General features: G+C 36.5%; 55 protein-coding genes, 1 tRNA gene and 3 pseudogenes (1 of these 59 running past the window's edge). 40 read left to right on the top strand and 19 right to left on the bottom strand.

Annotation, left to right across the window (positions count from 1 at the left end; translation table 11 throughout):
• Positions 1-223: the 5' portion of a PadR family transcriptional regulator gene (locus RTY06_RS09345; RefSeq protein WP_027382663.1), read on the bottom strand. 119 nt of this gene lie to the left of the window's left edge; only the first 223 of its 342 coding nucleotides appear in the window; it begins with the start codon at positions 221-223; its stop codon lies off the left edge, out of view.
• Between the two features lie 536 nt (positions 224-759).
• On the opposite strand from RTY06_RS09345, the gene thrA reads away from it, so the two are divergent.
• The 4 genes from thrA to rpsO all read left to right on the top strand — a co-directional run bounded on the left by thrA (position 760) and on the right by rpsO (position 5940).
• On the top strand, positions 760-3204 hold the full coding sequence (gene thrA, locus RTY06_RS09340; RefSeq protein WP_312824444.1) for a bifunctional aspartate kinase/homoserine dehydrogenase I: 2445 nt from the start codon (positions 760-762) through the stop codon (positions 3202-3204).
• An 82-nt stretch (positions 3205-3286) separates the two neighbouring features.
• Entirely contained in the window at positions 3287-4213 is a 927-nt protein-coding gene (locus RTY06_RS09335; protein ID WP_312824443.1) for a homoserine kinase, read from the top strand.
• 63 nt (positions 4214-4276) lie between these two features.
• On the top strand, positions 4277-5584 hold the full coding sequence (gene thrC, locus RTY06_RS09330) for a threonine synthase (RefSeq protein WP_312824442.1): 1308 nt from the start codon (positions 4277-4279) through the stop codon (positions 5582-5584).
• A gap of 86 nt (positions 5585-5670) precedes the next feature.
• Complete coding sequence (gene rpsO / locus RTY06_RS09325; protein WP_312824440.1) at positions 5671-5940, top strand: 30S ribosomal protein S15; 270 nt, start codon at positions 5671-5673, stop codon at positions 5938-5940.
• Between the two features lie 317 nt (positions 5941-6257).
• On the opposite strand, the gene RTY06_RS09320 is transcribed toward rpsO, so the two are convergent.
• From RTY06_RS09320 to RTY06_RS09290, 7 genes are all read right to left on the bottom strand, one after another.
• A complete protein-coding gene (locus RTY06_RS09320) occupies positions 6258-6548 on the bottom strand; it encodes a hypothetical protein (RefSeq protein ID WP_312824438.1) in 291 nt (96 codons plus the stop codon).
• 116 nt (positions 6549-6664) lie between these two features.
• Entirely contained in the window at positions 6665-9202 is a 2538-nt protein-coding gene (locus tag RTY06_RS09315) for a YfhO family protein (protein ID WP_312824437.1), read from the bottom strand.
• A gap of 159 nt (positions 9203-9361) precedes the next feature.
• Positions 9362-9589, bottom strand: a complete 228-nt coding sequence (locus tag RTY06_RS09310) for a hypothetical protein (protein ID WP_312824436.1) — start codon at positions 9587-9589, stop codon at positions 9362-9364.
• 12 nt (positions 9590-9601) lie between these two features.
• On the bottom strand, positions 9602-10645 hold the full coding sequence (locus tag RTY06_RS09305) for a DUF6263 family protein (RefSeq protein WP_312824435.1): 1044 nt from the start codon (positions 10643-10645) through the stop codon (positions 9602-9604).
• A gap of 48 nt (positions 10646-10693) precedes the next feature.
• Complete coding sequence (gene rlmB, locus RTY06_RS09300; RefSeq protein WP_312824434.1) at positions 10694-11440, bottom strand: 23S rRNA (guanosine(2251)-2'-O)-methyltransferase RlmB; 747 nt, start codon at positions 11438-11440, stop codon at positions 10694-10696.
• 272 nt (positions 11441-11712) lie between these two features.
• The gene (locus RTY06_RS09295) at positions 11713-12156 is read right to left on the bottom strand and encodes a hypothetical protein (protein ID WP_312824433.1); all 444 of its coding nucleotides are present in this window, start codon (positions 12154-12156) and stop codon (positions 11713-11715) included.
• Positions 12157-12177: 21 nt separating this feature from the next.
• Complete coding sequence (locus RTY06_RS09290; protein ID WP_116034357.1) at positions 12178-12657, bottom strand: DinB family protein; 480 nt, start codon at positions 12655-12657, stop codon at positions 12178-12180.
• Positions 12658-12875: 218 nt separating this feature from the next.
• On the opposite strand from RTY06_RS09290, the gene RTY06_RS09285 reads away from it, so the two are divergent.
• From RTY06_RS09285 to RTY06_RS09255, 7 genes are all read left to right on the top strand, one after another.
• Complete coding sequence (locus RTY06_RS09285) at positions 12876-13880, top strand: MoxR family ATPase (RefSeq protein WP_312824432.1); 1005 nt, start codon at positions 12876-12878, stop codon at positions 13878-13880.
• 103 nt (positions 13881-13983) lie between these two features.
• Positions 13984-14838 carry a hypothetical protein gene (locus RTY06_RS09280; protein ID WP_312824431.1) on the top strand — a complete coding sequence of 285 codons (855 nt, stop codon included), beginning with the start codon at positions 13984-13986 and terminating at the stop codon, positions 14836-14838.
• A gap of 29 nt (positions 14839-14867) precedes the next feature.
• Complete coding sequence (locus RTY06_RS09275; RefSeq protein ID WP_312824429.1) at positions 14868-15686, top strand: hypothetical protein; 819 nt, start codon at positions 14868-14870, stop codon at positions 15684-15686.
• A complete protein-coding gene (locus tag RTY06_RS09270; protein ID WP_312824427.1) occupies positions 15686-16546 on the top strand; it encodes a DUF58 domain-containing protein in 861 nt (286 codons plus the stop codon). Before RTY06_RS09275 ends, RTY06_RS09270 begins: the two co-directional genes overlap by 1 nt.
• A 66-nt stretch (positions 16547-16612) precedes the next feature.
• On the top strand, positions 16613-17569 hold the full coding sequence (locus tag RTY06_RS09265) for a BatD family protein (protein WP_312824426.1): 957 nt from the start codon (positions 16613-16615) through the stop codon (positions 17567-17569).
• Between the two features lie 32 nt (positions 17570-17601).
• Positions 17602-18591: a VWA domain-containing protein gene (locus tag RTY06_RS09260; RefSeq protein ID WP_312824425.1), complete on the top strand. Its 990-nt coding sequence runs from the start codon at positions 17602-17604 to the stop codon at positions 18589-18591.
• A 4-nt stretch (positions 18592-18595) separates the two neighbouring features.
• A complete protein-coding gene (locus RTY06_RS09255) occupies positions 18596-19603 on the top strand; it encodes a VWA domain-containing protein (RefSeq protein ID WP_312824424.1) in 1008 nt (335 codons plus the stop codon).
• Positions 19604-19607: 4 nt separating this feature from the next.
• Here RTY06_RS09255 and RTY06_RS09250 read toward each other — a convergent pair whose 3' ends face one another.
• Complete coding sequence (locus tag RTY06_RS09250) at positions 19608-20042, bottom strand: type I restriction enzyme HsdR N-terminal domain-containing protein (RefSeq protein WP_312824423.1); 435 nt, start codon at positions 20040-20042, stop codon at positions 19608-19610.
• Positions 20043-20050: 8 nt separating this feature from the next.
• Here RTY06_RS09250 and holA point away from each other — a divergent pair, with 8 nt between their 5' ends.
• A complete protein-coding gene (holA, locus tag RTY06_RS09245) occupies positions 20051-21088 on the top strand; it encodes a DNA polymerase III subunit delta (RefSeq protein ID WP_312824422.1) in 1038 nt (345 codons plus the stop codon).
• Between the two features lie 166 nt (positions 21089-21254).
• Positions 21255-22223 carry a thioredoxin-disulfide reductase gene (gene trxB / locus RTY06_RS09240; RefSeq protein ID WP_312824421.1) on the top strand — a complete coding sequence of 323 codons (969 nt, stop codon included), beginning with the start codon at positions 21255-21257 and terminating at the stop codon, positions 22221-22223.
• Between the two features lie 102 nt (positions 22224-22325).
• Here trxB and RTY06_RS09235 read toward each other — a convergent pair whose 3' ends face one another.
• The 4 genes from RTY06_RS09235 to RTY06_RS09220 form a co-directional block, all read right to left on the bottom strand.
• On the bottom strand, positions 22326-23183 hold the full coding sequence (locus RTY06_RS09235) for a YoaK family protein (protein WP_312824419.1): 858 nt from the start codon (positions 23181-23183) through the stop codon (positions 22326-22328).
• 40 nt (positions 23184-23223) lie between these two features.
• Positions 23224-23715, bottom strand: a complete 492-nt coding sequence (locus tag RTY06_RS09230) for a hypothetical protein (RefSeq protein ID WP_312824418.1) — start codon at positions 23713-23715, stop codon at positions 23224-23226.
• Between the two features lie 174 nt (positions 23716-23889).
• Positions 23890-25287 (bottom strand): HAMP domain-containing sensor histidine kinase, encoded by a 1398-nt coding sequence (locus RTY06_RS09225; protein WP_312824417.1) that lies wholly within the window; start codon positions 25285-25287, stop codon positions 23890-23892.
• Positions 25287-25988, bottom strand: a complete 702-nt coding sequence (locus RTY06_RS09220; RefSeq protein ID WP_312824416.1) for a response regulator transcription factor — start codon at positions 25986-25988, stop codon at positions 25287-25289. Before RTY06_RS09220 ends, RTY06_RS09225 begins: the two co-directional genes overlap by 1 nt.
• A gap of 94 nt (positions 25989-26082) precedes the next feature.
• Between RTY06_RS09220 and crcB the strand changes: the two genes are divergently transcribed.
• From crcB to RTY06_RS09200, 4 genes are all read left to right on the top strand, one after another.
• Entirely contained in the window at positions 26083-26448 is a 366-nt protein-coding gene (gene crcB, locus RTY06_RS09215) for a fluoride efflux transporter CrcB (RefSeq protein ID WP_312824415.1), read from the top strand.
• Positions 26449-26563: 115 nt separating this feature from the next.
• Positions 26564-26648, top strand: a tRNA-Ser gene (locus RTY06_RS09210).
• A gap of 254 nt (positions 26649-26902) precedes the next feature.
• Positions 26903-27628 carry a phage integrase SAM-like domain and Arm DNA-binding domain-containing protein gene (locus RTY06_RS09205; protein WP_312824414.1) on the top strand — a complete coding sequence of 242 codons (726 nt, stop codon included), beginning with the start codon at positions 26903-26905 and terminating at the stop codon, positions 27626-27628.
• Entirely contained in the window at positions 27556-28116 is a 561-nt protein-coding gene (locus tag RTY06_RS09200; protein WP_312824413.1) for a site-specific integrase, read from the top strand. Before RTY06_RS09205 ends, RTY06_RS09200 begins: the two co-directional genes overlap by 73 nt.
• A gap of 1039 nt (positions 28117-29155) precedes the next feature.
• Here the strand turns inward: RTY06_RS09200 and RTY06_RS09195 are convergent.
• The 3 genes and pseudogenes from RTY06_RS09195 to RTY06_RS09185 all read right to left on the bottom strand — a co-directional run.
• Positions 29156-29284 (bottom strand): annotated as a pseudogene (locus tag RTY06_RS09195) (DUF3875 domain-containing protein); the annotation flags it as partial.
• Positions 29281-29610, bottom strand: a complete 330-nt coding sequence (locus tag RTY06_RS09190) for a DUF4133 domain-containing protein (RefSeq protein ID WP_312824412.1) — start codon at positions 29608-29610, stop codon at positions 29281-29283. The pseudogene RTY06_RS09195 and the gene RTY06_RS09190, both read right to left, overlap by 4 nt.
• Positions 29611-29621: 11 nt before the next feature.
• Entirely contained in the window at positions 29622-29927 is a 306-nt protein-coding gene (locus RTY06_RS09185; protein WP_002979435.1) for a DUF4134 domain-containing protein, read from the bottom strand.
• Positions 29928-30184: 257 nt separating this feature from the next.
• On the opposite strand from RTY06_RS09185, the gene RTY06_RS09180 reads away from it, so the two are divergent.
• The 17 genes and pseudogenes from RTY06_RS09180 to RTY06_RS09100 form a co-directional block, all read left to right on the top strand.
• Positions 30185-30400 (top strand): helix-turn-helix domain-containing protein, encoded by a 216-nt coding sequence (locus RTY06_RS09180; protein ID WP_109570615.1) that lies wholly within the window; start codon positions 30185-30187, stop codon positions 30398-30400.
• 37 nt (positions 30401-30437) lie between these two features.
• Positions 30438-31304 carry a hypothetical protein gene (locus tag RTY06_RS09175; RefSeq protein ID WP_312824410.1) on the top strand — a complete coding sequence of 289 codons (867 nt, stop codon included), beginning with the start codon at positions 30438-30440 and terminating at the stop codon, positions 31302-31304.
• Complete coding sequence (locus RTY06_RS09170) at positions 31301-31537, top strand: hypothetical protein (RefSeq protein ID WP_312824409.1); 237 nt, start codon at positions 31301-31303, stop codon at positions 31535-31537. Before RTY06_RS09175 ends, RTY06_RS09170 begins: the two co-directional genes overlap by 4 nt.
• A pseudogene (gene mobC / locus RTY06_RS09165) lies at positions 31501-33031 on the top strand (conjugal transfer protein MobC); the annotation flags it as partial. The gene RTY06_RS09170 and the pseudogene mobC, both read left to right, overlap by 37 nt.
• 136 nt (positions 33032-33167) lie before the next feature.
• On the top strand, positions 33168-33731 hold the full coding sequence (locus RTY06_RS09160; protein ID WP_312824408.1) for an AraC family transcriptional regulator: 564 nt from the start codon (positions 33168-33170) through the stop codon (positions 33729-33731).
• Between the two features lie 88 nt (positions 33732-33819).
• Positions 33820-36231: a heavy metal translocating P-type ATPase gene (locus tag RTY06_RS09155; RefSeq protein ID WP_312824407.1), complete on the top strand. Its 2412-nt coding sequence runs from the start codon at positions 33820-33822 to the stop codon at positions 36229-36231.
• Between the two features lie 99 nt (positions 36232-36330).
• On the top strand, positions 36331-36552 hold the full coding sequence (locus tag RTY06_RS09150; protein ID WP_024566625.1) for a heavy-metal-associated domain-containing protein: 222 nt from the start codon (positions 36331-36333) through the stop codon (positions 36550-36552).
• A 280-nt stretch (positions 36553-36832) separates the two neighbouring features.
• On the top strand, positions 36833-37036 hold the full coding sequence (locus RTY06_RS09145; protein WP_098972709.1) for a hypothetical protein: 204 nt from the start codon (positions 36833-36835) through the stop codon (positions 37034-37036).
• Between the two features lie 243 nt (positions 37037-37279).
• Positions 37280-38155, top strand: a complete 876-nt coding sequence (locus RTY06_RS09140; protein WP_312824398.1) for a DUF3347 domain-containing protein — start codon at positions 37280-37282, stop codon at positions 38153-38155.
• Between the two features lie 337 nt (positions 38156-38492).
• Positions 38493-40613, top strand: coding sequence for a heavy metal translocating P-type ATPase (locus RTY06_RS09135; RefSeq protein ID WP_312824397.1), 2121 nt, complete (start codon positions 38493-38495; stop codon positions 40611-40613).
• Between the two features lie 6 nt (positions 40614-40619).
• The gene (locus RTY06_RS09130; RefSeq protein ID WP_312824396.1) at positions 40620-41285 is read left to right on the top strand and encodes a DUF3347 domain-containing protein; all 666 of its coding nucleotides are present in this window, start codon (positions 40620-40622) and stop codon (positions 41283-41285) included.
• Positions 41286-41296: 11 nt separating this feature from the next.
• Positions 41297-41821 (top strand): DUF305 domain-containing protein, encoded by a 525-nt coding sequence (locus RTY06_RS09125; protein WP_002993268.1) that lies wholly within the window; start codon positions 41297-41299, stop codon positions 41819-41821.
• Positions 41822-41847: 26 nt separating this feature from the next.
• Positions 41848-42267, top strand: a complete 420-nt coding sequence (locus tag RTY06_RS09120) for a hypothetical protein (RefSeq protein WP_070566707.1) — start codon at positions 41848-41850, stop codon at positions 42265-42267.
• Between the two features lie 32 nt (positions 42268-42299).
• Positions 42300-42755 carry a heme-binding domain-containing protein gene (locus RTY06_RS09115; protein ID WP_070566710.1) on the top strand — a complete coding sequence of 152 codons (456 nt, stop codon included), beginning with the start codon at positions 42300-42302 and terminating at the stop codon, positions 42753-42755.
• Positions 42756-42768: 13 nt separating this feature from the next.
• Positions 42769-45042, top strand: a complete 2274-nt coding sequence (locus RTY06_RS09110) for a multicopper oxidase domain-containing protein (RefSeq protein ID WP_312824394.1) — start codon at positions 42769-42771, stop codon at positions 45040-45042.
• Positions 45043-45303: 261 nt separating this feature from the next.
• Positions 45304-45501: a hypothetical protein gene (locus RTY06_RS09105; RefSeq protein WP_312824392.1), complete on the top strand. Its 198-nt coding sequence runs from the start codon at positions 45304-45306 to the stop codon at positions 45499-45501.
• Positions 45444-46402 (top strand): annotated as a pseudogene (locus RTY06_RS09100) (HAD-IC family P-type ATPase); the annotation flags it as partial. The gene RTY06_RS09105 and the pseudogene RTY06_RS09100, both read left to right, overlap by 58 nt.
• A gap of 623 nt (positions 46403-47025) precedes the next feature.
• Here the strand turns inward: RTY06_RS09100 and RTY06_RS09095 are convergent.
• Together RTY06_RS09095 and dinB are read right to left on the bottom strand one after the other, a co-directional pair.
• Positions 47026-50079 (bottom strand): DNA polymerase III subunit alpha, encoded by a 3054-nt coding sequence (locus tag RTY06_RS09095; protein WP_312824391.1) that lies wholly within the window; start codon positions 50077-50079, stop codon positions 47026-47028.
• Between the two features lie 11 nt (positions 50080-50090).
• Positions 50091-51233, bottom strand: coding sequence for a DNA polymerase IV (gene dinB / locus RTY06_RS09090; protein WP_312824390.1), 1143 nt, complete (start codon positions 51231-51233; stop codon positions 50091-50093).
• A gap of 61 nt (positions 51234-51294) precedes the next feature.
• On the opposite strand from dinB, the gene RTY06_RS09085 reads away from it, so the two are divergent.
• From RTY06_RS09085 to RTY06_RS09075, 3 genes are all read left to right on the top strand, one after another.
• Positions 51295-52071: an XRE family transcriptional regulator gene (locus RTY06_RS09085; protein ID WP_312824388.1), complete on the top strand. Its 777-nt coding sequence runs from the start codon at positions 51295-51297 to the stop codon at positions 52069-52071.
• Positions 52072-52222: 151 nt separating this feature from the next.
• A complete protein-coding gene (locus RTY06_RS09080) occupies positions 52223-52831 on the top strand; it encodes an alpha-ketoglutarate-dependent dioxygenase AlkB (RefSeq protein ID WP_312824387.1) in 609 nt (202 codons plus the stop codon).
• 41 nt (positions 52832-52872) lie between these two features.
• Entirely contained in the window at positions 52873-54126 is a 1254-nt protein-coding gene (locus RTY06_RS09075; protein ID WP_312824386.1) for an exodeoxyribonuclease VII large subunit, read from the top strand.
• A 14-nt stretch (positions 54127-54140) separates the two neighbouring features.
• On the opposite strand, the gene RTY06_RS09070 is transcribed toward RTY06_RS09075, so the two are convergent.
• Positions 54141-54482: a DUF2511 domain-containing protein gene (locus RTY06_RS09070; RefSeq protein WP_312824385.1), complete on the bottom strand. Its 342-nt coding sequence runs from the start codon at positions 54480-54482 to the stop codon at positions 54141-54143.
• Between the two features lie 238 nt (positions 54483-54720).
• Between RTY06_RS09070 and RTY06_RS09065 the strand changes: the two genes are divergently transcribed.
• From RTY06_RS09065 to RTY06_RS09055, 3 genes are read left to right on the top strand one after another with little or no spacing between them, the layout of a single operon-like run.
• Positions 54721-55698, top strand: coding sequence for an aldo/keto reductase (locus RTY06_RS09065; protein WP_312824384.1), 978 nt, complete (start codon positions 54721-54723; stop codon positions 55696-55698).
• An 11-nt stretch (positions 55699-55709) separates the two neighbouring features.
• Positions 55710-56447 (top strand): SDR family oxidoreductase, encoded by a 738-nt coding sequence (locus RTY06_RS09060; protein ID WP_312824383.1) that lies wholly within the window; start codon positions 55710-55712, stop codon positions 56445-56447.
• 18 nt (positions 56448-56465) lie between these two features.
• Entirely contained in the window at positions 56466-57323 is an 858-nt protein-coding gene (locus tag RTY06_RS09055) for an AraC family transcriptional regulator (RefSeq protein WP_312824382.1), read from the top strand.
• Positions 57324-57671 lie beyond the last annotated feature (348 nt).

The following is a 57671-nucleotide window of genomic DNA, read 5'->3' as shown; positions in this document are numbered from 1 at the left end:
TTGGCGGTCCGCTTGTAGATTCTTCCCATCTGTAAGCGAGGAATTCGCCGTTTTTCAATCTTGTAAGGAGAGGATAAAGAGTTCCTTCCACTACATCCAGTTTTCCTTTTTTGAGAGATTCTATCAGGTCGGAAACATACATTTCGCGTTGTTGGATAAGGCTCAAAATACAGAATTCCAGAATTCCTTTTCGCATTTGCGCTTTTGTGTTCTCGGTATTCATATTAATTGTTTGGTTAAAATTCAAATAATTATAAAGTTTAATGTTCTTGCTTTCTTAAGTTTTTAAGTCAGCTTCGAACTCGCTTCTCTAACTTTACATTACAAAGATATATAAATAGAATGGTATTATGCAATACAAAGTAGTAAATAATTTTAAATTAAATATTTAAGTAACTGATAATCAATGATAAAATTTTAAATGATAATTTTATTGAAATTTCCAAATTCAGAAATTTTGATGATTTATTGAATTAATTTTAAAAAAATGCTTTTAAAATTTGCAGATGAAAAATGTTTTCATACTTTCGTAAAAGATTTACAAAACGATAATGAATTTTACAATCACAACAACGATTTCTACAACAACTACAATTAGTAGTTGCAGAAAGGTGTGTTTGTGATATTGTGAAAAAATAGATAATTAACAAAAAGCCTTTCTGAATTCAGAAAGGCTTTTTGTTTTGAGTAAATGTTATAATATTTAGAATTGTCACACTGAGCGGAGTCGAAGTGTTTAAAAAATAAGAATATCAAATAATGAAAATTTTAAAATTTGGGGGAACTTCGGTTGGAAGTGTAGAAGCATTGAGAAATGTAAAATCAATCATTGAGAAAGAATTTAATAAAGACAAATCTTTAATCGTTGTTTGTTCCGCTTTGTCAGGAATCACGAATGCACTTTTATTGGCATCGCAAGAAGCTTTGAAACAAAACGATTTTTCTGAAATCTTAAAATCTGCTGAAGAAAAGCATTATCAAATTATTTCAGAATTATTGCCAAGGACGGCTCAAAATCCATTATTGATGATGGTAAAAGTAAGTTTCAATGAGATTGAAGATGTTTTGTTCAGTGTTAAAAATCTAGGTGAATTATCAGACAGAATCAAGGATAGATTGCTTTCTTACGGAGAACAGATGTCGAGCAAGATTGTTTCTGCTTTTCTTCAATCTGAAGGTTTTCCTGCAGTTTTCCAAGATTCAAGAAAGTTAATTGCAACAGATTCTCATTTCGGAAACGCCAATGTCGATTCTAAAAAAACCAATGAAAACCTTAAAAACTGGAAACTGGAAAATCAAGTTTATGTTGTTACGGGTTTTATCGCAAAAGATAAAAATGACGATACAACAACTTTGGGAAGAGGAGGTTCCGATTACACCGCAGCAATTTTAGGTGCTGGTTTGAAAGCTGACGAAATCCAGATTTGGACAGATGTTGACGGTTTCCTAACGGCTGACCCAAGATTAGTAAAGAATGCATTTTCTCAATCTGAATTGAGTTACCAAGAAGCAATGGAAATGTCGTATTTCGGTGCAAAAGTGATTTATCCGCCAACAATGATTCCTGCTATCGAAAGCCAAATTCCGATTTACATTAAAAATACTTTTAAGCCCGAAAGTCAAGGAACTTTGATTCATCAAAAATCTGAAATTTCAAAAGGTTTGATTAAAGGAATTGTCTCCATCGAGAAAACTTGCCTCATCAATATTACCGGAAACGGGATGATTGGTATGAAAGGTTTCAGTGGAAGATTGTTCAATGCTTTGGCGAGATACGAGGTCAATGTTATTCTTATTACGCAGGCAAGCTCTGAACACAGTATTTCGTTTGTGGTTTCTTTCGATGATGAGAAAAAAGCAAAAACAGCGATCTATGAAGAATTTGATTTTGAAATTAATTCCAGCAAAATAGATGAACCGCAGTTCGATAATGAGCTAAGTATTCTTTCTGTCGTTGGTGAGAATATGAAAAAAACGAGAGGAATCAGTGGAAAGTTTTTTAATGCTTTGGGCAAAAACGGAATCAACATTATTGCGATTGCACAAGGTTCATCTGAGCTCAATATTTCTGCCGTGATTGAAAGAAATGAACTTTCAAAAGCGCTGAATGTCGTTCACGATTCTCTATTGCTTTCACCGGTAAAAACCTTCAATGTGATGTTTGCAGGAACAGGAAATATCGGGAAAGAATTGTTCCGACAATTGGAAAGAGAACAGAAAAATCTCGAAGAAAATCATCAGATTAAAATCAATGTTGTAGGAATTACCAACAGTCGGGAAATGAAAATTTTCGATAATCCAGAATCAGATTTTGATTTAAATAATAACTTTAATTCTAATTTACAAAAATCAGATTTAAAAGAATTTATAAATTCTATTTTAAGTAAAAGTTTACCTAATTTAGTTTTTGTGGACAATACTTCCAGCGAGGATGTTGTTGCAGAGTATCCATTGTTATTCAATAATAATATCTCGATTGTAACTTGTAACAAAAAAGGAAATTCTTCGTCTTACGAGCAATACAGTAAGTTCAAAAGATTAGCAAAAAAGAACAATGTTAGTTTCTTATACGAGACCAATGTTGGAGCCGGACTTCCAATCATTAAAACACTAAATGACCTTTGGATTTCAGGTGACGAAATTCTGAAAATCGAAGCGATTTTGTCAGGAACAATTTCTTACATTTTTAATAATTATGTCGGTGATAAAACTTTTGCTGAGGTTGTAAAAACGGCTCAGGAATTAGGTTATACAGAACCGGACCCAAGAGATGATTTGAACGGAATGGATTTCTCCAGAAAAATGCTGATTCTTGGAAGAGAAATCGGATTGCCGTTGGAGATGTCAAATGTCAATATCAAAGATTTCTTACCAGAAGCTTGCCTCAAAGCAGATTCGATTCCTGCATTTTACGAAGAACTAGAAAAGCACGAACCTTACTTTTCATCCTTCAAAAACGACGCAGAAAATTCCGGAAGAAAATTGAGATTAATTGGTGTTCTTGAAGATGAAAAAATCAACATCGAAGTTCAGATTGTAGATGCTAATCATCCATTTTTCGGATTGTCAGGAAGTGATAATATCATTTCGTTCACAACTTCAAGGTATAAAAATACGCCGTTAGTTGTAAAAGGTCCGGGCGCAGGTGCAGAAGTTACAGCTGCAGGTGTTTTTGCAGATTTAGTAAGAGTTACAGCTCAATAATAATTGTTAATGATTAATTATCAATGATTAATTTTTAACACAAATCAATTAACAATTTACCATTAACAATTAATAATTAAAAATGGATTCTATAAAAGTTTTTGCTCCGGCTACAGTTGCTAATGTCGTTTGTGGTTACGATGTTCTCGGTTTTGCAATAGAAGAACCCGGCGATGAAATCATCTTGAAAAAGAATGATTCCAATCAAATCGTCATCACAAAAATCGAGGGCGATAACGGAAAACTTCCGAAAGACCCGAATAAGAATGTTGTTTCGCACGTCATTAGATTATTTCTGGAAAAAATCAGCTCCAATCAAGGAATTGATATTGAGCTTTATAAAAAAATGCCACTGAACAGCGGAATGGGTTCTAGCGCAGCGAGCAGTGTTGCAGCTTTAGTCGCGATTAATGAATTGATGGGGAAACCATACACAAAACAAGAATTGTTGCCATTGGCGATGGAAGGCGAGAGAATTGCCTGCGGAAATGCACACGCGGACAATGTTGCTCCGTCGCTTTTGGGTGGTTTGGTTTTGGTGAGAAGTTACGAACCTTTAGATGCAATCAAACTACCTTATCCAAAAGATTTGTCGGTGGTTTCTGTTCATCCGCATATAGATGTTCCGACAGGCGAGGCGAGGAAAATCATCAAAGAAAGAATTAGTCTCAAATCTGCTGTACAGCAATGGGGAAATGTTGCAGGTTTGGTTGCCGGTTTTTGCACCAACGATTTGGATTTGGTTAGCCGAAGTATGGAAGATGTCATCATAGAACCTGTTCGTGCAATGTTGATTCCATATTTTTATGAGATGAAACAATTGGCTTTGGATAACGGTGCGACTGGTTTCGGGATTTCTGGTTCTGGTCCGTCGGTTTTTGCTTTGTGCGAAAAGAAAGAAACAGCGGAAGAAATTTCATTCAAAATCAAGGAATTACTCAATCAAAAAAATATAGAAAGCGAAGCTTTTGTAACGAAAATTAATGACGAAGGCGCAAGAGTTCTTTAAAGATAAAAGAATAAATAACAAAGAGGAAAGACTGTCAACCGACAACTAACAACTATCAACAAAATGAAATACATATCAACAAGACAACAAGAAGAAACTAATATAAAAACAGCCATTCTAAAAGGTTTGGCAGATGACGGTGGACTTTTTATGCCAGAGTATATTCCACAATTAGAAATTGATTTTTTTGAAAATCTGCCTAATCTTAGTTTACAGGAAATAGGTTTTCGAGTAGCAAAAGAATTTCTTGGCGAATCTATTTCCGATGACCACTTAAAAGAAATCATCGATGAAGTTTTGAACTTCGAAATTCCAGCCGTCAAAATCTCAGAGGATGTTTATTCCTTAGAATTATTCCACGGTCCGACGATGGCTTTCAAAGATGTTGGGGCGAGATTTATGGCCAGAATGATGGCTTATTTCTCCGAAGGAAAACCAATGAAAGTAATTGCAGCAACTTCTGGTGATACGGGAAGTGCGGTTGCGTCTGGATTTTTCGGAGTTCCGGGAATTGAGGTTTACATTCTTTATCCTAAAGGAAAAGTGAGTCCGTTGCAGGAAAAACAATTGACAACTTGGGGCGGAAATATCAAAGCTTTGGAAATCGATGGGACTTTTGACGATTGTCAGGCTTTGGCAAAACAAATTTTATCCGATGAAGAATTGAATCAGAAATTCACTTTAACATCAGCAAATAGTATCAACATTGCGAGGTTGATTCCGCAATCATTTTATTATTTCTGGGCATTTGCACAATTACAAAAATTAGGAAAACCGATTGTTTTCTCGGTTCCGAGTGGAAATTTTGGGAACTTAACAGCGGGATTGTTTGCTAAGAAAATGGGATTGCCGATTCATCAGTTCGTCGCTTCAACTAATGAAAATGATGTTGTTCCGAAGTTCTTGGAAACTGGAAATTACGAAGCAAAACCTTCCAAACAAACGATTAGTAATGCAATGGATGTTGGAAATCCAAGTAATTTTGAAAGAATGAAAAGCTTGTTCAATAATGATGTTTCAGAATTCAAAAAAGAGATTGAGTCTTATTCTTTTTCAGATGAAGCAACGAAAAAAGCAATGCAAGAAGTTAAAAAAGAATTGGATTACACACTTGATCCGCACGGAGCGGTTGCATATCTTGGTTTGGAGGCTCTTCGACAAGCTCAGAGTGACAGACTGAGTGAAGACTTTGTTGGCGTTTTATTAGAAACGGCTCATCCTGCAAAGTTTGTAGAAGTGGTGGAAGATGTTTTGAAGGAGAAAGTTGAAATCCCCGAAAAACTAGATGCTTTCAATAAAAAAGATAAAAAATCTGTAGAATTTTCGGTTGATTTTGAGGCTGTGAAAAACTATCTGATAGAGGAGAAATGATAATTTTTTGATTTACAGTTTCTAATCCGGAAATAAATCTTATCTTTGCATCCGATTTACATAATAATCATTAAAATAATATTGGAATGTATTTAACAACAGAAAAAAAAGCAGAAATTTTCGCGAAGCACGGTAAATCTGCACAAGACACAGGAACAGCTGAAGGACAAGTTGCTCTATTCACTTTTAGAATCAACCACTTGACTCAGCACTTGAAAGCTAATCGTCACGATTTCAACACAGAGAGATCTCTAGTGAAATTGGTAGGTAAAAGAAAATCTCTTTTAGATTACTTGAAGAAAAAAGATATCAACAGATATAGAGCAATCATCGCTGAATTAGGAATCAGAAAGTAATCCTAAGCTCAAGCAAAAAATTAAAGCAACTCAATTTTGAGTTGCTTTTTTTTGTTTTGGTTGTCATTTCCTAAATTGGAATAATTAGATATTTTTAAGGAGCTATTCCCGCTGTCCACTGTATCTTTTTTGTCATTGCGAAAGATGTGAAACTCTCAATTTGAAACTTTTCAGCGCAATGACAAAAAAGGATGCCGTTCCCATCGGGGCTAGGGATTTTGTCATAATAATTTAGTTTAGTCAAAACTTATCGAAATTAAATTTAGGCTAATAAAAATCAAAAGCAACTCGATTCGAGTTGCTTTTATTAATTAACATTATTTTCCTATAATATCATTGAAGTGAATTTCCCATTCTCCAATATAAGTTCGTTTGTTTCTAAAAGGAAAATTGTCATTGGTACCATCAAAATAGTATTCTTTCTCATCATGAATTACTACAAGATACCAAATTTGGTTTTTCCATATAGTTTTAAAATGGTATGATTCACTTTTTAAATCATAGCCATTTTCAATTTGAGTTAATTCAAAAAATTCGTTCCTTTCACTAGCAAATTTTTTAATAAGTTCATAAGCATTGAATTCTAATTCGGTTAATTTTTCGTTCATATAAATAAAAATTTAATTAATAAACACAAATATAATTACGATTAAGAATTTAAATTTTTTGCTTATTTAAGGTTTTTAAATTGTTGAAAAATAAATGATTGTAATTTTTTTAATAGTTACACTTCCGCAACCTCGGATTTTTTAGAATCCTTAAACAGAAAATAACCACCAATCAAACTCAATAAAATAAACAATCCGAAACTTATCAAAGAGAATAATTTCCCTTTTTCGATAACAGCGGGTTCAAATTTCATTTCAATTTTATGTTTTCCTGCAGGAACATAAAGTGCTCTCAAAAGATAATCTGCTTTGATGTAATCTACTTTTGAACCATCCAAATAAATATTCCAACCGTGAGGATAATAGATTTCTGAAAATACAGCTAACTGAGGCGTTTTAGAAGAAGAATCAAATGATAATTCGTTGGGTTGATAAGTTTTTAAAGCCAAATAAGCTGTTGAATCCTTAACCAAATTTTTTCCGTTGAAATATGCTTTATCATCTTTAGAAATTACCGCAATTTTCTTCGTATCAACATTTCCGGTTTCGTTCAATTCTTCGTTTGGATTGTTCACGAATTTGATGTCAGAAACAAACCACGCATTGCCGTTCGCTTCCGGATTTGGAACGATTTGAGGATTTTGCTGGTCTCCAACCAAGAAGTATTTGGTATTCAACAAGTTCAAAATTTTTGGTGTTTTTTCTGGGTCCGTTGCTCCGAAATATTGGTTGATCAAGTCATCGTAACGTCTCAATTTCACAGCGTGATAACCTCCGATTGAAGATTTGAAATAAGAAGTATTGGTCTCACTGAAAGTTCCTAAAACATTGTTGAAAATCCTGTAATGGTCTTTATCTTTCTCAGCGATTGTTTGCAAAGCTTTATTGACATTGGTCTGTTGTAAAAGACTTTGAACAAAGGAGTCATTTCCAGCTTTACTCATCAGATATTCCGAATTTTCTGTCTGGAAAGGATAATCAGCAAAAGTTTTATCCACGAAATTATCATCGTTCAAATAACGTCTGTTAACCGTCCAAAGGTCGAATAAACTTACAACTCCGATAATTAGTAAGATAATATTGATATTCAGTTTTTTCTTCAATCCTAAAAATAAAACGCCTGCAGTAATCAAAACATAGATAATTGCTTTGAGTGCATCTGTTTGGAACATCGACGCTCTTTCATCCACCAGATAATCCAATAAAAATGGAGGAAGATAAGTTTTCTCATTGGCTGTATAGAAACCTAAAATTCCTTTCCCAAAAAGCATCAAAATTAAAGTGATTCCGAGAACTGTTCCGGAAACGTAAAGCAAAATTTTCTTTTTGTATTCTTCTGTTAGATTTTCATCGGTAAAGAATTTATACAATCCAAGAATTGCAATGAGAGGGAACAGAAATTCGACAACTACTAAGATAGAAGACGGTGCACGGAATTTATTATACATCGGAACATAATCGATAAAGAAATCTGTCAGAACTGGGAAATTGCTTCCCCAAGCTAATAAAACTGTCAAAATCGAAGCGCCTAAAATCCAATATCTGTACTTTTTTCCAGCAAAGAAAAATCCTAAAACTGCCAAAAAACAAACAACTGCACCTTGATAAGCGGGTCCAGATGTGCTCGGTTGGTCGCCCCAATAGGTGAGACTTCCAAAACCTTTCATCATCATTTCGTATTCCTGCTGAGATTTGATATTTTCCTGAGCTAGTTCCTGTACGTGTTCCATCATTTTGTCAGAACCCGGTTCCTGACTTCCGCCTCCCATTAATCTAGGAATGAAAAGATTCAAAGTTTCCAGTTTTCCGTAGCTCCACATTGTGATACTTTCTTTATCCATTCCGGATTTCCCGGCGGTGTGAGAACCAGTGTTCAGGATTTGTTTTCCACGCACTGTTTCTTTCACATATTCTGCATTGGCCATAATTCTTTGAGAGTTCATTCCAACTCCGATTATGACTGCAAATCCCACAATTCCGGAAGAAATCAAGAAATGTTTCCATTCGATTTTTCCTTTGATAGCTCTTATTAATTCAGACAAGAATAAAAATCCTAATCCAAGGAACAGATAATAAGTCATCTGTGGGTGATTCGCACAAATCTGCAAACCTGCAAAAAGGGCTGTGGTAATAAATCCGAGAATATATTTTTTTCTAAAATAGACAAGTATTATTCCCGCAACAAGTGGCGCGAAATAAGCAATAGTGTGAACTTTTCCGTTGTGTCCAGCAGCAATAATAATGTAGAAATATGTGGACAATCCAAAGAACGTTGCACCAAGCAAAGCATACTTCCAATTACGGACTGCGACCATTCCCAAAAAGAAAAATCCGGCAAATAGCAAGAAAAGGTAATTAGCAGGTTTTGGAAGGAACAAAAACAAGTCATCAATTTTTTTGATAATATCGCCTCGGAACTGTGCTCCGGTCTGATAAGTTGGCATTCCGCCAAACATTGCATCACTCCAGTAAGTTTCGTTTTCGTTATTCGCACGATATTGCAAAAGTTCTTCCGCGCCACCTTTGTAGAAAACGATGTCGTGTTGCATCAGACGTTTTCCGGAAATTACTGGATTTGCATATAAAACTGCCAGCAAAACGAAAATCACCAGACTGGCGATAACGAATAGGATATTTTTCTTGTTTTTGAACATATATAGATGTTAGATATTAGACTCCAGATACTAGATTTAAAATCAATTTTTTGGAATAATTATATAATTTTAAAAATTCACTTTCCAAATTTAATATTAAAAAACCTTTCAGACTTAAAAATCTAAAAGGTTTTGTGTTTATTTTAGTTAAGATTTAAACTAACTTTTCTTCTCTTCCTTCACTTCCTCATAATCTACCGTTTCTGCATCCCAATTTACTTTTTTGTTGGGCATTTTTTTAGAATTGGTTTGCTCGTTCTGTTGCTGATTTCTTGGATTAAGATTCGGGAAATTTTTATAGAATGCATTGAAAAACAATCGTTTCAAAATATTCCAAACGAAGAATATGATGATGGTTGCTAGTATGAATTCGAAAATGTATTTCATTTCCTAATTTTTTTATTTATAAGAAGGATTAATAATAATAGATGTTGTAGAGTTTTTGGTCATACTTTGCGACTGTTTTCCGTCTGACAAAGTTTCTTTCTGATTTGTTTTTACGGAAAGGTTTTGGTTCAGAAGCCAACCTGTATTTTCATCGATGATGATTTTTCCGCTTTCAGAACCGCCCATACTCATTGTATGTGTCATTCCGTTTTGGCTTTGTTTGTCAGATTTATAAGGAATTACACCAGTTACACTAATTTCCGCTTTTCCATCTTCAACTTTTACCAACGTGAAGGTCAAAGTTTGTTTCAATTTTCCACTTGGGTCAATATCTTCGAAAGTTGTCCATTTTTCTCCGATTTTTGTTCCTTTGGCAGGAATCAATTTAAGGTTTTTGCTTAATTGTTCTTTCATCATTTCCTCGTTAAAACCAGCTTTGAAACTTTCTATAAAAGCATCTTGCTGTTTGGTATCTTTTACAGTTCCTGCAATAGCTTTTCTTAAGTTGTTATGAACAGATTCAAAACCTGTTATGGATTTGATGTTTCCGTAAGTGTCCATTTTAACATTCAATTTGTTGCCAGCTAAACCTTTGCTCACGATGTAATCCATTTTTAGATTATCTTCTTTGGGAGCTGGTTTTTTAGTATCAATAGAAACCGTTTTTCCGTTAGCTGTTGTTGACATTCTTTTTCCAACCATATTCAGAGTCAAATCGTAGATGTTGTCTTTGAAATCATTGACTGTTATGGACATTTCGTCTGTTGTTTCACTTGTTCCGGAAACTGTTTTTCCGTCTGGTGAAGTCAACTGTTGGATTTCTCTTTGATAAGAAACTAACGGATAAGTGGTTCCTTTTTCCAGAATGAATTTTTGCTTATAAATCCCACTGCTATCAGCAATCGCTTTTGGTTTTGCAGCTTCTTCAGAGGAAACTTCTACGGTTACAGTTTCTGTTTTTCCCGTTTTTGGGTCAACTCTTGTAATGGTTTTGGTTTCTTTTTTACAAGCTACTAATGTTATTGCAATTAGCGCAAGCGCTGTTAATTTTTTCATTTAATTTGATTTTAAGAATCTTTTCTCTTTGTTCTTGATTCTTGTTTCTTATTTTATTTTCTGTCTCACGGCTTCATAAAGAATGGCTCCACAAGCTACAGAGACGTTCAGAGACTGGGTTTTACCTTCTATCGGAAGTTTTATTTTTTCATCAGCGTGATGAAGCACTTCTTTGGAGATTCCAGTTTCTTCATTTCCCATTACGATGGCGCAAGGTTCTTTGAAGTCGACATCATATATCAATTTCTGCGCCTTTTCTGTCGCCGCAAAAACGGAAACGCCGCTTTGTTGCAGAAAATCAACAGTATGCGCCAGATTTTTTTCTTTACAGATTTTGATGTTATAAATTGCTCCAGCCGAAGTTTTAATAGCATCCGAATTAATTGGAGCTGCTCCTTTTTCAGGGATGATAACAGCATCAACGCCTACACATTCTGCAGTTCTACAGATTGCTCCAAAGTTTCTAACATCGGTCAATCTGTCAAGAACAAGGATAAAAGGTGTTTTCCCAGCCTCGAAAATCTGTGGCAAAATGTCCTCAATCTTATGAAAAGGAACATCTGAGATGAATGCAACTACACCTTGATGGTTTTTTCTGGTAAAACGATTCAGTTTTTCTACCGGAACGTAGTTGGGACGGATGTTATGTTTTGATAAAAGCTGTTTGAGTTCGATATAGATTTCACCTTGCAAAGCATTCTGAACAAAAATTTTGTCAATAGTTTTTCCTGCTTCTAAAGCTTCTAAAACTGGTCTAAGTCCGAAGATAAAATCGTCTTTTTTCTCTTGATTCATTAATGAGATTTTGAATTTACAAAAGTAAGGTTTTTGTAATTAGTTTTCTCTTAACGAAATTGTAAAGTTCGAGAATAAACCACAAAAGTCACAAAAGGGAAAATGTAAACACCTAAGTTGATGAAAAAGATTGTTAATAAAGTTCACATCAGTGTACTTAAGTTTAGAGAATCAAAGATTTCCATTTCTAAATTGAACTTGTTTTGAGAATTTAATTTTAACCTAAATTGACTTAAGTGTTATAGACTTTTGTGACTTTTGTGGTTTAATCCTTAATCCAAAACAAAAACCAAAAACTCATCATTCTCGGTTTTAAATTTCAAATCGCCGGTTTTTCGCAGATCTTCAAATAATGGAGTAGGAAAAGTATCATCAAACTGTTTTGTTTTGAAGAATTTTCCTTTGATTGTCAATGGGATTCTCTTAATCAATTTATCTGTTGTAGTCGGAATTTTGAATTGTCTTTTTTCAGGGTTTTTAGAATCAACGTAGAAACAATAATCAATCAACTCTGCATTGTCAACGTACTTTTTGTAATCTGATGTTTTGATGAAATTGGGTAAATTAGTATCTTCCCAAGTCAAATAGAAAACTTCAATTTCTTGAGTTTTACTGATTGGCAGATAATATCTGAATCTTTCATTTTCAGATTTTGAAAATGATAATAATCCTAAAATTAAAATCGGAAAAAGAAATCGATAATTAAAAGAAATCATTTATCACTGATAATTCATCATTTATAAACTGCTGAGTCCCTCTCCAATCAAAGCTCTTTTCTGAGCCAAAATGTAACCGTAATGAATACTCTCATGCATATTGTTGAAAATAATAGCATCCTGAATATTCTTCAAATCAATTCCAAAACTTGTAGAATAAGGTGTGTAATCTGAGAAAAAATCATTGTCGAAATCTTTCATCAAAATCTTTGAAGTTTCTATCAGAAGATAAGCCAAATCTTCCATTTCGGACTGTTTTACATCGACGTTGGCAAAAGTTCCTTTTTTATAAGTTTCTACCCAGTATTTGTCAATTCGGAACTGGTTTCCACTGAGATAATAACAAAGCAATTGTTGTTGGGCAATACAATGAGCGATATTCCAGTAGATATTATTATTGAATCCGTCAGGGATTGTAAGAAGGTCTTTTTCTGAAGTGTTTTGTAATAGGTCAAGCAGATTTTTTCTGACTTGTCTATGATTGGCAAAATGATAATTCATTTTAAAAATTTAATTTAAAGTTATAAATGTATGAAAAAGAGCTAATATAACGTAATAATGATTGAGTATCTTATTGAAAAGGCTTCGAGAGACTCAGCCTGACAACCATCAGCTAGCAACCAAAAACTACTTTAACAAATATTTAACGCAAGATTAGCAATTGTTGTGTTTGCAGTTGCAGGTTTTTATATGAAATTTACCAATTATTAAGATTAACTATGTCAGAATTGAATCAAGCAGAAGATATCAGACAACTTACAGAGAAAGTAAAAGAACAGAATTACTTTTTTAATATCCTAAAACAAGAAATCAACCGCGCTATTATCGGTCAGGAATATATGATTGACCGTCTTTTGATTGGACTTCTGGGAAATGGTCACGTTCTTTTGGAAGGTGTTCCCGGTTTGGCAAAAACTTTAGCAATCAAAACTTTGGCAGAAGCTGTTCACGGACAGTTTTCACGGATACAGTTTACGCCGGATTTGTTGCCTGCAGATGTTGTGGGAACAATGATTTATAATGTAAAAGACAACGATTTCACTATAAAAAAAGGCCCTGTATTTGCGAACTTCGTTTTGGCTGATGAGATTAACAGAGCACCAGCGAAAGTTCAGTCCGCACTTTTGGAAGTAATGCAGGAAAAGCAAGTAACAATTGGCGATGAAACAATGCCTTTGCCGAAACCGTTTCTTGTATTAGCTACTCAAAATCCAATAGACCAGGAAGGAACTTATCTTTTGCCCGAGGCACAAACCGACCGTTTTATGCTGAAGTGTAAAATCGATTATCCGGAGTTTGAAGATGAAAGAAAGGTAATGCGGATGATTTCTACACAAGATATTCCTCAAATCAGACAAGTCGTTAATCTTGAACAAATTGTCGAAGCCAAAAAACTCATCAATCAAATCTATCTGGACGAGAAAATCGAAAAATATATATTGGATATGGTTTTCGCAACACGTTATCCTGAAAAATATGGATTGTCTGAGCTTAAAAATTATATCAGTTTCGGTGCATCGCCAAGAGCGAGTATCAATTTAGCAATTGCTTCCAGAGCTTACGCTTTCATCAAAGGAAGAGCATTTGTAATTCCTGAAGATGTGAAAGAAATTGCAAAAGATGTTTTAAGACACAGAATTGGATTGAGTTTCGAAGCGGAAGCAGAAGAAGTAACTCAGGACGAAATCGTAAATAGAATTCTTAGTAAGGTTCAAGCACCTTAAACAATTAGGTTTATCAGTTGATAGTGGTCAGTTGTCGAATTATTATATATTAAGAAAAGAGATGATTTGAAAACTATCAACCGATAACCGTCAAAATGATTAAATGAAATACTTTTCTTTATTTTTTTTGTTTTTAGCAATAACAATTTTTGGACAAAATAATTTTGAGCCACAAATTTTGGTGTTATCTCCTTATGAAACAAAATATGAGAAATCTTTTGAAAAGGAAATTATCAGTTTTAATAATAGTTTAAAATCAAAAATTAATGAGAAATTAGATAAGAACAGCGATGTTCTATTTGCTTCAGAAGAATTTGAAAATCAACCAGAAAATTTGAAAATTTATACGAAAAGTCTTATCGATTTTCAAAAAGATTCAGATTTTTTCAAGCAAACCTCTGTTCTTACTTCAGATTTTCTTTTATATAGGTTCGTAGAAAGATTTCCTAATGTATTGGTAAAACTATCTCCCGAAAAAATATCAGGAAAGCCCGAAGATTTTAAAAAATTATATGAAGAACATAAATTGCAATATGTTGTCAACTTTAAAAAAATAGAATTTTATAAAGAAAAAGGAAAAAAATATGCTGATATAGAATTGCAGTTATTTGATGACAATAAAAATGCTGTAGTTATTGAACAGAGTTATAAAGGAGAACTTTATAATCAGGGTTTCGAGTTCTCTTGTGACGGTAAATCTTTGCAGTGTTGTATAAATAATGCGATGTCAAAAGCTATTGATGATATTGTTAGAGAAATTGCAATCAATAATCCAGCTTTAAAAAATCAAAGAAATCTAAGTGAAACAAGGTTTCAGATTCTGGAAGAAGAATATTTTAATAAAAAGTTTGACAAAAATTTCGTTGAAAAAATTGTTAATGAGAAAGATGTAGAAACTAAAGATATTTTTCAGCTTTTGAAAAATGAAGATGAAACCAAATTTGTTGCTTTTTTCTGAAACAAAGTAATGCAAAAGGTTTCGGCGAGTTGACAAAAAATAATAATGATAAAAATGTTAAAATTTTTACAGATAAGAAAATTACAGATAAAAATTATTTAAATGATAAACCCTCAAATTATGCTTACATTGTAGAAGGTGTGAAGTATAATGATAAATGGTTTTATAGAAAATCAAATGTAACTTATTTTAATTCGAAGGATTTGAAAGATGGGCAATTGTCATATTTTAATAATTTACAAGGACTTAATTTTTTCAAAGATAATTCTACAGATTTTAATTCAGATTTTTGGGAAACACAACTTTTTGCCAAAGTTGAAGATTTAACAAAAAATAAAGATTGGAAGAAATATGGTGAAGGTATGTGGGAGACTGAGGAAATCAATAATCGTGATTATATAGGTTTTTATGAGATTGTTGCGGATAGATTGAGGGGCGAAAATAATATTGAAAATGAAAAATTCGAAAATGAAAAAACAGATGATGTTTTCAAACCTTATTACGAAAATTTGATTAAGGACAAAGTAATAACTAAATTCAGCAATCATTCCGTAATTTTACCTAAAACAAGAAATATTGCTCTGAATCCTGTCTTGTTTACGAATAAAAAAGGAGAAAAAATAATTCATTATTTTGTTGATTATGAAGGTGGTTTGTATGAATGGAATTATTTATCTCCAAAAACAATAAAGAATGACCTAGAATTTGGATTAAATGTTGTGGATGATTTAGGTAAACTTACAAAATGGAATTTTTCTGTAGATAATCTCAACGATGAAAACTTCTGGAACAATTATGTTTTGAAGAAATCTGAAGAACATTTTATCTATTTAAAAAAAGTAAGATAATGCAGATAAAAGATATCGTCAAAAAAGTAAAGCAAATAGAAATCCGAACTCGAAAGAAAACGGAAGCATCACTTATGGGGCAATATCACAGTGCTTTCAAAGGTCAGGGAATGACATTTTCTGAGGTTCGACAATACCAATTTGGAGATGACACAAGACGAATCGATTGGAACAAAACAGCACGTTTCCGCGAACCATTCGTGAAAGTAATGGAAGAGGAGCGAGAACTGACAATGTTGCTGGTTGTGGATATTTCAGCATCTATGGATTACGGAACCAAAACCCAACTGAAAAGAGAATATGTTGCAGAAATCTGTGCTTCTCTCGGATTTTCGGCGACAGGAAATAACGATAAAGTTGGATTGATTTTATACGCAGATAAAGTTCTGAAAGTCGTTCCTCCACAAAAAGGAAGAAAACACGTTTTGTCTATTGTTAGTAATATTTTGTCGGCCGATTATGTTCCTGCCGAGTCCGATTTGAATTCGGCTTTCAATTATATGATGAGCGTTTTCAAAAGAAAATCCTTGGTTTTTGTTTTTTCTGATTTCGAGGACGAGTTTGACCAGAAAATCCTGAATGTCACTGCAAGAAAACATCAGGTTTTGGGACTTCGGGTTTTTGATGAAAAAGATATGGAGATTCCCGATATCGGTTATGCATTGTTTCGTGATGCTGAAACCGGAAAACAAGTCTGGGCGAATACTTCCAGTGCAAGATGGCGTTATGAATTTGCAGAACAACAGAAACAGAAAATGCGACACATTAAGGAAGAATTCGAGAATTCTTCTGCCAATTTTTTAGATATCAAAACTTCTGATGATTACAGCAAATTTTTGTATCAATATTTCAGAAAATAGAAAAAGAAACAAGAGTAAAGAATAAAGAATCAATACAAAATAGACTAACAACTGTCAACTATATAAATGCCTTACAGATTATTTAAAATATTTTTTTCGTTTTTTATATTCTTTTTTTCGTTAGGATTTTCACAAACCTTATCATCGAATCTGGACAAAACGACTTTGGCTTTAGGCGAAGTTGCGGTTTTCAAAATTCAGATTTTGGATTTGGACGGGAAAGATGTTCAGATTGCACCAAGGAACGAGTTGCTGCCTTTTCACTTCGAAATCGTCAATGACAGTATTGCGAAACAGAAAGATATCTATCTACGCTCCGTAAAATTTGCCATTTTTGAGGAAGGAAAATTTAAGATTCCCGAGATTGAAGTGAAGGTAGGCGGAAAAATTATGAAGACAATTCCGTACGAAGTGGAAGTCATTAATACCGCAAAAAAAGGTGACCAGATTAATGACATAATGAAGAATAAAGAAGTGGAACTGAATGTCCAAGATTATTGGGATTTGTATAAGTTTTACGTTCTTGTCGCCTTGATGATTATTGCCATTATTGTTTTAATTATCGGAATTATAAAATACGGAAAGAAACGCAAATCGAGCCCTGTTGTTACGACGAATCAAACATTGAAGGATTTGGAAAAACTCAGAAAGAAAAATTACATCGAGAACGAAAATTTCCGTGCGTTCTATGTGGAATTGATTGATATTACAAGAACTTTTATCACCAAACAATATCAGATTCCTGCGGATGTTTTGCTGACGGATGATTTGATAGATTATATGAAAAACACGAATGCGATTTCTCAGGAAAATGAAAAAATCGTGGAAGATATATTCTTGCGTGGCGACCTTGTGAAATTTGCGAAAACCATTCCTACAAAAGAATTAATGGCTAAAGATTTTACAGCAATCAGAGACTTTGTAAAACGTTCTACGAAAGATGTAGAAGCGGAAAATCTTAGGAATGTTTCTATTCCAGAACTTTCAGATGCAGACAAATCTAAAATTAGAAAACTTAAATAAAAACCAACAACAATCAACCGACAACCAAATAAATGAATTTCGAGTTTTACAGTCCGTGGTTTTTACTGCTTTTTATTTTGTTCATTCCATTATTGATATTGGATTCGGGCAAGAAAAAGAGTAGAGGAATTGCTGTGCCTTCGGTCAAAAATATGCAACCGAGCGGAAACATTTCGCAGGTAATGACTTTTCTGAAGATTTCGAAATATTTCATTCTTTCCGCTTTGATTATTGCTTTGGCAAGACCGAGAACTTATACAATTTCTCAAGACAGAGATGAGTCTAAGGGAATTGATATTATGCTTTCAGTGGACGTTTCCTTGAGTATGATGGCGAAAGACCTTGACCCAGACAGATTGACAGCGTTGAAGAAAATCGCGATTGATTTCGTTAATAAAAGAGAAAATGACAGAATTGGTTTGGTGGCGTATTCGGGAGAAGCTTATACCAAAGTTCCTTTGACAACCGATCACCAAGTTGTGATTGATGAATTAAATCAACTGAATCCTCTCGAATTACAACCCGGAACCGCAATTGGAGAAGGACTTTCTGTAGATGTCAATCATTTGAAAAAAAGTAAAGCCAAAAGTAAAATCATCATTTTGATGACCGATGGTGTGAATACCGTTTTGAACGCGATGCCGCCACAAATTGCCGCAGAGTTAGCAAAAAATAACAGTATTAAAGTTTATACGGTTGGAATTGGGAGCAATGGTTTTGCCGCTTTCCCAACAGGAACTAATATTTTCGGAGACATTGTTTTCACGGAACAAAAAACCGAAATCGATGAAAATACTTTGATGGATATTGCACAGTTGACTGGTGGAAAATATTTCCGTGCGACTTCCAACAGCAGTCTTCAGAATGTTTATGACGAGATTAATCAATTAGAAAAATCAGAAGTGAAAACTTCGAAATTGTATAATTATGAAGAATATTTCAGGATTTTTCTTTGGATAGCTTTAGGATTTCTATTGTTGGATGCTTTGTTGAGATGGGTAATTTTTAAAATTTTGAATTAAGCTGATGAATTGGTATTTAGGAAATTACTGGTATCTGTTGTTGCTTCTGTTGTTGCCTGTCATTGGTTACTTCATTATTCATTATGTCCGTTGGAAAAGTAAAAGAAGAAATGTTTTTGCTGAAGATAGATTTCAGGAAGTCTTATTCGAGAAAACTTCGGGTTTTGCAAAGCTGTTTCCAGTTTTATACTTACTAGGATTTTTATTCTTAATATTTTCGATTATAGACCTTTTGGGAGGAAAAGAAGAAATCAGTGTTCAGCAAAATGTAAGCAGTACGATTTTCGTTTTAGATGTTTCCAACTCGATGAATGCTCAGGATATCCAACCGAGTCGATTGGAAGAAGCGAAAAATATCATCATCAATTCTCTTCAAAAGATGACCAATGATAGAGTAGGAATCATTGTTTTTGCAGGTGATGCATATTCTGTAATGCCTTTGTCTAGTGATTATTCTGCTGCTGAAACTTATCTTTCAGGAATCGAAACCAGCGTTATTCAAAATCAAGGAACAGACTTTCTAAAACCAATCCAAATCGCTGCTCAGAAATTCAAAAATATTACAAAAGGTTCCCGAAATATCGTCTTAATAAGTGATGGCGAGGATAATGAAGGTCACGAGGATGAAGCCATTAATCTTGCCAAAAAAGAAGGAATCAGAGTAACAACGATTGGTGTAGGAACCGAAGAAGGTGCACCAATTCCAGAATATTATTTCGGACAATTGATGGGCTACAAATCTGATATGTATGGAGAAACGGTTGTTTCCAAATTGCAAACCAAAGCGCTTAAAAATATAGCTAATTCAACAGGTGGTAATTATCTCGACGGAAATAATCTTGATAATGCCATTAATAATCTTATCAGCGAACTTCAAAAATCCTCAAGTTCCACCAAAACTACGATAAGTTCACAATCTGCAGTTCATTATTACCAATACTTTTTGGCGGTTTCCGTTTTGTTTTTCTTTTTGATTTATCTTTTCAATCCGAAGAGAGATTTTAATTTGTAATTTCTCAAACCTTATTATTCAAAAACTGATATTTTCCGTCTTTGTAATCAGCAAAAATATGATGCAATCCGTTGCTGATGATGATTTGTTCTGCTCCAATTAAACTGTTGTAACGAGCCACTTGCTCAAAGTGGATTTCTTTCAAAGCAATATTCGGAGCTTTGAGTTCCAGTAATATTTTAGGTTTTGTTTTTTCGGTGATGAGAAGGTCGATTCGCTTTGTAGTTCCGTTCAGCTCCAGTTTTTTTTCAAGGATCAATGACGACAGATTTTTCTTTTTTACAAATCTGTAATAATGAAGCCAATGCTGTCTCACCCATTCTTCCGGTGTCAGTACAAGCCAGTTTTTCCTTACCAAATCATAGATAAAAAATGTATCTTTGTCTTGTTTGATTTGGAAATCGAACGTGTTTTCAAAATTTAGCTTCGGAACTTGCATACTTTAAGATGAAAGAAATAGATATTATCCTCAAAAATATTAAAAATAAAGAACTATTACCGGTTTATTTTTTTCAGGGCGACGAGGCTTTTTATATCGATTTGGCTGTCAAACACTTTGAACAAGATGTTTTGGAAGAAGACGAGAAAGCTTTTAACCAAACCATTGCTTACGGTCGTGATACAGGTTATCTTGAGGTTCTTTCTTTGGCACGACAATATCCGATGATGGGAGACAAACAGCTCATTATCGTGAAAGAAGCGCAGGATATGAAACTGAATGACGAAGAGTCCAAAGCTTTGGAAGCTTATCTGGAAAATCCTGTCCCATCAACGATTTTGGTGATTGCCCACAAACATAAAAAACTGGATGCGAGAAAAAAAGTAGCCAAAACTCTTGCTAAATCAGGAATGCTTTTCACGAGTGAGAAGATGAAAGATTATCAACTTCCGACTTGGATTCAAGGAGAGATGTCTGTGATGGGAATCAAATCTGCGCCCAATATCAGCCACCTTTTAGCTGAATATCTTGGGAATGATCTTTCCAGAATTGCGAATGAACTTAATAAACTGAAAATCGTTCTAAAAGACGGAGCAGTTCTCGACGGAAAAATCATTGAAGAACACGTTGGAATCAGTAAAGATTTCAACATCTTTGAGCTTCAAAAAGCTCTGGCGACAAAAGACCAAGCAAAGGCTTTCAGTATTGCTTATTATATGGGAAAGAACAAAAAATCCAATCCCATTCAAATGGCTTTTGGAGCACTTTACAACTTCTTTTCCAACATCATTATTTATCACACTCTTAATGGACAATCGCCTCAAACGATAGCTTCAACAATGGGCGTGAATCCTTATGCGATTAAAGATTATTCGGAAGCTGCGAGGTTTTATCCTTTGAAACACGCAACCAGAGTTATTTCTATTCTTCGTGAAATGGATTTGAAGTCCAAAGGTCTTGGCGTAAGACAAATGGAAGATGAGGAAATCTACAAAGAAATGGTTTACAAAATCATCAAAGTTGATGAGCTGAAAGTTTCTGTCTAGATCGATTATTCAATAGTCTAATGAATAGCATTGACAGTTTAGATAGGATTTGAATAATTAATTCCCGAAATTTGTATCCGAGTTTTCAATGAAAGAATTTATATTTGAAAACTTCAATTTCAACTAGAAATTATATCCTTAAAAATAAAATAATTCAATAATAAAAATGGAAAACAATATCTTAGATTGTGTCATTGTAGGTTCTGGTCCAGCTGGTTTTACAGCAGCAATTTATGCAGCCAGAGCAAGCCTTAAACCGGAACTTTTCACAGGATTGGAACCAGGTGGACAATTGACAACAACTACAGAAGTAGAAAATTTCCCAGGTTATCCAGACGGAATTACGGGACCGGAAATGATGCTTCATCTTCAAAAACAAGCGGAACGTTTTGAAACTAAAGTTCATTACGAGATGATTTCCAAAGTTGAGTTTTCCAAAGAAAGAGGTGGGATTCATAAACTGAGTACAGGTTCTCGTGAGATTTTGGCGAAAAGTGTCATCATTTCAACAGGAGCCGCTGCAAAATATCTTGGTTTAGCTGATGAGAAAAAATATGCAGGTGGAGGAGTTTCTGCTTGCGCCACTTGTGATGGTTTTTTCTACAGAGGAAAAAATGTTATCGTAGTTGGAGCTGGAGATACAGCCGCAGAAGAAGCAACTTATCTTTCTAAAATTTGTAATAAAGTAACTTTGTTAGTTAGAAAAGACCACTTCCGTGCTTCAAAAGTAATGGTTGACAGAGTTCTAACTACTTCTAATATTGAAGTGAAATATAACCACGAATTAATCGGAATCGAAGGTGAAAACGCTTTGGTAGAAAGAGCAAAGGTTGTTAATAATTTGACTGATGAGATTTCTACAATAGATGTTCACGGTATTTTCATTGCGATTGGTCATAAACCAAATACAGATCTTTTTAAAGGTCAAGTTGACCTTGATGAGAATGGATATATCATCACAGAAGGAAAATCTGCAAGAACCAATCTTCCAGGTGTTTTTGCTGCAGGAGATGTGCAAGATCATCATTACAGACAAGCGATTACAGCTGCTGGAAGTGGTTGTATGGCGGCAATGGATGCGGAAAAATATCTTGGTGAATTAGCTGGAGAAAATCATACTTGGGTTGAGAAATAATTGTAAACTCAATGTTATAAAATCAAAACCGCTTTAGAATTTCTAAAGCGGTTTTTTAATAAAGAACTATTACAAAAAATTGAAATATATTGAATTGTGTTTCTATTTTTCTCCAAACGCAAGTTTGGTTTGAGGTCTTGGGTTATTTGCTGGCTTAATTTTTTTCTTTTTTCTTTTGTGAAATAGCTTATAATACAAAAAAGCAAGTAATGTTGATTTTTGATATATCTTGTAATATCTATAATCGGTTTTGAAGTGTCTTATGTTGATTTTGTAAGCATCATAACTTATCACAATCATCAAACAAATACATATTACATAGAAGACTCTGAATTCTAATTTGTAGTAAGTCAATCCAGAAAATACCGCTCCTAAAACATACGCCAACATAATGCTCATCAATAGTTTTGCTCTGGCAATCAATTCTGGGCTTTTTCTGAATTCTTTCTGTGTAAACATAGAGAACAATATTCCCAAATCGGTTGTTGTACCTGTTAAGTGAGTTGTTTTTACAGAGAAGTTGGAGATACTTGCCGTCAACCCGTTTTGTAAACCTGTTGCAAAAAGCATCAGTGCGACTAGAGCTTCGGTTTCTCCCAATGTTTTTTGATAAAAAAGTTGACCGTATATCCCTACTGCCAAAAGACATAGGATTTCTAAAATCAATGGAAATGCGTGGGCAAAATACTTGCTTTTTTTATTAAAATTAATGACACTTAGATTCGCTACAAATCCTCCGAAGAAGAAAAGGAAAATCCAGGAAGCTACCACTGCGACCTGAGTCCAGTTTCCTTGACTTATTTCTGCTGCGAAAATCGCATAATGTCCTGTTACATTGGATGTAAATGAGAGAAATATTAATAGAGATGCTATGTTTATAGTTCCTGCAGTGAATGCAGTCAGCGTCCCCAGTCTGATGTTGTCTCCCAACGTTCTGCTGTTACTATAATTTCTTAACATTGTTTTATTTTTTTATAATTAAATTTTGAATGTTTTCTTATTAGCCGAAAACTTCTGCCAATCTTCCTTTTTCAGGTAAGAATTCTGTCTTTTGGATGACTACTTCCTGAGCCTCAATCAATTTGTTTTTCTTTAGATAATTGATGATTTCAAACTGTCCTTTGCTTAGATTTTTACTTTTTGTAGAAGAATAATAAGCTTCGTCAGCATTGGCTGCTTCTATAAAATTGTTGAATGTTCTTTGGAAACTTCCCGTGTAGATATCACAAGTGATTTTGTTGATGAGATCAGGATATTTGTTTCTAATAATACTGTAAGCATCACAAAACTCGGCAGGTCTTATTTTATTGAAGATTGTATTTTTACTTGTGAATAACAGATCTCTGATAGAATCTCCCATATCGTAACCAGAAACGAAAAGAATGTTGTATTGATTCTCATCATTTTGATCGTGTTTCTTTTTCAATACTTTTTTCAAGATGTCCAAAGATTCCAGTGAAAAGTCTGTAGCTATTAAAATGGTCTTGGTCATAACTTTATATTTTTTTGTGAGTGGCAATTTTTGATATTACAAAACTATACTCATCAAATTAGAAAGTATTTGGAACCAAATTAAAATGTAATTAAAGAAATTAAAATGAGATTAGAATTTTATTTTAAATAAAGAAGAATGGGCGATTTTTGTTCAAATCATGTGTGGATTTGATTATGATAATACGAAAATTGGAAAACTGATCTGTACAGTTGTTCCAATGTTTTCTTTAGAATTGATAATCAACTCGCCTTTGTGCATTCTGATAATATTCCTTGCAAGTGGTAATCCAATCCCATATCCTTCATAGTTTCTGGTATTAGAAGCTCGGAAGAATGGGTCATATATTTTATCGAATTCGGTATCCGGAATTCCAATTCCATTATCTTTTATAATGACGTAAACGTGTGTGTCTGTTGCGCCTAGAGAGACCTTTACTTGTTGGAAGTCAGAATATTTGCATCCATTGTTGATAATGTTTGCCATTGCAAGATGCAGGAGTTGTTCGTTGCCAAAAACCTTCAGCTTTTTAGGGTTGTCTGGTAGCATACTGATGTCCATATAGACTTTGTTTTTGGAATTGATCCTGGTTGCGGTTTCTATAACATCCCACAGTAATTGATCCATTCTCACTTTGTCCATTTTTTGGATTTTTCCGTCGAATCCAGTTTGAGCAATCATCAGAAGGGCTTTGATTTTTTTATCCAATTTTTCAGCTTCATTTAGGATGATTTGAAGCGTTTCCTGATAGTGTTCATTAGATCTTTTCATAGAAAGAGCAACATCGGCTTCTCCCATTATAGAAGTCAATGGCGTTCTAAGCTCGTGAGAAACATTTCCTATCAAATGATTTTGGGTTTCAAAAGAAGTCTCGATTCTGTTTAACATTCCATTGAAGGTATCAATTAACTCATTTAACTCAGTGTTTCCTGGTTGAGGTTCCAATCTAAGGTGTAGATTTTCGGAACTGATTTCTTTAACTTTATTAGTAATTTTCAAGATGGGTTTGAATAAAGTCTTAGACAAATAAAAAGAGAAAATCATCGAAAAGAAAAGTGCCAAGATCATACAAGTAGTCAAAGTTCTCTTCAGATAACCTAGGTAATAGACTACGTAATGGTTTTTTGCAGAAGCAATGGCAATGTAGGTTTTGTTTTCTGATTTAAAAGATTGTCCTATATAATAGAATTCTTTATCGTTAAAGTTGGCTTCCCCTTTTTTGACAATGTTTTTGAAAAAAGTATCAGGAATGTGAATCTGACTAGTGATTTGACTGTAATTAGAATCCTTTGGAACTTCGAAGACATAATCTTTCTCCATAGGAAGCTCTTCATCATTTAGGCTGTTGAGGATATGGTTTTTCGGGATGTCTAGATGTTGTTTGCTTTTCTCGATTTGGACAATTGTGGTAGCTCGGATTTTTAGTAATTCGTAAAAACGTTGATGAGAAAAATTAACAATAGAAAAATAAACCAACCCGCTGAAAAGTAGTATAACAACAGAAAAAACAAGCATCAAGAGAAGCATTGTTTTAGTTTGATTGGTCGAGATTCTTTTCAGTATGTTTTTCATTATTTTTTCAGCACGTAGCCCATTCCAATTACTGTGTGTATTATTTTGGTGTCATCTTGGTTGTCTAGTTTTTTCCTGAGATAATTAACATATACATCCACCACATTGGTTCCCAATTCATAATTCACACCCCAGACAGCTTCCAAAATTTCTGCTCTGGAAATCACTTTTTCAGGATTGTTTAGAAAATAGAGTAGGAGCTTGTATTCCGTAGAGGTCAAAGATACTTCTTGGCCGTTGCGAACTACTTTTTTGGTGTAATCATTTAAGATTAAATCCTCAAATTGGTAGATGTTACCGTTATTTTCTATATCACTAGGCTCTGTTCCGTATACATGTCCGCTTCTTCTTAATAATGATTTGATTCTCGCAACCAATTCTATGAATTTGAAAGGTTTTACAAGATAATCATCTCCGCCACTTTCCAACCCAAGAACGATGTTTTCCGAAGAATCCAATGCTGTTAGAAACAAAATAGGAACAGTTTTGTTTTTTTTTCTGATTTCCTTGCAGACTTCCAAACCATTGATGTCAGGTAGCATAATGTCTAGAATAATCATATCAAAATTATTATCCTCAACCATTTTGATTCCCGAGTTTCCATCAAGAGCTACAGAAATCTCGTAATCCAATTCCTGCAGTCCTTTTTTGATGAAAGATACAACGCTGGATTCGTCCTCGATCAGAATAATTTTTTTCATTGATATTAAATTCAGAATAATACTAGGTTTTCCAAAAATAATAATTTAAAGTTGAAGTTTAAAGTCTAAGCTCTAAATTTCATAATTTAGCAAGATGAGAAATTTAATTTATATTTTCTTAGGAGGAGGTTTGGGGAGTGTAATGAGATTTTTAATATCCAATTATACCCAGAAGTTTTGGCATATTAATGCTTTTCCAATGGGGACTTTTTTGGTTAATACTTCTGGTTGCTTTTTAATAGGCATATTAACAGCCTATTTTCTAAAAGTAGATAATTCTCTTAGATATCTTTTGATTACGGGACTTTGTGGAGGCTACACTACTTTTTCTACATTTTCGGTAGAAAATTTTTCACTTTGGCAAAATGAGAACTATTTTATCCTGATTTTGTACGCTCTTTTAAGTCTATTTGTTGGAGTAATGATGGTTTTTGTCGGCTATCATTTAGTCGGGGATTAATTTTTGTCTTTGATAATTAACTAATTAAAACTTTTTATCAAAAATAATTTGCTCAGTATGTAAAAGCTTTCTATATTTGCACCACTGAAAACAACGATACAATCGGAGTTTCAAAGGAGAGTTGGCAGAGTGGTCGATTGCGGCAGTCTTGAAAACTGTTGACTGTAACAGGTCCGGGGGTTCGAATCCCTCACTCTCCGCTAGTTGGGAAACCAAAATAAGCTAAAACGCTGTAAACATCAATGTTTACAGCGTTTTTTGTTTTAGCTCGGGTGTCAAAAAAAACCAAAATAGGTCACTATTTATATGTCCTATTTCGTGTCCCATTGATAAAATTTGAAAATGGGACATGAAAAACTTGGAAAAACCTGACCAATAGGCAGTTTAAAGAATGGACATCTTGCAAAAAGTGGTAACAAAAAGTAAATTATTAATCATTTAAAGTTATCACACGATGAACAAAACATTCAACCTGTTATTCTTTATAAAAAAGAATAAAATCAGAACAAACGGAACCGCTCCAATCTACTTACGAATCACTATTGAGGGCAAGATAGCGGATATTGCTGCTAAAAGGTATATTGATCCCCAAAAATGGGACATTAAAGCACACAAGGCGGTAGGAAATACTCAAGAGATAAAAACATTGAATCTCTACCTTAAAACTTTAGAGCAGAAAGTTTATGATTACCATTATGAGATGCTCAAAGAGGAGAATGATGTGACAGCAATAGGTTTAAAATCTAAACTACTTGGAACAGATAGGGAGAAAAGAATGCTCATCCCCATTTTTCAGGAGCATAATAACAAAGTTGAAGCCTTGGTCGGACAGGATTTTGCCCCTGGCACATTGGAGCGTTATAAAACATCTTTAAAGCATACGCAGGAATTTCTAAATTGGAAATATAAAATTTCTGATATTGATATTACAAAAATCGATCACGCCTTTATTATGGATTACGATTTCTGGCTTCGTAGTGAGCGAAAATGCGCTAATAATACCGCAATAAAATACATCAAGAATTTCAAAAAGATTATGCGTCTATGTATGGCAAACGGTTGGCTATCAAAAGATCCTTTTCTGGGCTACAAAGCAAAACTTAAGTCGTGGAACGTCCTTATCTCACAAAAGAAGAAATCCAAGCGATTTATGACAAAGAATTTGCATCAGAGAGATTGAGTCAAGTACGTGATATTTTCCTTTTTAGTTGTTATACCGGCTTTGCTTATGTTGACGTGAAGAAATTATCTAAATCTCATATTAATGTCGGAATAGATGGCGACAAATGGATATTTACAAATCGCCAGAAAACCAATACTTCAACAAGAGTTCCATTATTACCATTAGCACAAGAACTGATTTTAAAATATGAAGAACATCCAGAATGTGTAAATTTAAATGTCTTGTTTCCTGTTCTTAGTAATCAGAAAATGAACTCCTATCTAAAAGAAATTGCCAATGTTTGTGGGATTAACAAAGAGTTGACATTTCACATTGCAAGACACACTTTTGCAACGACTGTTACGTTGTCTAATGGCGTTCCGATAGAGAGTGTAAGCAAAATGCTAGGGCATACTAATATAAAAACCACTCAGCACTATGCAAAAATTTTGGATAAAAAAGTAAGCGATGATATGTCAATTCTAAGGAGGAAACTTCAAAGTTAAAAAGGGAATTTATAATTATCAATAATAAATTTACAATTTCCATAAAAAGATAAAATACCGATCTACATAACTATTAAGTAATTGAGAATTTGGTTTAAAAATCTATAAATCAGTTTTTTTGCAATGAATGAGTAATAAGGAAATCAAAATACAACTTCGTCAGCAATAGCAGTTTCTCCCGATACAATAAAAGCTGTATGGGATACGGGTAACGTTTGATCAACTACTTTAAATAAAAGAACTTTCTTGAAAAAGTAGGTTCTTTTATTTAAATCATTACCACTTTGTAATTAAACGACAGATTAACGCAACTGGACTTTAAGGTAAATTAGTGTAATCTAATTCCCATTGATAAATTTAATTGATAGCCTCTGTTATTTTTCCCATGGCATTAAATTGTGTTATATGAATTCCTCATTAATAACAAAAAAATCCCCGACTTTCATCGAGGATAAAAACTAATAACCATGAAAACTCAAATATGATTGAGAATCCTTTCAAATTTATATGATAATAACTTTACTACAGTGATTTATTGTATTTTTTGTAAAATATTTAACTCAAATAAAAATGCTCTTAAGATTGGATTGTAGTAGGATTGCTTTAATAAAGGGTGTTGTATTTTTTTTTTTAAGAAAAAATCGCAATTGATTTGATTTAAGAAATTCTTAAAATTATTTAATATTTTTGATGTAAACGTAATGGAAAATTATAAACATATTTTATTTTGATGTTTATATAATTTTCTCGCTGTTAATGCTTGATGACCATTTTATTGTCATTAGATTCCGTATATTTACTTGCTAACACCTGATAATCAGAATTGTTTTAAACACTTCATGCTAAAAAAAACAATATTTGCAATTATCATTAGCATCACAATCATTGGTTGTAAAAGCTTAAGAGCACAAAAACAGGAACTCACAAAAAAAGACTTATCTGGATATTGGCAACAACAGGGAGAAGGAGAAATCATAGAAATTAATGATTCTTTGGTTATATCTTATCACAGTAGTAATTTCAATTGTTATCCTAATTGGAAAATTTCTAGAAAACGCACTTCAAAGCAGGCGGTAATGTCCGCATCTTTGGATAAGATGCAGTTGTTCTCTACTGCCAACAAAGGAAATTTATTTTCCAGTGTGGTAGTCTTTGCTACATTTCTCATACGGCATTCTGTTTAGGAGTGAATTTTAAATAGCGGTGTACAGGCTTGCGGCAGATGATGTAGCGGGGATGCCGTTTATTGGCTGCAATTTTCATCAGCCCGTGTTCGCCGTACTTCCTGTTAAGCGAAAAGGTCTTCCATACGATGAGCGAAGCACCGCCTGCTCCGAGGAACAGGCAGATGTAAGAGTTTAAGCCTGCCATATACAGTATCATCACGAGGATAAGCGTACCGAGCAGCCCACCTGCGAAAATGAACAGGTATTGTGCTTTCAACCCTTTAAATTCCACCGTCCTGCCGATGCCTTTGTTGATATTGTAATTCATAAGGCAACGGATTAAAGGAAGAATGAACGCAGGATAGTAGCGGCAACAATCAAGAAGATACACGCACCAAACCACGAAGCTGCGGTCTTGCTCGTGTCGGGGTCGCCGGAACTGAATTTGTTGTACACCTTAACGCCCCCGATTAACCCGACAACCGCACCGATAGCGTAGATTAATTGAGTTGCGGGGTCGAAATAAGAGGTTACCATTTGTGTAGCCTCGTTGATGCCTGCCGAGCCGTTCCCCTGTGCGAACGCACCAATTCCTGACAGCATTGCCACGGCTGCCAGCAAAACTTTTTTTCTTTGTTTTTCCATAATTGAAACACATTAATTTGTTACTGTTTATCCCGCACCTTGTGAGCTTTCGGGACAAATGTCTTGTGGAAAAAGAGGCGTTATAAGAAAGTGGCAGTCAAAGGAAGTGTTTGGCTGTGAGTGGCTTTGTTGGTGGGTACTTCCAGAACAGAAGCACAAATGATAGGATGCTTTTATTGCAATTTACAGTTGGTTCAATGCAACTTTTAAATTACATTTGTACATTCATAATACAGTCAATTTTAATCCTTTTTGAGATGAAAATATCAGGCAGACATATTGGAGAAATGCTGAAAGAAGCCAGGGAACAAAGACAGCTAACTCAAGAACAATTAGCCCAAAAAGTGGGTAAGAAAAGGAGTTATATTTCTAAGGTCGAAACTGATTATGGTAATAATATCAAACTTCAAACTCTTAAAGAGATAGTAGAAAAGGGATTTGACGGTACGGTTAAAATTAATTTGGAACTCTGATTTGTATATGGATAAATTATTGAAGAATGCTTTTAAAATGCAAATTCAATCCAAAGAAGGATTTGAGTTCGAAGAATTTATTGATGAACTGTTTCTTTTGAAATATGGCGTTGATAACTATACTCCCATCAGGAGGAATAAAGATAAAGGCAATGATGGTACTATTTTGCCTGAACAGAAGATATTAGCTTGTTATGCACCAAGAAAATATAGCAAAACTGATTTTGAAACGAAAGTTTTAGGAGCAACAAACAAAGAAGGAGATTTTGAAAAATATCAGAAAAACTGGAAAGATAAATTTCCAAATTGGGAAATGTATGTAAACCACGAAGTATCACCGGAACAGTTTACGCTAATTCAGGGTTTGGATGGCATTACTTCGATAAAGGGCATAGACCAAATCCTTTCAATTATTGACGAACTTGTGTCAAGTAAAAAGCGAAAACTTGCATCCTGTTTGGGTATTGAAAACTTCTTTATTCAGGACTATATTCAAGACATCATTAACGATTTGTTGAATGCTTCCAGTGAAGAAGATAAGGCTTTGCATTTTGACAGAAAATCATTAGTTCCCCCTCAACAGAAAATTGAACTCAATTTTGCGCCGGAAGATTGGGACGGGATGAATTCGGAAATGGTATTGGTTATGGAGGAATTTAACACAATTACCAATATACTTTCGGGGTATAATGATGATGAAATCAATACATTGAAAAGAAGGATTATAAACGATTACAATAAACTTTCAGGAAGCTTTAAGGAGAGGTTATATAATCTGACTGACCAATATACAACGGCATATGGAAACATTAAAGACGATGAATATGTGAAATGCGTAAAATCTATTTTGCTGTATATGTTTGAACAGTGTCTAATAGGTAGAAAAACAGAAAATGAACTATGATATTACCACAACCTGAAAGCAATCTTAAAACCAACCTTATGGTATTGGGAGCGGATATTATAAGTATTATGGGCAACTCTCCGTTTAAAAATAAATACGCCATCGTAGATGATATAATGAATAAGTTTTTAAACAGGGATAAAGATAGAACGCCCGACCTTTTTCTATATGCTTTGACATTTTTACATACGATTTACACGAAAACGAGAGCTTTCAGCAGGAAACCAAGCTGATGGAAAACGAGTATTCCGTGAACCTTCCCACCAAATTTTACTACAAAGACAAATGGAACAACGGTTGGATAAACATTGTAAATCCGTTCAGGGCATCAATAGTTTTGGGTACTCCGGGTTCAGGCAAATCTTATGCTATCGTAAACAACTACATCAAGCAGCAGATTGAGAAAGGCTTTAGTATGTACATCTACGATTTCAAGTTCGACGACCTTTCCACCATTGCCTACAATCATTTGCTGAAGCACAGGGATAAGTACAAAGTTCAGCCGAAATTTTACGTGATAAATTTCGACGACCCACGCAAGAGCCACCGTTGCAACCCGCTCAATCCCGACTTTATGACGGATATTTCAGATGCCTACGAAGCCGCATATACCATAATGCTGAACCTTAACAGGTCGTGGATACAGAAGCAAGGGGATTTTTTCGTGGAAAGCCCAATTATCTTATTGGCTGCTATTATTTGGTATCTGAAAATCTATGAGGATGGCAAGTATTGTACATTCCCACACGCTATTGAATTACTGAATAAAAAGTATTCGGACGTATTCACGATTTTAACATCATACCCCGATTTGGAAAATTATTTGTCGCCCTTTATGGATGCGTGGCAAGGCGGAGCGCAAGACCAGTTGCAAGGACAAATAGCATCGGCAAAAATTCCGCTATCAAGAATGATCAGCCCGCAACTATACTGGGTAATGACAGGTGATGATTTTACGCTTGACATTAACAACCCGAAAGAGCCGAAGATTTATGCGTTGGTAATAACCCCGACCGTCAAAATATTTATTCAGCAGCGTTGGGTTTGTACAATTCAAGGATTGTAAAACTGATTAATAAAAAGGGACAGCTAAAGAGTTCGGTTATCATAGATGAGTTGCCCACGATTTATTTCACGGGACTGGACAATCTTATCGCAACGGCGAGAAGTAATAAGGTTGCGGTATGTTTGGGTTTTCAGGATTTTTCGCAGTTGACGAGGGATTACGGCGATAAGGAAAGCAAGGTAATTCAGAATACCGTTGGCAATATATTCAGTGGTCAGGTGGTTGGAGAAACGGCAAAAAGCCTATCGGAACGCTTCGGGAAAGTATTGCAGAAACGTCAGAGTATGACGATTAACCGCAATGATAAATCTACCTCTATCTCCACACAGTTAGACAGCCTTATTCCGGCTTCCAAAATATCCACGCTTACACAGGGTATGTTTGTCGGAGCCGTTCGGATAACTTTGATGAACGTATCGAGCAAAAAATATTTCACGCTGAAATTGTGGTGGATAATGAAAAGGTAGCGGCAGAAAGCTAAGCCTATCAGCAAATACCGCAAATCCTTTCTTTTGTGAATGAGGAGGGCGAGGATAAGATGAAGCAGGAAATTGAAAGCAATTACAAGCAGATAAAATCAGACATCTTGAATATTGTTGAAAGCGAAATGGAGCGTATCAAGAACGACCCGAACTTGCAGCATTTGGTACAACAAGAGTAATTCTAATCATTAGTATTTGTCATAAATAATCAATCATTGTAAATGAATTAAACGATGAGCAAAGCGTAGTTCAACTTAAATTGTAAATTTGTTTATTGCTTATGTATTAAATACTAAACGTAGTCAGTAAATAAATATGAATACAATATTTATTAAAAATATGGTTTGCGACCGTTGCATTATGGTGGTACAAAACAAATTGGAAAAACTGGGATTAGATGCTAAAAATATAAAACTGGGCGAAGTTATTCTTTCCAAAGAAATAACATCTCTGGAAAAAGAGAATTTGTCCAAAACTTTAGAGCCATTAGGATTTGAAGTAATTGACGATAAAAAAGGCAGGATAATAGAAAAGATAAAGAACATTATCATTGACCTGGTACACCATCAGGATAGTGATGTAAAAACCAACCTTTCCGATGTATTGAGTGACAAATTGCATCACGATTACAATTACCTGTCCAATCTGTTTTCAGAGGTAGAGGGTACAACCATTGAAAAATACTTTATCGCCCAAAAGGTGGAGAAAGTCAAAGAATTGTTGGTGTATGATGAGTTGTCATTAAGTGAGATTGCGAACCGCCTAAATTATTCGAGCGTGGCATATTTGAGTAACCAGTTTAAAAAAGTTACCGGGCTAACACCAAGCCATTTCAAACAGATTAAAGAGGATAAAAGAAAACCGTTGGATAAAGTGTAAGTAAATCTTACAAATCAAATCCAAAATTTCACAACAGTACCCATAAATATAATAGCCAATTTTGTATTGTAAATTAAAGCAGGCAAATATGGCGACAAACAGAGAAAATATATACATTCCATTGGAGGATGTAGAAAGCGAACACTGTGCATTAATCGTTGAAAAGGGATTGGCACAGGTAAAAGGCGTAGAAACCCATAAAGTAGAGCTGAACAATCGAAGGGCAGTGATTACAGTAGATAGCAATGAAACCGTAGGCGAGGCTGTTAAGGCAATTAAAGATTTAGGTTACGGAGTTCCTACGGTTAAAAGTGCTTTTCCGGTATTGGGCATGACCTGTGCATCCTGTGCGGGCAGTGCCGAAAGCATTGTGAAATACCAACCGGGAGTAGTTAATGCTTCCGTGAACTTTGCAACGGGCAATCTTACCGTGGAATATCTGCCCAATATGACCGATGCCTCCACCCTGCAAAAAGCGGTTCAGGGAGTAGGTTACGACCTATTGATTGAAGACGAAACCAAGCAGCAGGAAACGCTCGAAGCCATCCACGAAAAGAAATTCCGAACCTTGAAAAACAAGACCATTTGGGCAATTATCCTTTCCCTGCCCGTGGTAATCATAGGAATGTTCTTTATGGATATGCCCTATGCAGACCCGATAATGTGGCTCTTTTCCACGCCCGTTGTAATATGGTTGGGCAGGGATTTTTTTGTAAACGCTTGGAAGCAGACAAAGCACCGTTCCGCCAATATGGATACGCTGGTGGCATTGAGTACAGGTATTGCCTACCTGTTCAGTGTTTTCAATATGCTGTTTGCCGACTTTTGGCATCAACGGGGACTGCATGCTCACGTATATTTTGAAGCGGCTGCCGTTATTATCGCATTCATCCTCTTGGGAAAACTGCTGGAAGAAAGAGCCAAAGGCAACACCTCTTCAGCCATTAAGAAGCTGATGGGCTTGCAGCCAAAAACGGTCATCGTGGTACAGGCGGACGGAACGGAAAAGCAGACCGCTATCGAAGACGTAAGCGCAGGCGATGTGATACTCGTAAAGCCCGGTGAAAAGATTGCGGTAGACGGCATGGTCATATCGGGCAATTCGTATGTGGACGAAAGCATGTTAAGCGGTGAGCCTGTACCTGTATTGAAAAAAGAAAAAGAAAAAGTATTTGCAGGAACGATTAACCAAAAAGGCAGCTTCCGGTTCAGGGCGGTAAAAGTGGGCAAAGAAACCATGCTTGCCCACATCATCAAAAGGGTGCAGGATGCACAGGGAAGCAAAGCACCCGTACAGAAACTGGTCGATAGGATTGCGGGCATCTTTGTTCCCACAGTGATAGGTATTGCCATCCTGACATTTACGCTATGGTTGATTTTGGGAGGCGAAAACGGGGTTGTTCAAGGTCTGTTGGCAGCCGTTACGGTATTGGTCATTGCCTGCCCCTGTGCTTTAGGCTTAGCGACACCCACCGCTATTATGGTAGGCGTTGGTAAAGGTGCTGAAAATGGCATTTTGATAAAGGATGCCGAAAGTTTGGAACTGGCCAAAAAAGTAAATGCCATCGTTTTGGACAAAACCGGAACCATCACCGAGGGAAGACCACAGGTAACGGGCATTAAATGGCTGAACAATGAGGACACTGCAAAAGAAATCCTTTTGAGCATCGAAAAGCAATCCGAGCATCCATTGGCAGAAGCCGTAGTGAAGCATCTTGGCGATGTAGCGACCACTTCTTTATCCATGTTCGACAGCATTACGGGCAAAGGCGCAAAAGCAGACCATGACAACGAAACCTATTATGTAGGCAACAAAAAGCTATTGGCAGAAAACAACATTGTCATTGCCGGAGAATTACAAGACCAGGCCGAAGAATGGGGCAAACAGTCTAAAACCGTTATCTGGTTTGCAAACAGCAAAAAGGCTCTTGCTGTAATCGCTATCGCCGATAAGATTAAAGAAACATCGGTGCAGGCTATCCGGGAAATGCAGGAAATGGGCATTGACCTGTATATGCTGACCGGAGATAATGAAGCTACCGCTAAAGCCATTGCGGAGCAGACAGGCATCAAGCATTACAAAGCCGAAGTTTTACCACAGCATAAAGCCGACTTTGTGAAAGAACTGCAAAGTAAAGGAAAGATAGTGGCAATGGTGGGCGATGGTATCAACGACAGCACCGCATTGGCAACAGCCGATGTAAGTATCGCAATGGGCAAAGGCAGCGACATCGCAATGGACGTAGCCAAGATGACCATCATTTCGTCCGACCTGACCAAGATACCGCAGGCAATACGCTTGTCCAAACAGACCGTAGCCACCATCAAGCAAAACCTGTTCTGGGCGTTTATCTACAACGTAATCGGCATTCCGGTAGCGGCAGGCATCCTTTACCCTGTTAACGACTTCCTGCTCAACCCGATGATTGCGGGTGCGGCAATGGCATTGAGCAGCGTGAGCGTGGTCAGTAACAGCCTGCGGTTGAAGTGGAAGAAATAAAACAGTAAATCTCACAAATCAAACAAGAAATTACACAACAATAACTAACTGAATAGTACGGAAATTTGCATTATCAGATAACTCTAAAATTTGTAAACAATGGAAAATAAACAATTTCAATTCAAGACGAACATCAATTGTGGCGGCTGTATCGCATCTGTAAAGCCGCACTTGGACAAGGCAGAGGGCATCTGCCATTGGGAAGTGGACACGGCCAACAAGGACAAGGTACTTACCGTGAAGTCCGAGGGCATTACCGAGCAGGAAGTAATATCGACCGTGCAAAAGGCAGGCTTCAAAATAGAACCTTTGAACGCCTAAGCCAGCAACTTTTAAATGCCCTTTTTCCGACCAAATTTCCATTAGGTCAGATTGCCCAAAAAGGGCATTTTATCAATTCTAAAAAGGCTTGATTGGCTGCTGTGCATATAGCATTTTTTATTTAGGTATCAATTTTTTGCCTATATAACAAAAAAAATCGTAATAACGATATAAAAAATCAATTTTATTAGTAACTTTGTTGCGTTGAAAAATTTAAGAGTACATATAGGCCTTTTGACTTTGTTCTGTCTGGTTTTCTTTATGATGCCAAGTCAGAGTTATGCCTGCTCCAAAAATTCAACAAAAACCGAGCGGTCTTCCTGCTCAAAAGAGAAATCCAAAAAATCAGAGCATAAAAAAGGTTGCAAGGGCAAATCCTGCAAAAAATGCAAAAGCGGCAACTGCGATGGTGGTTGTTCACATAGCTCTTGCAGATGCAGTGTTTCAACGACCTCCCTATACTTACCAATCCCAATCGAATTAAGTGCAAAAAACCAATTTGCTGAAATTAAAAAGCAAAAATTCGGTTTCAAGCAAGCCCACTATTCTTCAGGCTACTCTTCCATTTGGCAACCGCCTAAAATAAGCTAAAACTATGGCCTGATAGCCATAGGTGTGCCTTGTCAAAAGCTATTTCGGCTTTTGCAAATCCCCTATTTGTACTATTTATTTAAAATTCAAGGGAAATGGGTTTGCTAATACACCTTTCCCGAAAATGTATATTATTATGAAATCATTATCAAAAATAGTGATGGTAATCGCCGTATTACTATCATCAATAAACGTGTTTGCACAAATCAAGAATGCGAAAACAGAAACCGTAAAAATTTATGGCAATTGTGGTATGTGCAAAACCACCATCGAAAAAGCAGGTAACGAAAAAAAGGTAGCCAGCGTGGAGTGGAACAAAGATACCAAGATGGCTACGCTCACCTATGACGGCGACAAAACAAATCAGGATGAAATCCTGAAACGTATCGCTTTGGCTGGTTATGACAGTGAGAAGTTCCGTGCGCCAGATGACGTATATGCTAAACTGGCTGGTTGCTGCCAGTATGATAGACCAGTGAAGACGGTTGCCAAAAACAAGGAGGCGGGAATGGACATGAATGCCGGACATGGCAATCACGACCATAGTCAAATGGCAGCTAACAAAGATGCAGCCCAAAACCAATCACAGCTAAAGGCTGTATTTGACAACTACTTTTCAGTGAAAGATGCTTTGATAAAAACCGATGCGGCGACCGCATCTGCCAAAGCCGCTGAATTGGCTGCATCCCTTAAAGCAGTCGATATGAATAAGCTATCGGCAGAGGAACATACGGCTTGGATGAAAGTGATGCAGGACTTGACGGCCAATGCGGAAAGCATTTCAAAATCAAAAGATGTTGCAAAACAAAGAAGTGCTTTTGCGGCACTTTCGGGAAGCATCTACACACTGGCCAAAGTGTCTAAACAGGATACTCCCGTTTATTACCAGCACTGCCCTATGTACAATGGAGGTAAGGGAGCCAATTGGCTAAGTAAAGAGAATGCTGTTAAAAACCCATATTACGGCTCACAGATGCTTACCTGCGGCAGTACGGTCGAAACCATTAAATAACAGGTCTGAAAGCTATGGTACAGTACAATGACATGGTGGAGGCGCTTAAAGACCTAAGACAGCGTGGATACAGTATGGACTTTAGTCTGTTGCCGGACTGCCTGTACTGTGCGTCAAGGAGCCTGAAACTAAAACTGGAGGATTTTACGGTTACGGAAACCCATAGGTTAAAAGCCTCGACAGCAGTCCTGATAACAATGCCGTGATTTATGCCATATCGTCCAATGATGGTAAGAATAAAGGCGTACTTGTGGATGCCTATGGTGCTTATGCCGAAGAAATGACCCATGAGATGGCAAAAAAATTAAGTGCAACATAACTTTTAAAACCCCTTATTATGAAAAAATACACGTGTCCCATGCACCCGCAGGTGCTAAAAGACGAACCAGGCAAATGCCCGCTTTGTGGCATGGCACTGGTTCCCGTTGGCGGTAGCTCAGTTTCTCATGTACAAAAATCAGGACATGGGCATTCCGGGCATTCTCATCATAACCAAGCCAGAGATAGCTTTAACAAACATGAGGGGCATCATACAGGCGATTTTCTCGCTCGTTTTTGGATAAGCCTCGTCATTACAATCCCTATCCTGCTCCTGTCACACATGATACAGCAATGGTTGGGTTTCAGACTTGCTTTCAATGGAGATAAATATGTGCTGCTGGCATTGGGTACAGTGATTTATAGCTATGGAGGCTTGCCGTTCCTAAAGGGAATGATTGGCGAGGTGAACGCCAAAGCCATAGGAATGATGACACTTGTTGCTATCGCTATATCCGTAGCCTATGTCTATTCCGTAGCCGTTGTATTTGGCTTGCAGGGCATGGACTTCTTTTGGGAACTGGCTACGCTTATCGACATCATGCTGTTAGGGCATTGGCTGGAAATGCGTTCCCAAATGGCTGCTTCACGGGCTTTGCAATCATTGGTTGCTTTGCTGCCTAACGATGTCACGGTGGAGCGAAACGGAGAAGCGGTAAAAATAAAGCTTGAAGACCTGCAAAGCGGTGAAACGGCTATCATAAAACCGGGTGAAAAAATTCCAGCCGATGGATTGGTACTGGAGGGGCTTTCGTATATCAACGAGAGCATGCTTACCGGAGAAAGTATTCCCGTGAAAAAGGAAAAGGACGGAAAGGTCATCGCAGGCTCTATCAATGGCGATGGTGCGCTGAAAGTTAAGGTAACAGCCGTTGGAAAAGACAGCTACCTGAACAGGGTTATCAATCTTGTGCAGGAGGCACAAGCTACTAAGTCCAATACGCAAAACCTTGCGGACAAAGTTGCCAAATGGCTCACCTTTATTGCCATTGCCGTTGGCATAGGCACATTTGCCTATTGGTATGCAAGCAGTGGAGATATTGCCTTTGCGCTTGAAAGAATGGTGACGGTAATGGTAACGGCCTGCCCGCACGCATTGGGCGTGGCTATCCCGTTGGTGGTCGCCATTTCCACAACGCTATCGGCGACCAATGGTCTGCTCATCCGCAACCGCACAGCATTTGAAACCACCCGAAAACTTTCCACTGTCATTTTTGATAAGACCGGAACGCTCACCAAAGGTTCCCATGCCGTAGAAAAGGTTATACCGTTAACAGACGAATATAATGCCGATGAGGTTATCCAGTATGCTGCCGCAGTACAGCAAAATTCGGAACACCATATCGCAAAAGGCATTATGGCTACATTGAAAGAAAAGAGGCTTGCGTTATGGAAGTCTGAAAACTTTAGCTATATGCAGGGTATAGGTGTAAAAGGTGTTGTAAACGGAAAGAGTGTTGTAGCTGGTGGCCCGAATTACTTCACCGAAAACCACCTTTCTTTGCCGGAAATTCCAACCGAAATTAATCAGGAAGCCGAAACAGTAAACTTTGTTCTCATTGATGACCGGGTAATCGGCCTCATTACTTTGGCAGACAGCATCCGTGAGGGGTCGGCACAGGCGATTGAGGAACTCAAAAAAATGGGCATCAAGTCCTTTCTGCTCACGGGGGATAACGACAGGATTGCTGCTGCCGTAGCCGGAAAATTGGGTATGGACGGGTATTTGGCCAATGTGCTTCCGCATAACAAGCAGGAGAAAGTAAAGGAGTTTCAGGCAAAAGGCGAAATCGTAGCAATGACTGGTGATGGTGTAAATGATGCACCTGCACTGGCACAGGCAGATGTTGGAATTGCCGTGGGTTCCGGTACGGACGTGGCTGCCGAAACAGCGGATATCATATTGGTAGACAGCGACCCGAGGGATGTGGTCAAACTGATTGACTTCGGCAAACTTACCTACAAAAAGATGGTACAGAACCTGATATGGGCGGTTGGCTACAACGTGGTGGCAATACCGCTTGCGGCAGGCGTACTCTATCCGAATTTTGTTTTAAGTCCCGCTATGGGTGCTGTGCTGATGAGTGTAAGCACCATTGTAGTGGCTATTAACGCAAGTTTTTTAAAAATCAAAAAATAAATAAAAATGAAAAATCTAACATTATCAATCATTGCTGTTATCATGGCATTTGTAACAGTATCATGCAATCAGGCATCCAACAAAAACGAGCAGTCTTCAAGTGATACTGCTGTTGTATCACAAGAACAGTCAGCTTCCCAACCAAAAGAGGATGATACGGTAGCTGCGCCCGTTGTGAGTGAAACTCCGAGCAGTCAGGAAGCAAAAGCAACAGGAAAAGAAGAAGCAAAAAACTTTTCTATTGCGCCCATAGTTACCGATTATCTGTCCTTAAAGAACGCCCTTGTTTCGGACGATGACAAAGCTGCCGCCAGTTCAGGGAAAAAGCTGTTAGCTACCCTGAATAAAGTGGACATGAAAGCCGTTCCTGCCGATAAGCACAAAAAGTATATGGACATAGCGGACGATGCTAAAGAACACGCAGAACATATCGGGGAAAATGTCGGCAACATCCACCACCAGCGGGAACATTTGGCCTCGCTTGGCGAAGATTTGAAAGACCTGATTGATTTGTTCGGTACATCGCAAACATTGTATCAGGACCATTGCCCGATGTTCAATGACGGTAAGGGTGCTGTTTGGTTCAGCGAAAACAAGGAAATCAAAAACCCTTACTACGGTTCTAAAATGCTGACCTGCGGTAAGGTGGAAAAAACAATTAACAGCAAATAAAATTCAGGGTTATGGAAAATATGCAAAACAGTCACCATGCGGGTCATTCCTCGGAGCATGGCACGCACAATACAAAACATGCTTCGGCCATGTACAAACGCTTTGCGGTGATGGCTGTCGCAATGTTCGCAGTGATGTATTTTATCATGTACGCCATGATTGACGGGTGGCAGAACCTGATACCCAATATCAACAATTTGTACATGACCCTGCTGATGACCTCGGCAATGCTGCTTATCGAATTAGCGATAATGAAAGTAATGTACCCCAACAGGAAGATGAATTGGGCGATAGCCATCATCTCGGTTGCTGTTGGCATCTTTTCATGGTTTGGTATCAGGGAACAAATCAATGTCGGGGACAAGCAGTTTGCAAAGGGTATGATACCCCATCACGCAGCAGCCATATTGATGTCTGAAAAGGCACACCTGACCGACCCGGAACTGATAGAGCTGCAAAAAAATATACTTAAAACCCAAGCGGAAGAAATTGAACTAATGAAGCGCAAGCTAAAAGAGTTTGAAGAAAGTAAATAATAAAATTTAAAAAAACAAGTTTGGACATGAACAAAATAATAATTGGCTTTATTTCCTTATTAACCCTGCTATTCACCGCTTGCGGTCAGGCGGGGTCAAATAAGGATGAAGCGGAACAGCAGCATTCGCAGGCAACTCCGGAAAGCAACGGACATACTACCCAAATAGGTGAATTGGTTCCATCGGATGAAGTCTGCATGGTCAACGATGCCTATATCGGCAAAAAGCAGTTTGAAGTAAAATTTGATGGTAAAACCTATTACGGATGTTGCGAAATGTGTAAGGAACGTATTCCAAAAGATGCGACCGTGCGGATGGCGATAGACCCCTATTCCCATAAGCAGGTAGACAAAGCTAATGCGGTGATTGCTGTGACAGGAAATAACGGTGAAGTTTCTTATTTTGAAAACAAGGAGAATTATGCCAAGTATGTGAAAAAACAGTAGACACAAAAAGATGAAGCCACAATAAAATAATTATGACCATAAAGAAGAAAATCATATTGGGGCTGGCTGTCGTCCTGATTGCCATACAGTTCTTTCAGCCCTTACGGAACCAGGCGGTTGAAGTGCCAGCCACCCATATCGAAAGGGTGTACGCCGTACCCCAAAATGTAAAGGCTATCCTTGTTCAGTCCTGTTATGACTGCCATAGCAACAATACCCATTATCCGTGGTACAGCCGTATCCAGCCCGGCGCATGGTACATGGCAGAGCATATAAAAAAGGGGAAAGAGGAACTCAACTTTAGCGAATTTGGCGACTATTCTGTCCGCAGGCAGCGAAACAAGTTCAGGGCTATGGCCGGGCAGGTTAAGGACGGGGAAATGCCGTTGTCATCATACACACTAATTCATCGCAATGCAGTATTGTCACCGGAGGATAAGCAGGTTTTGATAGCGTGGTTTAGCACAATGGAAGACAGCATTAAATAAAATTTTTCAAATCATGAACAGATATAATAAAATACCTATAAGAATTTTGCAAACAGTGCTGATACTGCTTTGCACGCAAACGCTGTTTGCACAGAGAGTGGTGCATTACGAGCTGTATGTAAAAGATACGCTTGTCAACTATGCAGGTAAGCAAAAAAGGGCAATTGCCGTAAACGGGCAAATCCCCATGCCCACCCTTACCTTTACCGAGGGCGACACTGCCGAAATAGTGGTGCACAACCAATTGAAAGAAAGCACATCACTTCACTGGCATGGTGTGTTCCTGCCCAATAAAGAAGACGGTGTGCCCTGGCTTACACAAAAACCCATCGCACCGGGCACAACCTACACCTACCGTTTTCCGATTATCCAGCATGGTACGCACTGGTACCATTCCCACTCAGGATTGCAGGAGCAGATTGGCATGTACGGAAGTTTTATCATGAAGAAAAGAAGCGATGATAAGACATTCAGAAAAGGAATTGACGATTTGCCGACCGTTCCAATTATATTAAGTGAGTGGACAAATCTTAACCCCGATAATATCAACCGTATGCTACACAATGCAAATGATTGGGCGGCCATTAAGAAAGACGCAACACAATCATATGTTGAAGCTATTAAGGAGGGAAAATTAGGGGTAAAGGTAAAAAACGAGTGGAAGCGGATGCTGGCGATGGATGTCAGTGACATTTACTATGATAAAATCCTAATAAATGGTAGCCATAGCACCGATTTGAAAACAATTGATGGTAAAAAGCTAAAAGCAGGCGACAAAGTCAGATTGCGTGTTTCCAATGGAGGGGCGTCTTCATATTTCTGGCTACGGTATGCTGGAGGAAAAATTACAGTAGTAGCGAATGATGGGAATGATGTTGAGCCTGTAGAGGTGGACAGGTTAATCATTGCCGTTTCTGAAACTTACGATATTGTAGTGACTATCCCTCAAGATGGTTTGGCTTACGAGTTCTTAGCAACAACCGAAGACAGGACACAATCTGCGAGTTACTTTATAGGTGATGGGGTCAAACAGCTTATTTCTCCACTCCCACGATTGAAGTATTTCGAGGGGATGAAGATGATGAACGATATGATGAAAATGAATGGCGATTTGGACGATATGGGCATGAAGATGAGCCTTAACAAAATGGACATGAATGTAGTGATGTATCCCGAAATTACCGGAGATGCAACAAAAAAAGCAGACCACAGTAAGCATGAGGGTATGGATATGGATAACGACGCTAACCGTTACAACGCTAATGCCTTGGGAGACATCAAAACATTAAATTATGCTATGTTGCAATCACCTTATAACACCTCTCTTCCAAATGATGCGCCTGTAAAAGAGTTGAAATTCACACTTACTGGCAACATGAACCGCTATGTATGGAGCATGGATAATAAAATACTTTCGGAAACTGACAAAATACCTGTAAAAAAAGGAGAAATTCTACGGATTACCATTTATAATAATTCAATGATGCGGCATCCAATGCATCTTCACGGATTTGATTTCAGGGTGATAAACGGAAAAGGCGAAAAATCGCCGCTTAAAAATGTGTTGGATATCATGCCTATGGAAATAGATACCATTGAGTTTTTAGCAAATGAGGAAGGTGATTGGTTCTTTCATTGCCATATATTATATCACATGATGGCGGGAATGAACAGGGTCTTTGAAGTTGGAGACTACAATAACCCCTATCTACCCGACAAGGCAAAAGCCTATAAAGAATTGCAAAGAGAAAGTAATATGCCTCATTTTATGGCACAAAACGATTTTGCAACCAATGGTAATGATGGAGAAGCTATGCTAATGAATGCACGCTACCAATTAGGAACAGAATGGCGTTTAGGCTATAATAGTATGCACGGTTATGAAGTAGAAACCCATTTAGGTAGATACATTGGAAAGATGCAATGGTTCATGCCCTTTGTAGGTTTTGATTACCGCTACCGTAAAATGGGAGAAGATGAACACGAAAAGAACATATTTGGACAAACCAACAAGAAAGACACCCGCAGGGCGTTCAGTTTAGGGTTTATGTATACGTTACCTATGCTGGTCAATTTTCAGGCAGAAGTATATCATGATGGAATTGTGAGATTGCAGTTAATGCGTGAAGATATACCAATTTCAAAAAGACTAAGAGGTGGTTTTATGGTGAATACCGACTTAGAGTATATGGGAGAACTTAGGTATATCATTAATAAGAATATAGGTATACGTACCCACTATGATAGCGATATGGGCTTTGGTGTGGGGCTGACATTGACTTATTAAAATTAAATAACTAAGGGTTGTAAACTGCATAACCGTAAAAAAATATCGGTAAAAAAAAGGAGGTGATGCAGGTGTAATTCGCAAAGACTAACCTGCATCATACTACAACCCTTTAAAGTATGCAACAAAAATCTATCTATCGTTCCATCATCAATACGGTAGAGGTTGAATTTTTTTAAGCAGTAATTGCATCATAAGCTAATACGAACAGTGTTAGCTTTTCTGTATTAACCAATAATATATTACATCAAAATGAAGCGAATGGATAAATTTTACAATGAAACATATCTTAAATTGGAAACTGCAATCCAGGAACTGGAGATTGAAACCGACTGCCTCATAAAAAGAATTGAAGCCGTTATACACCATATCATACAAAGCCTTGCCGACTTAAAGGACGGATTTTATTTAAAGAAAGTAATTTCTTGGATAAGATTGCAGAAATTCAAAATGTTGTGATAAACAAGACAGGAACAATGACGGAAGGTGTATTCGAGGTTCAAGAAGTGAATATTAATTCTGATTTTAATAAAGATGAGTTACTTCAAATGATCAATGCTTTGGAAAGTAATAGTACACATCCTATAGCAACAGCAATTCATCAATATGTCGGTGAAATCAATCAGTCTCTTGACCTTCAAAATGTAAAAGAAATTGCGGGACACGGTTTGAAAGCAAACGTAAAAGGCAATGAATTGTTTGTCGGGAATTTTAAATTAATGGATAAGTTTAACATCAAATATGACATTAATCCTGCTGATATTATCTACACAGTCATTTCAATAGCTTACAAGGGAAAATTTGCCGGCTATATTACCATTGCTGATAGTATTAAAGAAGATGCAAAATTGACTGTGGAAAAAATGCATAGATTGAATATAAAAGCCACAATGCTGAGCGGAGATAAAGGTACAGTTGTAAAATTTGTTGCAAAAGAACTGGGAATTGACAAAGCTTTGGAGTCTTGCTTCCTGAGGATAAGGTAAACAAGATGAAAGAAATAAAATTCAGAAATGAAAGTGTGGCATTTGTTGGAGACGGTGTCAATGATGCTCCGGTTGTTGCATTGACTGACGTTGGAATTGGTATGGGAGATTTAGGAAGTGATGCTACAATTGAAACAGCTGACGTTGTGATTCAGGATGATAAACCGTATAAAATTCCTATGGCAATTAATATTGGAAAGAAGACCAAACTAATTGTATGGCAGAATATTATCTTAGCGTTTGTAGTGAAAGCTGTTGTTTTGGTTTTAAGAGCAGGTGGATTAGTTACAATGTGGGAAGCTGTTTTTGTAGATGTTGGTGTGGCTTTGCTGGCAATTTTAAATGCTGTGAGGATTCAGAAAATGAAGTTTTAATTAGCAGAACTTTAATGTATTAAAAAAATGGCGCCAACTGAAGACAGTTGACGCTATTTGGCATTTGTGATGTTGACGCACGTCTATACAAACACTTTTGTTGATGATTTGATTCGATTAAACCAAATTAAAAAAGAATTGGGCTATGATTAATTTAGTATTTAATTTCTTATATTTAGAAACCATAATTTAAATATTGAAAATAATCGAAGTCGACATAGTTTTACTTTAATTTACTTCAATCGTCTTTACTTATTACAAGAATATTCTTATGCAAAAATATGTAGAAGACCTTGTTAGCCTGTTGAGATAATCGAACTTATTCGAAATTATAATTTGGTCATTAAAAAGTATATTGTTGCCACAAGATTTACAAAAAGTGAAATACGATTTATTGCCAGTTTTTGCATCGGTGAAAATTTCGCTGTCCCATTTAATAACCATTTCCCAACTGTCCCACTTTCTCATTTTATTAACAAAAGGATTAAATGAGCATTTGACTTCAAAATGCTTCTTGTTTTTATCATTTTCAAAAATAACTAGCTGAGTTTTCATCTGGAGAGGTTTCTTCAACGATGGGTAATTTAGGTTTCATTGTATGGATTTTTAGTTACTGTTAATGACTACTGCATTTTTTGTCTCGGTAATCCAATCTCATGTTCTTGCGGATAAGGCTTTCTTTGCGTCATACTAATATCTTCATGCAGAGATCTAGCAGCTTCGAGTGATTTTTCTTTATCCATGGAGTATCTGGGATCAGGGACGAAAGGCATCTTTGCCATTTTATGGATGGTGATTGTAGGAAAATGAAAATCTACTTCGACTGTTCCTAATAACAGATAACATCCTCCACCTTGAAAAGGATATTCCTCCAGACAATTGGGAAAATGTGCCGTATCAAAATAAGCTCCTTCCGCATCGATCCATGTTCCAAAAAACATGGCTCCTCTTTTGGTGGGAACGTGTTTTCTGGAGATTAAATAAGCAAGCATTTTAATCTGTTTTTTATGATATTTTACCAAATCCTTCGCCATGACCGACCCCCGATACTTTGTCTGCAAAAGATCGAATGGACTGAATGACACAGGAAATCCCAATATTTCAATTTCATCAAAAGCATCTTCAAAAGGATTTTTAACAATCACAGGAAGTTTGTATTCTTTTTGGGGTTCGTCTAGTAAGGTTGGCTGCCTTATTGTTGGCTGGTCATTACCAAAGAGGAATCTTGCCTGAATGAGCAGGTCATGCTTCTGTTTTCCGGTAAACCTAAATGCACCGATAAAGATTAGCGTCTGCAAACTTTCTATTCCAATAGGTATTCTCTTAACGAAATTTTCCAAAGAAGTATAATCTCCGTTTTTACGTCTCTCTTCAGGGATCATCATGGCGATTTTTCCTTCTACCTTTTCGATATGCATTAATCCTAAATAGACATCTTGACCATAGACTGTTGTTTGATATTCGCTTAGGTTGACACAGGGATTGTTAATGGTTGCGCCAGACATTTTCGCTTCATGTACATAGACTTCAGTCCTGTAAAATCCACCACCATTATTGATGGCACAAACCATGAATTCGATAGGATAGTAAACCTTAAGATATAAACTCTGATAGCTTTCAACAGCATAAGAGGCTGAATGTGCTTTACAAAAAGAATACCCTGCAAAGGACTCAATTTGCCGGTACACTTCTTTTGAGAGTTGTTCAGGATGTCCTAAATCTTTACACGATTCAAAAAAATGATCTTTCACCTTTTGTAAAGCAGATAAAGATCTTCCTTTACCACTCATCGCCCGTCTTAAGACATCACCATCGGCTGCTGACAGTCCTCCAAAATGCAGTGCAATTTTAATGACATCTTCCTGATAGACCATGATGCCATAAGTCTCACCTAATTCTTTTTTGAAAACATCATGAAAGTATTCAAATTTTGTCGGGTTGTTATGTCTGAAAATATATTCCTTCATCATTCCGCTCTGAGCTACGCCTGGACGGATAATGGATGAAGCGGCAACCAATGTTTTATAATCTTCGCACTTAAGCCTTCTTAAAAGCCCACGCATTGCAGGACTTTCGATATAGAAACAACCTATCGTTTTCCCTATACTAAGGAATTCATTGCAATTTGCCTCATTTTTTGATAGGGTAGTATCTCTGATATCAACGGTAATACCTCGTTTCTCTTTGATCAAGTCAACAGTATCTTTAATCGTTCCCAGTCCTCTTTGGGATAAGATGTCAAACTTTTCAAAACCTATGTCTTCAGCCGTATGCATATCAAATTGTACAATCGGAAATCCTTTTGGTGGCATTTCTAATGCGGTATAATTGGTAATGGGTTCTTCAGAAATTAGAATTCCGCATGAATGCATACTTCTTTGATTCGGAAACTTTTCCAGGAGCTTACCGTATTTATGAACCAACTTAAAAACAGAATTATCATCATGCTCACTCATCGGTCTTGTTGCAAGTACGTCCAATTCCTCTTTTGGTAAACCAAAAGCTTTTCCGACTTCCCTGAAAATGGATCGATATTTAAACTCAACATTGGTTCCGCAAAAGGCTACATGGTCTTTGCCATATTTGTTGAAGATGTATTCAAGAATGATGTCCCGGGTATTCCAGCTCCAGTCGATGTCGAAGTCGGGAGGAGTTTTACGGTTAAGGTTCAAAAATCTTTCAAAATACAGATCAAGTTCCAACGGACAAATATCGGTTATTCCAAGACAGTAACTGACAATGGAATTTGCACCGCTTCCTCGCCCTACATGCATGAATCCCATTTTGTTGCTGTACTGAATAATATCCCAGGTAATGAGAAAGTAGCCACTGAATTTTAAATGATCAATAACGGCTAGTTCTTTTTCGACTCTGGCTTTAGCTTCGGGATGAACATCTCCATATCTTACTACCATCCCTTCGTTTGCTAACCGAGTCAGCAGTTTAAAATCATTTTCTCTGCTGTCTGTAAAGTACTGCTTATTTTTTGGGGTTGAAAAATCGTAATCGAAAGTGCATTGATTAATAACGGCGGCAGTATTATGGATAATTTGAGGATAATTACGATATTGATCCAACAGTTCTTTTTTACCGACAAAGGTTTCTGTTTCCTTGCAATAATCTTCAGCGTCTAATTTACTGATGAGGGTATTGTTGTCAATGGCTCTCAATATTTTGTGAAGATTGTACTCCTGTCGGGTTGTAACGGTCACAGGTTGTAGTATGACCATTTTACTGATCCATTTTTTAAGTTGAGGTTTTATAAGCTGATTAAGTTCTTCGGGTCTAATACCTATATATTCAAAATCTTGCAACACTTCCGGAATGTTGTGTAATGGGTATATGACAAGGGTGTTTTGAAGCATCGGATTATGCTTTGGAATTTCTACTCCATCACAATTGTAATGGGTGAGTAGCGTGTTGATCTCTCCAACACTTTTTTGATTTTTAGCCAGACATATATAATACAACTTGCTATCAACTCTGATTTCCACTCCCACAATAGGCTTGATATTGTTTTGAGTGCACAGCTTAAAAAAATCATAAATACCTGTTACCGTATTGATATCAGTCAATGCTACAGTTTGCAGTTGATAATCGACAGCCTGACGAACCAATTCCTGAATAGAAATGGTGCCGTATCGGAGGCTGTGATAAGAATGACAGTTGAGAAACATAATTTCTTATTTTATTTTAATAATCCGGATGCTCTGCCTACACTGGTCCTTCCAAACCTGTTTTTAATTTTATCCATGGTCTGATATAAAGAAATCAGTTCTTCTGTATCTTCGAAAAGATTCATCTGATGACAGCCATGAACTAATCCAGTAAATTTTACTCCAATCAGCCGAATACGCATCCTACGTGTATATACTTTTTTAAAAAGCTCCAGCACGTATTTGAGCAACGTGTGGTCTGCAGATGTGTACGGTATCCGGCATTGTTTGGTTTCTGTATCAAAATTGGAATACCTTATTTTAACGGATATTGTTGAAGTCAACCACTTTTCCTGACGCAGCTGAAATGCCAGTTGTTCCACCATACCGGATAGAATACTTCTTAAATTCTGAAGATCAATGGTATCTTCTGCGAAAGTTGTTTCAGTTGAAATGGATTTTCTTTCTGAATATTGGATGACAGGATTGTTATCAATACCATTGGCTTTCTTCCAAAGTTCAGTTCCGTTCTTTCCAATCAATTGTTGCAATACATCGACTGGCATTTGAGAAAGGGTTTCAATTTTTCTGATACCCAACCTTGAAAGCAACTGAAAGGTGACATCGCCCACCATAGGAATTTTTTTAACCGATAATGGATTTAAGAACGGCTGAATTAACTGAGGTTTTAATTCTAATTTCCCGGTAGGTTTAGCCTCCCCGGTTCCTATTTTTGAAACCGTTTTATTGGTGGAAAGAGCAAAGCTTATAGGTAAGCCTGTGTTTTTCATAACGGTACTTGCAATTTCAGAAGTCCATTGATAGCATCCGAAAAATTTATCCATCCCGGAAAGATCAAGATAAAACTCATCTACGCTGGCCTTTTCCAACACAGGGACTTTTTCCTGAATGATTTCTGTTACTAAATGTGACATATTGGAATAATATTCCATATCACCTTTGATGACCTGAGCTTCGGGACATAAACGTAAAGCCATCCTTATAGGCATTGCAGAACGAACACCGAATTTTCTTGCTTCATATGAGCATGAGGCTACCACACCACGGTCTCCACCTCCTATGATTACAGGAATACTGTTCAAACTGGAATTCTTCAGTCTCTCACAAGAGACAAAGAAGGTATCCAGATCCATATGAACAATTGATTTTTCCATGCTTCAAAATTATTACGTTTTGTAGCAAAAAATTGTATATTTGTTGCTATAAATTATAGCAATGTCGATTTTTTCAGAAAACATGCGGTATTTAAGAGGTAGGTTAAATCTTTCACAACAAAAGGTAGCTGATGATCTTTTAATTACCAGAGGCAGATATGGTAAGTATGAAGACGGTGCCACGGAGCCTCCTCAAGAGATTTTGATTAAAATCTCTAAATATTATAATGTCAGCATCGATTTACTTTTGACAATCAATGTCAGCAAATTTTCTATCGATGAGATTATGGAACTTCCGGACAATAGGATTGTTCTGCCTATTAGGGTTGATAGTGATGGAAACAATGAGATTGAGATTATTCCGCAAAAGGCTTCAATGGGATATCTGAACGGATATAGTGATCCGGAATATATAGAAAGTCTTGAGACTATTTCGCTTCCATTTTTACACCACGGAAAATTTAGAGCTTTTCCAGCTGGCGGCGACTCTATGCCACCCTATAAAGATGGAACCTATATCGTAGGGAAATATATTGAAGACCTCTCTGAATTGAAAGCGGATAGAACTTACATTTTTATTACGTCCAATGATGGGATTACCTACAAAAGGTTTCAGTTTCACGAAGCAGATAGTATATGGGTTAAGGCTGATAATAGTTTTTATGACCCATATAAAATTCCATTGCCGGAAATTAAAGAAATCTGGGAATTTGCCTGTAGTATCAATACAAAAGAATATGAACCTGATGAATTTGCAGAACATTATATTCAAAATTTCATTACAGAGATTAAAACTGATATAAGACAGATCAAAGATAAAATTGGGGGTAGAAATTGAATTCGTTTTGAGATAAAATATAGATATTTTATCTACAACTTCACTTCATAAATAAAAAACTTCCCCTAGGGGAAGCTAAAAACACAAATGATGAAAAAAATCCCACATTAACGGGATAAAACAAATATAGTTATTTCAAAAGAAAATTGCAATGGGACAGCTAAGTTTATTTGATGCAGAAGAATTTTATGAATTTCCAAAAGATCTTTTAGAATACAAAGAGAATTTTCTCAGTAAGCAAGATGCTGATCTTCTTAAAAATTTACTTCTTAAAAACACTCCTTGGGAGCAGCGTACTCAGAAAATGTATGACAAGACGGTTTTAACTCCACGTCTTACAGCTTGGTTTAGTGATAATAGATCTTCTGATTTGGATGGAAATGTATCAGGTGCTAATCATTGGACACCTGAATTGTTATCCTTAAAAGAAAGAATAGAAAAAGAGTTCGGTTATCATTTCAATGGTGTTCTTCTAAATCTTTATCGAAATAACAATGATTCAGTTGCTTGGCACAGAGATAAGGAAAGCAGATACGGGAAACGACCTGTGATTGCCTCGATCAGCCTCGGTGAAACCCGGAATTTTGATTTTAGGAAAAAAGATCATCATCAGAGCAAATACAGTCTTCCTCTTCCTCACGGTTCACTGCTCATTATGAAAGGAGATCTTCAGGAGAATTGGGAGCATCGAATTGCCAAGTCAACTAAACCGATGAAAGAAAGAATTAATCTTACCTTTAGATTGATTAATGAATTGTGATAAATTTGCAGAAATCCTAATGAAGATCGGCTCTATATCGTATGAATAATGACATCAATTTTCAGACTTATTCTCCTACTTCAGTAATCGGGCTTTTTAGTAATGCCCTTAAGCTTCATGCTACCGTAAATTTGATATATCTGAAAGGAAGATATGCTTATGGCGGCGGAAAATCCTATGGGAATTATTATTATGACCTCTTATTTTCAGAAGGTGATCATACTTCAATAGGAGTTCGTATCTCTTCATTACTTAGGAGTAAAATTATTAATAATGAAATTTATACCCTTAGAGGATATATTGAGAAAAGTATTAAAAATTCTTCGATAGAACTGCGATTTGTAGTTGATGAAATCATCCAGCAGGAAGAAAAGTCGATATCGGAAGAGGAATTGGAAAGATACGAGCTAATTCAGCGAAAACTCGAAATAGGATCAAAAGATCTAGAAACTTTGATTAGAGATAAAATGCTCAAAGATGAAAAGGTGAGGATAGCTAATATTTACGGGAATAACGCAATTGTTCAAAAGGATTTTTTAGAAGGTCTGGATGTTTCTGGGCAATATTTTGAGATCGATGACCATAATTGTAATATTACCTCCTCAACAGCAATCATTTCAAAATTGAATGAAATCTCATCTGTGGGGTATGATATATTTGCTTTGGTGAGGGGGGGCGGTGACCGCCAAAGTATGGAGACGTTTAATAATATTCAGCTTTCAGAGTTATTTATTGAACTTAATACATTAACTATCACAGCAATCGGACATACTGTTGATGAAACATTACTTGACAAACTTGCAGATAAACGTTTCCATTTACCTCACGATTATGGAGCGGGATTGCATGCTATAGCGGAAAAATTATCTCATGAACGATCCAATTCAAGAGCTCTTTTAATCGATGAGGTCAAGAAAGATGTGTCCAAACAGTTTTCCGAGCAGGTCAAAACTTTGACCGAACAATTATCCAAAAGAAACGAAGAATTTCAGAAACTTCAGGAATCATCCGTTAAACAACTTCAGGATACGCAGAAGAACTTTAGCGAACAGGAGAAGCAACGAAAAGAAGAATTGGAAAGCTATAAAAAGGAGATGCATACGCTTCATGAAAGGAATATACAGTCTGCAGTCAATGAAAAGACGGCCGCTATGAAAGTGCGATTGGAAACACTTAATCAGGATAATGTAAGACTGAATCAGGAATTACAAAACAGCAAAACTGATTATGTAAAGATCATCTTTGCACTTATATTGGCATTGGTCATCGGCTTTTTTCTGGCAAAAACTCTTTAACATGATCAACTGTTTTACTTGTTCTCGCACACGGTCAGTCCCTGTGTTATAAAATCTCCATAGGAAATCTTCAACCCTGCCCAATTTAGATCGTCCAACCATATCTCTTCAACTTTGCTGATGGATTTGTTCTTATGAGAGGCGCCTTTTGCCGATCCATTTAGGGCATAGACCTTTCCATCATTTGTTCTACCATATATTTCGGTATAACCGGAACAATACACCTCAATCTCATTGACAGAAAATGGCCATTCACCGATGTAGGTTTCTTTAGTGAATTTGAGAGTGTTTTTTTCGGCAGGTGTACTACATGATAGAATTAAAGATAGGATTGAAAGTAAAGAGAAGTTTTTCATAGTTTTAAATATATCACCAAAAGTAATAAAACGATTAAGTTGTTTTTTACGGGAATCCATAAAGTGGAAAATATAAGTGATGTATGTGTTCCATTGATAGTGGGACCGCGCTCAATTGAAGAATATGGAATACTTCTGAAGATCTGACTACAATACTTACCAATTGAACTACTTTTTTAAGAATAACAAATAAGAATTTTGTACTTGAAATTTATTCAGGTTTAAAAACAAAAAAGTTATGCAAAAAAGAAAATTAGGAAATAGTGGATTAGAAGTTTCAGCATTAGGATTTGGATGTATGGGACTCAACTTTTTAGATGGCAAAGGTCTTGATAAAAAAGATGCTGTAAATCTTCTTCACAATGCAGTTGAAAGAGGTATCACATTTTTTGATACAGCAGAAGCTTATGGTCCTTTTACCAACGAAGAACTGGTTGGTGAAGGATTACAGCCGTACAGAAAAGATGTGGTAATTGCTACAAAATTTGGTTGTAAAGATGCTAGTCCGATTATAGGTCTGGACAGCAGACCAGAAAAAATCAGAGCAGTAACCGAGGCTTCTTTGAAACGATTGAAAACAGATTACATTGATTTATTGTATCAGCACAGAGTGGATCCTAACGTTCCGATAGAAGATGTCGCAGGAACGGTAAAAGATTTAATACAGGAAGGGAAGGTGAAATACTTCGGTTTATCTGAAGCAAGTGCTAAAACGATTCGAAAAGCCCATGCTGTTCAGCCTGTATCAGCATTGCAAAGCGAATATTCTCTGTTTTGGCGTGAACCCGAAGATGAAATTATACCTCTGTTAGAAGAGTTGGGAATTGGTTTTGTTCCGTTTAGTCCTTTGGGGAAAGGTTTTCTCACAGGGGTAATCAATAAAAAATTAGAAGATGTTGACCGTAGAAATGTTATTCCCCGTTTCAAAGAAGAAAACATCAAGGCTAATCTTGTATTGGTAGATGCTCTTTCTGAGATTGCTCAAGAGAAAAATATTTCAACAGGACAATTAGCATTGGCTTGGCTATTGGCTCAAAAACCTTGGATCGCACCGATACCAGGCACCACAAAATTACATCGTTTGGAAGAAAATATTGCAAGCACTGAGGTTATGCTAGCAGATGATGAATTGTCGAAGATTGACAAAACAGTAAAAGGGATTACTCTTGTAGGTGACCGCTATCCGGAATTTTTAGAAAAACAGATTGACAGATAAAACGAACAGGAATGCAAAATATCAAAGGAAAGGTAATAGCAATTACAGGTGCCAGTAGCGGCATGGGTAAAGCCATTGCTGTAGAATTGGCAAAGGAAGGCGCAACAGTCGTTTTGGGTGCAAGACGTGCAGAACAATCGCAGCAGGTTGTTGAAGAAATTAAAAACAAAGATGGTGAAGCCATCTTTGTTCCAATTGATGTAAAGAATAAAGCTGATCTGGTTGGATTGGTCAATGCAGCAGTTCAGCATTACGGAAAATTAGATGTCATTGTAAACAATGCTGGGGTGAGTCAATTAAGCAGGATTGATGACTTGGATGTTGATGGATGGGAAGAAATGATTGATATTAATCTTAAAGGCGTTTTGTATGGAATGGCGGCTGCAATTCCTGTTTTCAAAGAACAAGGGTCAGGACATATTGTGAATATTATTTCAACAGCAGGAATAAAGATCGTACCCATGCAGGGGGTCTACGCCGGAACTAAAAATGCGATCCGAACTATTGGAGAAGCGTTTCGTCAGGAATCAGACGGAAACCTGCGTATTACAGGGATTTCACCTGGATTTGTGAAAACAGATTTTGCAAACGGCATTAAGAATGAACAAATGAAATCAGCTATTCAAAATGGAATGGAACAAATGGCTATGGATCCTGTAGCCATTGCCAATGCAGTAATATATGCTGTCAGCCAGCCCGATGATGTTGAAATTGGAGATGTAGTGATTCGTCCATCCAAGCAAAATTGATTAAATTAGTGAATGAAAATGCAGAAACAATCTAAGATCAGTCATATTAAAAGCATATCTCAATTAGTACGTGTGCTGGGATTTCCTGCGCCAATGCATCCTTTGATCGCCTTGGTGGATTATAATGACGTTTCAATTGAAATCTTTCCAAAAGGGCAAAAGGTAAGTCTTGATTTTTATAAGATTTCGTTTAAACCGACCTTTACAGGAGACATTAAATACGGACAGGGATATTATGATTTTGAAGAGGGTGGATTGGCATTTTTAAAACCTAAGCAAATTGTTTTACCACCTGAAGAAATAGAGAGTTACGAAGGTATTGCTCTCTATTTTCATTCGGATTTTATTCGAAATTATCCGTTGGGAAAAACAATAAACCAATATGGGTTTTTCTCTTATGATGTTTCAGAAGCTCTGTTTTTATCAGCTAAAGAAAAAGAGATTATTGCCAATCTATTTGCCTCAATAGCTAATGAACTGAATAATAATATTGACAGCTTTAGTCAGGATGTTTTAGTCTCACAAATAGAACTGTTGCTGAATTACAGCAATCGGTTTTATAACAGACAGTTTATTACGAGGAAAGCTGTTAACCATGATATTATTACCGCTTTGGACAGGCTTTTAAATAATTATTTCGATGAAGAAAACAGCCTGAAGAACGGTTTACCATCTGTTAAATATATCAGTTCGGAATTAAAACTTTCACAACGCTACCTGAGTGATATGTTGAGTTCATTGACAGGATTCAATACACAACAATATATTCAGAATGCAATCATTGAAAAAGCTAAAGAAAAACTATCCACTACAAATCTTTCTGTTTCGGAAATTGCCTTTGGATTAGGTTTTTTAACATTCTCAATCGTTCAGTAAGCTTTTTAAGCTTAAGACAAATGTTTGTCCTTTGGAGTTCAGGCAGTCGTTTAATTGAAAATTGGAAAAATATTTCGTATTGATCACTTTGAAATTGGTGAATCAATTCTCTAGGTTAGTCAATTTTTCCTAATTCCAATAAAGCAGCGCATTGTCCTTTTAAAGTTTCTATAAAATTTTTATATGTTAAATTCATTTTATTCTAATAAATCAAACTTTATTACAAATTCTGTTAAACCAATTCTTGAATTTTATTTAAAAGTTTATTCAATTTAATCTTGTATTTATTATACTCACCCGTAGTGCATTATAAAAAAGGCTACTCATAATACGAAAATTTCGTATATT

The organism is Epilithonimonas sp. (assembly GCF_032055105.1).
Classification (GTDB): domain Bacteria; phylum Bacteroidota; class Bacteroidia; order Flavobacteriales; family Weeksellaceae; genus Epilithonimonas.
This window is presented reverse-complemented; position numbering and strand designations above follow the sequence as displayed.

What these genes read in the sequence shown, in the direction of transcription:
- thrA (WP_312824444.1), top strand. Translation starts at nt 760, where the DNA reads ATGAAAATTTTAAAATTTGGGGGAACTTCGGTTGGAAGTGTAGAAGCA.
- RTY06_RS09335 (WP_312824443.1), top strand. Translation starts at nt 3,287, where the DNA reads ATGGATTCTATAAAAGTTTTTGCTCCGGCTACAGTTGCTAATGTCGTT.
- thrC (WP_312824442.1), top strand. Translation starts at nt 4,277, where the DNA reads ATGAAATACATATCAACAAGACAACAAGAAGAAACTAATATAAAAACA.
- rpsO (WP_312824440.1), top strand. Translation starts at nt 5,671, where the DNA reads ATGTATTTAACAACAGAAAAAAAAGCAGAAATTTTCGCGAAGCACGGT.
- RTY06_RS09320 (WP_312824438.1), bottom strand. Translation starts at nt 6,548, where the DNA reads ATGAACGAAAAATTAACCGAATTAGAATTCAATGCTTATGAACTTATT.
- RTY06_RS09315 (WP_312824437.1), bottom strand. Translation starts at nt 9,202, where the DNA reads ATGTTCAAAAACAAGAAAAATATCCTATTCGTTATCGCCAGTCTGGTG.
- RTY06_RS09310 (WP_312824436.1), bottom strand. Translation starts at nt 9,589, where the DNA reads ATGAAATACATTTTCGAATTCATACTAGCAACCATCATCATATTCTTC.
- RTY06_RS09305 (WP_312824435.1), bottom strand. Translation starts at nt 10,645, where the DNA reads ATGAAAAAATTAACAGCGCTTGCGCTAATTGCAATAACATTAGTAGCT.
- rlmB (WP_312824434.1), bottom strand. Translation starts at nt 11,440, where the DNA reads ATGAATCAAGAGAAAAAAGACGATTTTATCTTCGGACTTAGACCAGTT.
- RTY06_RS09295 (WP_312824433.1), bottom strand. Translation starts at nt 12,156, where the DNA reads ATGATTTCTTTTAATTATCGATTTCTTTTTCCGATTTTAATTTTAGGA.
- RTY06_RS09290 (WP_116034357.1), bottom strand. Translation starts at nt 12,657, where the DNA reads ATGAATTATCATTTTGCCAATCATAGACAAGTCAGAAAAAATCTGCTT.
- RTY06_RS09285 (WP_312824432.1), top strand. Translation starts at nt 12,876, where the DNA reads ATGTCAGAATTGAATCAAGCAGAAGATATCAGACAACTTACAGAGAAA.
- RTY06_RS09280 (WP_312824431.1), top strand. Translation starts at nt 13,984, where the DNA reads ATGAAATACTTTTCTTTATTTTTTTTGTTTTTAGCAATAACAATTTTT.
- RTY06_RS09270 (WP_312824427.1), top strand. Translation starts at nt 15,686, where the DNA reads ATGCAGATAAAAGATATCGTCAAAAAAGTAAAGCAAATAGAAATCCGA.
- RTY06_RS09265 (WP_312824426.1), top strand. Translation starts at nt 16,613, where the DNA reads ATGCCTTACAGATTATTTAAAATATTTTTTTCGTTTTTTATATTCTTT.
- RTY06_RS09260 (WP_312824425.1), top strand. Translation starts at nt 17,602, where the DNA reads ATGAATTTCGAGTTTTACAGTCCGTGGTTTTTACTGCTTTTTATTTTG.
- RTY06_RS09255 (WP_312824424.1), top strand. Translation starts at nt 18,596, where the DNA reads ATGAATTGGTATTTAGGAAATTACTGGTATCTGTTGTTGCTTCTGTTG.
- RTY06_RS09250 (WP_312824423.1), bottom strand. Translation starts at nt 20,042, where the DNA reads ATGCAAGTTCCGAAGCTAAATTTTGAAAACACGTTCGATTTCCAAATC.
- holA (WP_312824422.1), top strand. Translation starts at nt 20,051, where the DNA reads ATGAAAGAAATAGATATTATCCTCAAAAATATTAAAAATAAAGAACTA.
- trxB (WP_312824421.1), top strand. Translation starts at nt 21,255, where the DNA reads ATGGAAAACAATATCTTAGATTGTGTCATTGTAGGTTCTGGTCCAGCT.
- RTY06_RS09235 (WP_312824419.1), bottom strand. Translation starts at nt 23,183, where the DNA reads ATGTTAAGAAATTATAGTAACAGCAGAACGTTGGGAGACAACATCAGA.
- RTY06_RS09230 (WP_312824418.1), bottom strand. Translation starts at nt 23,715, where the DNA reads ATGACCAAGACCATTTTAATAGCTACAGACTTTTCACTGGAATCTTTG.
- RTY06_RS09225 (WP_312824417.1), bottom strand. Translation starts at nt 25,287, where the DNA reads ATGAAAAACATACTGAAAAGAATCTCGACCAATCAAACTAAAACAATG.
- RTY06_RS09220 (WP_312824416.1), bottom strand. Translation starts at nt 25,988, where the DNA reads ATGAAAAAAATTATTCTGATCGAGGACGAATCCAGCGTTGTATCTTTC.
- crcB (WP_312824415.1), top strand. Translation starts at nt 26,083, where the DNA reads ATGAGAAATTTAATTTATATTTTCTTAGGAGGAGGTTTGGGGAGTGTA.
- RTY06_RS09205 (WP_312824414.1), top strand. Translation starts at nt 26,903, where the DNA reads ATGAACAAAACATTCAACCTGTTATTCTTTATAAAAAAGAATAAAATC.
- RTY06_RS09190 (WP_312824412.1), bottom strand. Translation starts at nt 29,610, where the DNA reads ATGAATTACAATATCAACAAAGGCATCGGCAGGACGGTGGAATTTAAA.
- RTY06_RS09185 (WP_002979435.1), bottom strand. Translation starts at nt 29,927, where the DNA reads ATGGAAAAACAAAGAAAAAAAGTTTTGCTGGCAGCCGTGGCAATGCTG.
- RTY06_RS09180 (WP_109570615.1), top strand. Translation starts at nt 30,185, where the DNA reads ATGAAAATATCAGGCAGACATATTGGAGAAATGCTGAAAGAAGCCAGG.
- RTY06_RS09175 (WP_312824410.1), top strand. Translation starts at nt 30,438, where the DNA reads ATGCAAATTCAATCCAAAGAAGGATTTGAGTTCGAAGAATTTATTGAT.
- RTY06_RS09170 (WP_312824409.1), top strand. Translation starts at nt 31,301, where the DNA reads ATGATATTACCACAACCTGAAAGCAATCTTAAAACCAACCTTATGGTA.
- RTY06_RS09160 (WP_312824408.1), top strand. Translation starts at nt 33,168, where the DNA reads ATGAATACAATATTTATTAAAAATATGGTTTGCGACCGTTGCATTATG.
- RTY06_RS09155 (WP_312824407.1), top strand. Translation starts at nt 33,820, where the DNA reads ATGGCGACAAACAGAGAAAATATATACATTCCATTGGAGGATGTAGAA.
- RTY06_RS09150 (WP_024566625.1), top strand. Translation starts at nt 36,331, where the DNA reads ATGGAAAATAAACAATTTCAATTCAAGACGAACATCAATTGTGGCGGC.
- RTY06_RS09145 (WP_098972709.1), top strand. Translation starts at nt 36,833, where the DNA reads ATGCCTGCTCCAAAAATTCAACAAAAACCGAGCGGTCTTCCTGCTCAA.
- RTY06_RS09140 (WP_312824398.1), top strand. Translation starts at nt 37,280, where the DNA reads ATGAAATCATTATCAAAAATAGTGATGGTAATCGCCGTATTACTATCA.
- RTY06_RS09135 (WP_312824397.1), top strand. Translation starts at nt 38,493, where the DNA reads ATGAAAAAATACACGTGTCCCATGCACCCGCAGGTGCTAAAAGACGAA.
- RTY06_RS09130 (WP_312824396.1), top strand. Translation starts at nt 40,620, where the DNA reads ATGAAAAATCTAACATTATCAATCATTGCTGTTATCATGGCATTTGTA.
- RTY06_RS09125 (WP_002993268.1), top strand. Translation starts at nt 41,297, where the DNA reads ATGGAAAATATGCAAAACAGTCACCATGCGGGTCATTCCTCGGAGCAT.
- RTY06_RS09120 (WP_070566707.1), top strand. Translation starts at nt 41,848, where the DNA reads ATGAACAAAATAATAATTGGCTTTATTTCCTTATTAACCCTGCTATTC.
- RTY06_RS09115 (WP_070566710.1), top strand. Translation starts at nt 42,300, where the DNA reads ATGACCATAAAGAAGAAAATCATATTGGGGCTGGCTGTCGTCCTGATT.
- RTY06_RS09110 (WP_312824394.1), top strand. Translation starts at nt 42,769, where the DNA reads ATGAACAGATATAATAAAATACCTATAAGAATTTTGCAAACAGTGCTG.
- RTY06_RS09105 (WP_312824392.1), top strand. Translation starts at nt 45,304, where the DNA reads ATGGATAAATTTTACAATGAAACATATCTTAAATTGGAAACTGCAATC.
- RTY06_RS09095 (WP_312824391.1), bottom strand. Translation starts at nt 50,079, where the DNA reads ATGTTTCTCAACTGTCATTCTTATCACAGCCTCCGATACGGCACCATT.
- dinB (WP_312824390.1), bottom strand. Translation starts at nt 51,233, where the DNA reads ATGGAAAAATCAATTGTTCATATGGATCTGGATACCTTCTTTGTCTCT.
- RTY06_RS09085 (WP_312824388.1), top strand. Translation starts at nt 51,295, where the DNA reads ATGTCGATTTTTTCAGAAAACATGCGGTATTTAAGAGGTAGGTTAAAT.
- RTY06_RS09080 (WP_312824387.1), top strand. Translation starts at nt 52,223, where the DNA reads ATGGGACAGCTAAGTTTATTTGATGCAGAAGAATTTTATGAATTTCCA.
- RTY06_RS09075 (WP_312824386.1), top strand. Translation starts at nt 52,873, where the DNA reads ATGAATAATGACATCAATTTTCAGACTTATTCTCCTACTTCAGTAATC.
- RTY06_RS09070 (WP_312824385.1), bottom strand. Translation starts at nt 54,482, where the DNA reads ATGAAAAACTTCTCTTTACTTTCAATCCTATCTTTAATTCTATCATGT.
- RTY06_RS09065 (WP_312824384.1), top strand. Translation starts at nt 54,721, where the DNA reads ATGCAAAAAAGAAAATTAGGAAATAGTGGATTAGAAGTTTCAGCATTA.
- RTY06_RS09060 (WP_312824383.1), top strand. Translation starts at nt 55,710, where the DNA reads ATGCAAAATATCAAAGGAAAGGTAATAGCAATTACAGGTGCCAGTAGC.
- RTY06_RS09055 (WP_312824382.1), top strand. Translation starts at nt 56,466, where the DNA reads ATGCAGAAACAATCTAAGATCAGTCATATTAAAAGCATATCTCAATTA.